The following is a 55,236-nucleotide window of genomic DNA, read 5'->3' as shown; positions in this document are numbered from 1 at the left end:
GTGCGGGCCGCCGGGCACGGCCACCCAGCGCGCCGGACGCCCCGCCACCTCGTCGGCCGGCCCGCCGAGCCGGGAGAACGGCGGACCGCAGATCGCCGCCAACCGCCGGGTGATCTCAAGGGCTCCGGACCGGCCGAGGGAACTCGCTGCTGCCGCCATGCCGGCCATCGTACATGTGTTCTAAAGACGTGGTGGTGGATATCGGGATGCCGCTGGTCCGGCGCGCGGAGCGGGCCGGCCGGTAACGTGGCCGCCGTGACCACCGAGACTGCCCGCCCGCGGCGAAGCGGGTGCCCACCGAGCGCACCCACCACGGCGACACCGTCGTCGACGAGTACGCCTGGCTCGCCGCCAAGGACGACCCGGAGACGATCGCCTACCTGACCGCCGAGAACGCGTACACCGAGGCGCGCACGGCGCACCTGGCCGAGCTGCGCGCCGACCTGTTCGAGGAGACCCGCCGGCGCACCCGGGAGACCGACCTGTCCCTGCCGACCCGCAAGGGCGGGCACTGGTACTACACCCGGACCATCGAGGGTCAGCAGTACGGCGTGCACTGCCGCCGCGCGGTCCGTGCCGGCGAGACCGACCCGCCGGTCAGCGCGGATGGCGCCCCGCTCGACGACGAGGAGGTGCTGCTCGACGGCAACCTGCTGGCCGAGGGGCACGACTTCTTCTCCCTGGGCGCCTTCGACGTCAGCCCCGACGGCCGCTGGCTGGCCTACTCCACCGACTTCTCCGGCGACGAGCGGTTCACCCTGCGCGTGAAGAACCTGACCACCGGCGAGCTGCTGCCGGACGAGGTGCCGGACACCTTCTACGGCACCGCCTGGTCGGCGGACGCGTCGGTGCTGTTCTACGTGACGGTCGACGACGCCTGGCGCCCCAACCGGGTCTGGCGGCACACCGTCGGCTCGGCCGCCGCCGACGACGTGGTGGTCCACCAGGAGGACGACGAGCGGTTCTGGGTCGGCGTGGAGCTGGCCCGCTCCGAGAAGTTCATCCTCATCGACATCCACAGCAAGATCACCAGCGAGGTGCTGGTGATCCCGGCCGGCAACCCGGCCGGCGCGCCAGCCGTGATCGCGCCGCGCCGGCAGGGCATCGAGTACACCGTGGAGCACCACGGCCACCGCTTCCTCATCCTGCACAACGACGACGCCGAGGACTTCGCGTTGGCGTTCACCTCGGCGGACGCCCCGGGCGACTGGGTGCCGCTGATCGAGCACACCCCCGGCACCCGGCTGGAGGCGGTGGACGCGTTCGCGAACCACCTGGTGGTGTCACTGCGCACCGACGGGCTCACCGGCCTGCGGGTGCTGCCGATCGGCAGCGACGACGCGTACGACATCGACTTCCCCGAGCCGCTGTACAGCGTCGGGCTGGACGCCAACCCGGAGTACCGCACCGGGCAGATCCGCCTGCGCTACTCGTCGCTGGTCACCCCCGACTCGGTGTACGACTACGACCTGGTCACCCGGCAGATGGTGCTGCGCAAGCAGAAGCCGGTGCTGCCCGGGCCGGACGGACGGCCGTACGACCCGGCCGAGTACGAGCAGCACCGCGACTGGGCGCTCGCCGACGACGGCACCCGGGTGCCGATCTCGCTGGTCTGCCGGGTCGGCACTCCCCGGGACGGCTCGGCGCCGTGCGAGCTGTACGGCTACGGCTCCTACGAGGCCAGCATGGACCCGTGGTTCTCGGTGCCCCGGCTGTCCCTGCTGGACCGGGGCGTGGTCTTCGCGGTGGCGCACACCCGGGGCGGCGGTGAGCTGGGCCGGCGCTGGTACGACCAGGGCAAGATGCTGGCCAAGAAGAACACCTTCACCGACTTCGTCGCCTGCGCCCGGCACCTGGTCAAGGCCGGCTGGACGGCCAGCGACCGGCTGGTCGCCCGGGGTGCCTCGGCCGGCGGTCTGCTGATGGGCGCGGTGGCCAACCTCGCGCCGGACGCGTTCGCCGGGATCGTCGCGCAGGTGCCGTTCGTGGACGCGCTCACCTCGATCCTCGACCCGTCACTGCCGCTGACCGTCACCGAGTGGGAGGAGTGGGGCAACCCGCTGGACGACCCCGAGGTGTACGCGTACATGAAGTCGTACACGCCGTACGAGAACGTGGCGCCGGTGGACTACCCGGCGATCCTCGCGGTGACCAGCCTCAACGACACGCGGGTGCTCTACTCGGATCCGGCGAAGTGGATCGCGCGGCTGCGGGCGACCGCGCCGCAGGGCGACTACCTGCTCAAGACGGAGATGGGCGCCGGGCACGGCGGGCCGAGCGGCCGCTACGACGCGTGGCGCGAGGAGGCGTTCATCAACGCCTGGATCCTGGATCGCCTGGGCCGCGCCTGACGGTGACGGGGCGGCGGCGATGACCGACGAGGACGAGCGCGGGCCGGCACCCGGGGAAGCTCCCCGGCGTGCCTCCGCGTGGATGATCCTCGCGGTGGTCGCCGCCGCCCTGCTCGTCTGCTGCTGTTCCGCCGCCGTCGGACTGCTGATCTCCTGGTCCGCCGGCCTCTTTCACACCCCGACCTGACTCAGGCCGCGCGCAGCTCGTCCAGGGCGGTGCTGGAGTGGAGGAAGAGCAGACCGACGCCGACCGTCACCAGCACGGCGGCCGTCGCGCCGGCGCCGAGCCAGGCCAGGTGCTCCAGCGGTACGTCCGGAACGCGCTCGACCGGCGGCGTCTCCACGACCCGCGTGTACTGCGCGCTGGTTGCCGGGTCGTCGCACAGCGCTGCGGAGGCCTCGCAGACCCCGACCGAGGACCCGCTCGACGCCACCCGCCCGAACAGTCCCCTGCCGAGCAGCGTCCCCACGGTGAGCGCGAGCAGGATCGCCGGTACCGCCGGGGTCAGCGCCTGCCAGGCCACGGACCGGCTCAGCGTGGCTCGCGGCACCCCCGTGGCGACCAACGCGGCGTACGCGCGTCGGCGGGCGACGATCCCCTCGACGACCGCGACGATCAGCCCGCCCGAGGCGATCAGTACGGCCACCGCCACGGCGACGTCCACCAGATCCATGGTCGACAGGTAGAACGGGTCGGAACCCCCGGCTGCCCCGGCGAGCTGGTTCTGCTCCCGGTCGAGCGCGTCCTGAGCGGCGAAGTAGGCCCGCAGGACAGCCGCGCCGGCACCGAAGATCACCGCCGCCAGCAGCGCGGCGAACGTGCGGCTGCCGGCCCAGGGGTCCGCCATGAGCCGTCCCGCCGCGAGCAGGGCCGGCGGACGGCGGGCGTACCGACGCATCAACCGGCCACAGGTGTACGAGATCCAGCCGGTGCCGATCACCACCCCGATCATCGCGGTGAGGCCGCCCACCAGCAGCAGCAGCGGCACCAGCCGGAGCAGCACGTCGTTGTCGTCGTTCAGGCGGCTCAGCACGGGCCTGATCGCCGCAACGGTGAGCAGGCCCCCCGCGATCAGCACCCCGGCCCATGGACGCGGCCCCCGCTCCCGGCCTGCCCTGCGGCTGACCCCGAGCGGGCTGGTGGTCACCGTGCGCAGCAGGACGCCGGTGGCCAGCGCCGCGACCACCGGCAGGCCCAGCACCACCGCGGCCACCGCACCGGTCGACGGCAACACGTCGGTGGGCAGCGCGAGCTGACCCTGCGCGTCCGGCCGGTGCAGCAACTCGCGGCCGCCCAGGTAGACGCCCAGCCCGGCGAGCGTGCCGAGCAGGGCGGCCACGCCGGTCTCCAGCACCGCCAGCCGGGTGACCTGACCAGGGGTGGCGCCGGCCAGCCGGAGCGCCGCCAGCCGGCGGTCCCGGGCCGGCGCGCCGAGCCGGGCGCACTGACCGGCCAACGCCAGCACCGGGATGGTCAGCATCAGCAACGCGAACGCCGTCCCGCCGCGAAGCCCGGGCTCGCGCAGCAGCGCATTGCGGTACTGCTCCGACTCCGCCCAGGCGTCGCCGGGCGGCTTCTCGATGGCCAGCACGGTGAGCGCCGCCAGCCCGGCCAGGGTCGCCAGCAGGGCGCTGAGCGCCGTGAGCACCACCCGAGCCGTGTCGGTGCGGGTGCCGGCGAGGGCGAGGCGGACCAGCGTCCCCGCTCTCACCGGGCACCGCCGGCCAGCGGCACGTCGAGCCCCAGGCCGGTGTGATCCACCAGGCCGTCGCGCAGCACGATCTCCCGATCGGCGTACGCGGCAATCCGCGGCTCGTGAGTGACCAGCACGACGGAGGTGTGCTGCTCACGGGCGAGCCGGACCAGTTGGGTGAGAACCTGCTCCCCGGTGAGCGTGTCCAGCGCACCGGTGGGCTCGTCGGCGAAGAGCACCCGGGGCTCGGTGACCAACGCCCGCGCCGTGGCGCAGCGCTGCTGCTGACCGCCGGACATCTCACCCGGCCGAACGTCGGCCAGGTCGGCCACCCCGAACCGCTCCAGCCAGGTGAGCGCCGCCGTCCGTGCCTCTCGCCGCCCCGTGCCGGCGAGAAGCAGGGGCAGGGAGACGTTCTCCGCCGCGGTCAGCTCGGCGACCAACTGGCCGAACTGGAACAGCACCCCGAATTCGGTGCGCCGCAACCGGGACCGGGCCGCCTCCGACCAGGTGTCGATCCGGTGGCCGCGCCAGGTGACCTCACCGACGTCCGGGCGGAGGATCCCGGCCAGGCAGTGCAGCAGGGTCGACTTGCCGCAGCCACTCGGACCGGTGACGGCGACGATCTCACCCTCGGCCACGTCGAGCGTCACGCCACGCAGGGCGGGCGTCGGGCCGTACGCCCGAACCACGCCGCGAGCCTGGAGTTGCGTCACGGGTGCACCTCCCGGTGCCAGTCGGCGACCCGGTCCAGGGTGGCGCGCAGCCACCGCAGGTCGGCGTCGAGGTGGGCGATCGCGAAGTCGGCCGCGACCACATCGCTGAGGGTGGCGGCCGGATCGGCCTTGACCCTGGTCAACTCGCGCAGCCGTGCGCTGTGCGCGGCGCGCTGGGCGGTCAGGTAGGACCGGGCCCGGTCGACGTCGGCGACCAGCAGCGCCACCACGACCTTGGTGAAGAGGGTGCTGGCCACGTACGGCATGGGTGGCTCCACGGTGGACAACCACTCGTCCAGCGTGGCCCGACCCTGGCCGGTCAGCGCGTACGCCGTGCGGTCCGGTCCGGCCGCCCGGTCCTGACCGGCGGCGGTCACCAGACCGTCGCGTTGCAGGCGGCCGAGGGTGGCGTAGACCTGCCCGAAGGCCAGCGGCCGGGCCCGGGGCAGCCGCTCGTCATGCGCACGCTTCAGGTCATACCCGTGCCGGCTCCCACCGGCGAGCAACCCGAGCAGTACGTGCGGCGTGGACACACCGCCCACTATTCACCAAGCGAATACCCAAGTCAACGACCCACCACCCCGCCCACCCCTGTTGATCAAAGGGTTCGCGTCACCGAAGCATCGGAATCTGACGCAATCCTCTTGATCACCGCGGCGAGAGGGTGGCCGCTGGCGCCCCACTGAACTGGGCGGATCTCGCCGCCGACCTCGGCTACAGCGACCAGGCCCATCTGGTCCGCGACCTCACCGCCGTCGCCGGCGTGTCACCCGCCGCGTACGCCCGCTCGGTGCACTGACACCAGCACCGTCGGCTCAGCGACGTCGCAGCACGACCACGGCCACGTCGTCCTGGATCTCCGGTGGGGCCAGCTCCACCAGCAGCCGCTCGCAGAACCGGTCCAAATCCTCGTCGACGGTGCCGGTCAGCGCGGCGAGCGCGGCCAGCCCCTCGTCGATGGTGGCGTCCCGCCGCTCGATCAGCCCGTCGGTGTAGAACACCAGCGTCGCCCCGGCCGGCAGCACGAACTCCAGGTCGGCCGGGCGGGGCGCGCGGACGCCGAGCAGCGGCGCCGAATGCTGCACGAACTCGACCTTGCCGTCCATGCTCAGCACCGGTGGAAGGTGGCCGGCGCTGGCCAGCCGGACCCGCCCGGTCGGCGGGTGCAGCAGCAGCACGCAGAGCGTGGCCAGCTCGTTCGGCAGGAGGGTCCGCATCAGCTCGTTGACCCGGTGCAGGATCTCGCCGGGCTGGTGTCCCTCGACCGCGTACGCCCGCACCGCGTGTCGCAGCTCGGCCATCACGGTCGCCGCGTGCAGGGAGTGGCCGGCCACGTCGCCGATCGCCAGCAGCAGGTGCCCGTCGAGCATCACCAGCTCGTAGAAGTCGCCACCCACCTCGGTCTGCGCGCTGGCCGGCTCGTAGCGCACCGCGAGGTCCAGTCCGGCGACATCGGGCAGCCCGCGTGGGAGGAGGCTGCGCTGGAGGGTGACGGCGATCCGGTGTTCCTCGTCGAACGAGCGCTGCGCCTCCACCGCCGCCGCCACCGCCTGGGCGAGCTGGACCAGCACCGGGGTACGGGCGGTCTGGGTGGCGGTGGGCACCGCCACGTACAGCGGGGCCCGGTCCTCGCGGAGCCGGGCGGCGGCCACCGTCACCGAGTCGCCCGCCGGCCAGTCGACCAGCCCCCACTGCGCCGGCTCCTGGACCCGCACGGTCGCGCCGGTCGGCACTCCCGTGTCGTCGACGACCCACGGCACCACGGCGGCCACCGCGCCGGGACCGGCGCAGATCCCGGCGAGACAGTCACCGTCGAACGTCTCCGCGATCACCGCCGCCGGGCTCTTGAAAATCCGCGCGGCACCCTCGGCGGCGGTCTCCAGCAGCCGGACGAAGGTCGGGGCGGCGTGCACCGCCACCGTCGTGTCGGCCAGTACGAGCAGCCGCTCGGCGAGCAGTTCGGCGCGCTTCCGGGCCTGGTAGTAGCGCAGGACCGCCCGGGTGGTGGCGATCAGCTCCTCCGGCTCGATGGGCTCGGTGAGGTAGGCGTCCGCACCCCGGGTGAGGCCCTGGGCGCGGTCGGCCACGTCGACGGCGTGCGCCGACACGTGGATCACCGGCATCGCCTGATGCCGCTCCTTGATTCGTTCGCAGACCTCGTACCCGCTGAGGTCGGGCAGCCGGACGTCGAGCACCACCAGGTCGATCCGGTCCACCTCGACCCGGGCCAGCGCCTCGGCGCCGTTCTCGGCCTCCAGCACGGTGAACCCGGCCCGGGTCAGCCAACTGACCAGCAGGTAACGCTTGGTGCGACTGTCATCGACCACCAGGACGGTCGCCGGCGTGCCGTCCACCGTCACGCTCCGCCAGCGGGTAGGGATACCGTGAACGTGCTGCCACGGCCCTGTTCGCTGGCCAGTTCCAGCGTCCCGCCGAGCAGCGTCACCAACCGCCGGGCGTACGGCAGGCCCAGGCCGGTGCCACCGACTCGGGTGGTGCCCGGCACCTGGTAGAACTCCTCGAAGATCCGATCGTGCAGTTCCGGGGCGATGCCCGGACCGGTGTCGCTGACCTGGAAGTTCCACCGGTCGTCGCGCTGCTCGGCCCGCAGCCGCACCTCACCGCGCTCGGTGAACTTCAACCCGTTGTGCAGCAGGTTGCGCAGCACCTGGCCGAGCAGCACCTCGTCGGTGCGCAGCAGGGCCGGCGCGGCCGGCTCCTCCACCACCAGCTCCACCCCGGGGCGGGTGGCCAGCGCGCGCAACGTGCCGCGCAGTTGGCCGAAGACCGGACGCAGATCCACGTCCTCCCAGTCCGGCTCGATCCGGCCGGACTCGGCCTTGGCCAGGTCCAGTAGTTCGTTGACCAGCCCGAGCAGATCCTGAGCCGAGGAGCGGATCAGACCGACCTGGCGTGCCTGCTCGGCGGTGAGCGGGTCGGAGGACGAGTCGGAGAGCAGCCGTCCCAGCCCGATGATCGCGGTGACCGGGGCGCGCAGCTCGTGGCTCACGTTGGCCAGGAACCGGCTCTTCGACTCGCTCGCCGCGCGCAGCTGGGCCGACTTCTCGTCCAGCTCGGCGTAGAGGGCGACCACACCCCGGTTGGTCTCCTCCAGCTCCTCGGTGAGCTGGTTGTAGAGCGCCAGCACACCACGGTTGGTCTCGGCCAGCTCGTCGTTCAGCACGGCCAACTCGTCGCGCTGGCTGCGTACCTCGTCGAGCGCCGCGACGAGCTGCCCGTTCTGGACGGTCAACTCGTCCAGAAGGTTGGCCGGCGCGATGCGGCCGAGCTCGGTACGGAACTCGGCGAGCCGCTCCGGGGTCGGCGCCGGCGCGTTGGCCGGGACTCGTCGGGACATCCTCACGACCGTAACCCCCTCGACGTCGACACGCTGAGTGTGTCGACCAGTCGGGACACCGCGCCGGACTGCGGCTCGTACCGGCCGCCGGGCAGCGGGGTCACCGGGGCCAGGTCGGCGCGGAGGTGGAACCGGCCGTCGGCGCCCGCGTCGACGTGGAACGCGACGTCCGCGCCGTCGCTCGTTCGCAGCAGGTCGCGGGCCACCTCGCTGAGCGCGGTGGCGATCCGGACCTGGTCCTGGTGTTCGAGGCCGACCACCGCGGCCACTCGCGGCCCCGCTGGCGGATCACGAAGATGTCCTGCTCGACCCGCAGCGCCATCTGCAACAGCGGCAGCGCGGCCGGCTCGGCGGTCATGTCCAGGACCTCGCGACCAGTACGCAGGCGTCGTCGCGTCGCACACCGGCGTCGCGCAGGAGAGTCGCCGCCATGACCAGCGGTGACCGCTCGGCGAGACCGGGGTAGTCGGTCAACCGCCACCGGTCGACCACCCCGTCGCTGTGCATCACCAGCCGGCGCCCGGACCGAACGGGTAGTCGTACTCCCGGACTGACGGCCGCTGGTGTCCGGCGATGCCGGGCAGCGACACGAGCCCCCGGCGCTGACCGTCACCCTCGACGACCATGCCGGAGATGTTGCCCAGGCCGGCGTAGTGCAGGACACCGGAGGACGGCACCAACTCGGCGACTGCGAGCGCCGCGCCACGGGTGTGCGACATGCTCCGATGCAGGTGTCCGACCACAGCCGCCGGCGGGCCGGCCGGTGCGTCGCGGAACGCGGCCAGCGCCGCGTCGGTAGCGCCGGCAGCCAGTGGGCCATGCCCCAACCCATCGCTGACCAGCACCTGGTGCCGCCCGTCGGCGACCCGGACGGCGTACCCGTCGCCGCTGACCGTCTCGCCGGTGAGCGGCCGGGCGAGGGCACCGGCCCAGGACGGCCGCGCCGGCTCCGCCGGCCAGACCTGCACGGCGAGGACGGTGCCCCGGCCGGGCAGCGAGTAACCGTCGAACCAGCTGGCCTGCCGGACGATCGCGCCGAGGCCGATGCCGAGGGTGCCGGTGGTGGAGTGCCCGTCCCGGGACGAGACGGTCAGGTCGGCCATGCCGGGCCCGGAGTCGATGGCGACCAGCTCCACGCCGGCCTCCCCGGCACGGCGAACCGGCCGGAGCAGCAGGACACCGTTGTCGGCGTGCTTGACCAGGTTGCTGGTCAGCTCGGCGGCGACGATGGCGAGATCGGCGACGCGCGCATCACCCATCTCCACCTGCGAGCCGAGGCGTTCGGCGGCGCGCCGGACGGCGCTGGCGGCGCTGCCGGCCTCCACCCGGAACCAGATGCCACTGTCGGTGACCGCGTCGCCGTTCACCGGGACCACTTGGTGACCGTGATGCGCGTACCGGTCTCCGCGGACGTCTCGATCTGGAACTCGTCGACCAGCCGGCGGGCGCCGCTGAGGCCGAGGCCGAGGCCGCCGCCGGTGGTGTAGCCGTCGGTGAGGGCCAGATCCAGGTCGGGGATGCCCGGCCCGGAGTCGGCGAAGACGATCTGGACGCCCTTACGTCGGCCGTTGTCCACGATCGTCACGTCGACCGAGCCGCCGCCGCCGTACACCAGGGTGTTGCGGGCCAGCTCGCTCGCCGCGGTGACCACCTTGGTCTGGTCGACCAGGGACAGCTTGACGGCCACCGCCACGGAACGGACCAACTGCCGGACGCGCACCACGTCCTCGTCGCTACGGATCGCCTGTGCCTGCGGCTGGCCCAGGTCGACGCCCGCGGTCACGGCGTGGCCGTCTCGGCGTCCGGATCGTCGTCGAGCTGGTATTCGAGCTCGTCGGCGCGGGCCGCCGCGATCAGTTCCATGCCGCGTTCGACGTTCAGCGCGGTACGGATGCCGTTCAGCGACAGCCCCAGTTCGACAAGGGTGATGGCGACGGCGGGACGCATCCCGACGACCACCGTCTCCGCGTCGAGCACCTTGGAGATCGACGCGATGGTGGAGAGCATCCGGCCGACGAAGGAGTCGACGATGTCCAGGGCGGTGATGTCGATGATGACGCCGTGGCAACCGGTGGCCACGATCCGCTCGGCGAGATCCTCCTGGAGCTGGACCGCGGTCTGGTCGGACATGTCGAGTTGGATGGAGACCAGCAGGATGTCGCCGATCTTGAGGATCGGCACGCGTTCCATCAGGCGTCCCGGCGTGGCTGGCGGCGAGCGGTCTCCACCCCGGTGAGCCGCAGCACGTGGCGCAGCGCGTCGGCGAGGCTCGCCTTGGTGGCGATGTCGCCGAACTCGATGCCGAGCGCGACGATGGTCTGGGCGATCTGCGGCCGGATGCCGGAGATGATGCAGTCCGCGCCCATCAGCCGGGCGGCCACCACGGTCTTCAGGATGTGCTGGGCGACCTGGGTGTCCACCGCGGGGACGCCGGTGATGTCGATGATCGCGTACGGCGAGCCGGTGTCGACCAGGGTCTGCAGCAGCCGCTCCATGACCACCTGGGCCCGAGCCGAGTCCAGGGTGCCGACCAGCGGGACGGCGACGACGCCCTCCCAGAGCTTGACCACCGGCGTGGAGAGTTCGAGCAGCTGCTCGGCCTGGTCGGCGATCAGGCTCTCGCGGGTGCGGACGAAGCTCTCGAAGGTGAACAGGCCCAGCTCGTCGACCAGGTTGGAGAACGCGATGTAGTCGTGCAGCGCGTCGGCGCCGCCGGCCTCCTGCACCAGCTCGGCCAGCACGTCCTTGAGGGCGAAGATGCTGATCGTGGTCTCGGTGGCGGAGAAGCCCTGCCGGGCTCGGCCACGGGACAGCTCGGAGAGCGCGGCACGCAGCTCGCCGGAGCTCTCGGCGGACAGGTCGATGGCGCCCTGCCCGGCGGTGGTGGCGATGGCGCTGTGCAGATCCTGGACCTGCCGGCGCAACTCGGCCTGACTCAGCCGGCCACGCAACGAACCGGTGACGATCTCGGTCCACCGAGCCGTGACCCGTTCGGCGTGCCCGCCGAGCAGTGCGGCGAGCCGACCACTTTCCTCGGCGTTCAACGCCATTGCGAAACCCCCCTCGACCTGGACCGGGCGGACTCTATCACCGGGATCTGGCGAACTACTTGCCCTGTAGCAACGGAATGACGATGGCCACCGGATGCCGGCTCCCGTTCTGCGTACGACCCCGGTCGTGGGATACCGTTCCCCCGATAACAGGAGGTCTGCCAAATGTCCTTGACGGTGCACACGGAACAGCGCGGCGACGTGGTCGTCGTGTCGGTCGCGGGCGAGCTGGACATGGCGACCGCACCGCAGTTGCAGGATCAGATCACCGACCTGCTCGACAAGGGCCGTAACCGGCTGGTGTTCGACCTGGCGGACGTGTCGTTCTGTGACTCGACCGGTCTGTCGGTCTTCGTCCGCGCCAAGAACAGCTGCGACGAGGCCGGCGGTGTGGTGCGGCTGGCCGCCCCGCAGCGCGGCGTGCTGCGCATCCTCGAGGTCAGCGGACTGGTCGAGGTGCTGCACACCTACCCGACGGTGGATGAGGCCGTCGCCGGCGAACCGACGCCGGCGTCCTCCTGACCGCTGTCGTTCGTCACTCGTCCTCGACGTAGCGCGGACGGGCGATCGCCATGCCCGCCGCCGTCTGCACGGCGAGCGCGGCCAGCAGGAATCCGATCGGCGCGGTCCAGCCTCCGGTGAGCTCGTAGAGGATGCCGACCATCAGCGGGCCGAGGGCCGCGATCACGTACCCGGTGCTCTGCGCGAACGCGGAGAGCGCGACGGTTCCCTCGGCGGTACGCGCGCGCAGGCCGATGGCGGTCAGGATCATCGGGAACGCGCCCTGGCCGATCGCCAGCAGGGTCACCCAGAGCAGCGCGGCTCCGCGCGGGGCGAGCGCCAACCCCAGGTAGGCCAACGTCGACGCGGTGGTCAGCCCGAGCACCAGCGGTCGCAGGCTGGTCAACCGGCCGGCCACGGTGGGCATCAGCAGCGCGATCGGCACGCCGAGCGCGGTCACCCCGGCGAGCAGCAGCCCGGCCGACTCCGGCTGGTAGCCGGCGTCGCGGAACAGCTGGGCCAACCAGCCCATGATCGCGTACCCGCTGAGCGACTGCGCCCCGAAGTAGACCGCCATGGCCCAGCCCAGGCGGGTCCGCGCGGGCCGGACCCGCGTCGGGGGCGGCGACGGCCGCCGCCGGGGTCGCGCGACGCGCGCGCGCCCGGGTCCGCAGCGCCAGCGGCACCCACGGGAGTACGGCCACCGCGGCCATCGCGGCCCAGACGCCCAGCCCGGCCCGCCAGGAGCCGAAGGCGTGCGCGATCGGCACCGCGGAGGCCGCGGCCACCGTCGTCCCCAGGGTCAGCGCCATCGTGTACGCCCCGGTGACCAGGCCGGTGCGATGCGGGAAGTGCTGCTTGACCAGCATCGGCAGGAGGATGTTGGCGACCGCGATGCCGGCCAGCGCCAGCGCGCTGGTGAACACGAAGATCCAGGCCGAGTCGGTGGCGGCCCGGAGCACCTGGCCTGCGGTGAGGGCGAGCATGGCGACCACCAGCACCCGGGCCGGCGCCACCCGGCGGACCAGCCACGGGGTGAGCGCGCCGAGGCCGGCGAACGCGATGGTCGGCAGGGTGGTGACCAGACCGGCCATGGTGCCGGAGAGCCCCAGCCCGTCGCGGACCTCGTCGAGCAGTGCGCCGAGGCTCGTCACCACGGCGCGCAGGTTGAGCGCGACCAGCAGCATCCCGACCAGCACCAGCGCACCGCCGGTCGCCGGGTGCGTCCGACGACCCGCGGGGTCGCGCGCCGGTCGGGTGTCGACGGCGACGGGGGCGGGTGGCGCCGGAGCGGCGGTGGGTGGCGGGGTCATGACCTCTAACCTACAATCATGGGATGAATTTGGGACCGGTGATGTAACCAGTGCCACCGTCGGTTGATTTTCCCTCCGCCCCGCCGGTGCCGCCCCGCGGCCACCGCGTCCGGCAGACCATCGAGCAGCTCCGGGCCCGGATCCTCGGCGGTGAGTGGCCGATCGGCGGGCGCATCCCCACCGAACCCCAGCTCGTCGCCGCCCTCGGCGTGGGGCGCAACACGGTCCGCGAGGCGGTCCGCGCCCTGGTGCACGCCGGAGTGCTGGAGTGCCGGCAGGGCTCCGGCACGTACGTGGTGTCCACCGACGAACTGGCGCCCGTCGTGGCCCGCCGGCTCGGCGACGACCGGATGACCGAGGTCATCGAGGTGCGGCGCGCCTTCGAGGTGGAGGCGGCCCGGCTCGCCGCGCTGCGGCGTACCCCGGCCGACCTGGCGGCGCTCGACGGCGCGCTCGCCGAGCGCGAGGCCACCTGGCACGCGGGCCGGGTCGACGCGTTCGTCGAGGCCGACGCGGCGCTGCACACCGCGGTGGTCGCGGCCGCGCACAACGCCATGCTCGCCGAGCTGTACGCCTCGGTCGGCGCCGCCCTGCGCAGCACCGTCGCCCAGGCGATGGGTGACGCGCTCACCCCTGAGCGCTACGTCGACCACGCCCGGTTGGTCGAGGCGATCCGGGCCGGCGACCCCGGCCTCGCGGCGAGCGAAGCCGGCGCTTTTCTGGAGCCCGCCACCGGGGCATAGGTTGTGCCGGACGGAAAACCGGACACCTCGGGAGTACGGATGCTCAAGGGCTTCAAAGATTTCATCATGCGCGGCAACGTCGTCGACCTGGCGGTCGGCATCGTGATCGGTGCCGCGTTCACGGGCGTGGTCACCCAACTCACCAAGTCCTTCCTCGAACCACTGATCAAGGCCATCGGCGGGGGCACCAGCCTCTCGGCCGGGAAGTGGACGCTCAACGATCAGGTCTTCGACTGGGCGGCGTTCATCAACGCCCTGATCACCTTCCTGCTCACCGCGGCGGTGCTCTACTTCTTCGTGGTGTACCCCATGAACAAGCTGGCCGAGCGGCGCAAGCGGGGCGAGGAGCCGCCGCCCTCCGCGCCGAGCGAGGAGGTCAAGCTGCTCACCGAGATCCGCGACGCCCTGGTCTCCGCCGGCCACGCCACCCCCGGCCAGCAGCGCGGGGCACTGGACGACGTGCTGGGCCGCCGGACCGAACCCCCGGCGCCGCGCTGACTCGAACGGATGCACATCGGCCCCTGTGGGAATCCCGCAGGGGCCGCACGTTCTCGTACGTGTGTTCGATAGAGTCCCGCCATGGAGCAGCGAAAGCACTGGTGGAACGGGAAGTGGGGGCGGCTGGCCCGACGGGACGTCTTCCTGCGGGTGGACGCCGACCGCTGGCACGTCGAGCAGCGGGCCGGCGGCGCGGAGGGCATCTCCCGCTTCTACGAGTACGGCAGTGCGGACGAGGCCGAGGAGACGGTCCGGGCTCTCCTCGACGGCACGGACACCTGGCGGGAGCTGTCCCCGCGCCCGCCGGGCGGCTGGACGACGTCCGGCTGACCCTGGCGTCGCGCCTCGTCGCCCGCCACCGACGCTCCGGGCCCCGGTGGTACCGCTCTCGACGGTGATGACTCTGGGTGGGCCGGTGAGCGCGTTTAGCGGAGCACCGCCCCGGGAACCGCGGTGGGATGGACCAGCAGGACGAGCAGCAGGCGACCATCTCGCGGATCACCACCGGGATGCCGGTGATCGACTCCACCGGCACCGAGGTCGGCACCGTGGACCTCGTCCAGCGGGGTGACCCGAACGCGGTGACCGTCCAGGCGCCGACCGCCGACCCGGGCAGCAGTCTGGACGAGCTGATCGAGGCCACCGCGGTCGAGGAGCCGGACGTGCCGGCGGACCTGGCGGCGCGGTTGATGCACGGCGGCTACCTGAAGGTCTCGACCGAACTGACCCGCACCGGCGCGGTGTACGTGCCGGCCGATCGGATCGGGTCGGTGGCCGACGGCCGGGTACGCCTCGCCGTGGGCGTGGCGGACCTACCGCCGGAGGAGTGACCCCCGCACGGAGATCAACACCGGATCAGTGATGTTGGGGTGTCCGCTCGGCTGGGATACCGCCAGTTCGCTGATCTGGTGATGATCTCTCTGACGCGACGGGCACGACGGGCGCGACGGGCACGGCGGGCACGGCGGGCACGGCCGGCGCGGCGGACGCGGCGGGTGGACGGCGGCGGAAGAGCAGCAGCATCAGGCAGCCGGCGACCAGCCCCCAGAACGCGCCGCCCACGCCGATCAGCGTCACCCCGGAGGCGGTCACCACGAAGGTGACCACGGCGGCCTCCCGGGTTGCCGGGTCGGTCACCGCCGACGCGAGCGCGGTGGCGAGCGCGCCCAGCAGGGCCAGGCCGGCTACCGCCTCGATGAGGACGGGTGGGGCGACCGCGACCAGCGCGGTGGCGACGCCCGCGCCCAGCCCGAGCAGAGCCAGCCCGACGCCGGCCGTTACCGAGGCGAGCCACCGGCGCTCGGGGTCCGGGTGCGCGTCCGGGCCGGCGGCCAGGGCGGCGGTGATCGCCGCGAGGTTCACCGCGTGTCCTCCGGCCGGGGCGGCGAGCAGGCTGGCCAGACCGGTGGCCCGCAGCGCGGCCCCGAACGGCGGCCGGTAGCCGTAGCCGACCAGCACCGCCATGCCGGGTACGTTCTGTGCGGCCATGGTGACCAGGAACAGCGGTAGGGCAAGCCCGACCAGCGCGGACGCGTTCCAGGCCGGCGCGGTCAGGGTCACCGACGGGATCAGCACGGCGCCGCTCAGTCCGGTCGGCGGCGAGGTCAGCGCGATCGCCACCACCGCCACGAGCAGCGCGCCGGGCACCGCCCAGCGGCGGGCGAACCGGTGCAGCAGCAGCCAGCCGACCACCACCGGGCCGGCCACCGTGGGCAACTCGACCAGCGCGCGGACCGGGGCGGTGCACAGCGGCAACAGCACCCCGGCGAGCATCGCGCCGGCCACCGGCTTGGGGATGGCGGACACCGCCCTACCGAGCGGCGGAAACAGCCCGGCCGCGACGATCAGCAGGCCGGAGACGAGGAACGCGCCCACCGCGACCGGCCATCCGCCGGGTGGCGGCCCGGTTGCCACCAGCAGTGCCGCGCCCGGTGTCGACCAGGCCACGCTCATCGGTATCCGGTGTCGCCAGCCCAGCCAGACGGCGGTGAGCCCGCACGCGACGCAGAGGGCGAGCAGGCCGGAGGCTGCCTGCGCGTCCGACGCGCCGGCGGCCCGGAGCCCGGCCAGCACGACGGTGAACGAACTGGCGAAGCCGACCAGCGCGGTCACCACACCGGCCAGCACCGGTTGTGCGCGTGCGGCCATCCCACCCTCCCGACTGTTCCGTTTACGGAACGACAGCGTGTAGCACGATAGTCGGGTGCCGCACCCACCACCAGCCCGCCGGCCGGGCCTCGACGTGGATCCCGCCGTCGTCGGGCGGAGGGTCCGCGCCCTGCGCGAGGAGCGGGGGATCTCGCTGTCCACACTGGCCCGGCTCGCCGGCGTCGGAAAGGCCACCCTCTCCGGCCTGGAGCACGGCACCCGCAACCCGACCCTGGAGACGCTCTGGGCGGTCACCGCGCAACTCGGCGTGCCGTTCACCGCCCTGCTGGCGGAACCCGCGGCCGAGCCCACCGTGCACGGCGCCGCGGTCACCGCCACCTTGCTGGAGGTGTTCACCGACACCGACGCGACCTACGAGCTGTACCGGATGCGGGTCGCGCCCGGCGTCACGCAACTCTCCCCCGCCCACCATCCGGGCGTCACCGAACACATCACCGTCTTCGCCGGCGTGCTGCGCGCCGGCCCGGCGGACGCGCCGCTGACCGCACCGGCCGGTGGCCACCTCCGCTGGGTCTCCGACGTGCCGCACACCTACGCGGCGGTGGGCGGCGAGGAGGTCGCGGCCAGCCTGCTGCTGCGCTACCCGCGCCGCTGAACCCGGCCGACCGACCCCGGTTCGGCAGCTCTCAGGACGGAAATCGCAATCATTTCTCGACCGGACGTAGGAGGCGTAGAGACGAAGGCGGGGTGTTCTTGGCAAGCTTGTCCCCATGACGCTGATCCTCCGCTCGGTCATCCTCAACGACATCGGCCTGGTCCGCACCAACAACGAGGACTCCGCCCTCGCCGGTGACCGCCTGATCGCCGTCGCCGACGGCATGGGCGGCCTGCCCGCGGGCGAGGTGGCGAGCGAGATCGTGATCCGGATCCTGGACGAGCTGGCCCCGCCCGCCGACCCCGACGGGGCCGCCGACGCCCTGCGCGCCGTGGTCAGCACCGCCAATCAGCGCATCCACGCCGCCATCACCGTCGACCCGACCCGCGAGGGGATGGGTACGACGCTCACCGCGGCGCTGCTCGCCGGGGAGACGCTGGTGCTCGCCCAGGTCGGCGACTCCCGCTGCTACCTGCTGCGCGACGGGGAGCTGACCCAGCTCACCCGCGACGACACGTTCGTGCAGGCGCTGGTCGACCAGGGCACGCTCTCCCCCGAGCAGGCCCGGCACCATCCGCAGCGGTCCCTGGTGACCCGGGCGGTGCAGGGCGCCGACACCCCGCCGGCCGTCGGCGTGCTCACCGTCGTCCCTGGCGACCGACTGCTGCTGTGCAGCGACGGGCTCTCCGACTACGTCGAGGACGACGCCATCGCGGCGGCGCTGGGCATGTACGCCGACCGCCAGCAGTGCGGCGAGCAGTTGGTGAAGCTGGCCCACCACGCCGGCGCGCCGGACAACGTCACCGTCGTCGTCTCCGACGTCACGCAGCGCTGACCCCGCCCCACCCGTACGGCGGTCCGCGAGACCGGCCGGGTGGGGTTCCGCCGACCCAGTAGGTAGTTGTGCCATCTAGGTTGCGCCGCTAGTGTCCGGCGGGTGGAATCCGACCGGCGCGGGCAGTGGCTGCGGGGGGTGCTCGACATCTGCGTCCTGGCCCTGCTGGCCGAACGCGAGTCCTACGGCTACCAGCTCGCCCAGGCGCTGGACGCGGCGGGCGTCGGGCCGATCCAGGGCGGCACGCTCTATCCCGTGCTGCTGCGCCTGCAGAAAACCGGCCTGGTGACCGCGCAGTGGCGGGAGGGCACCGCCGGGCCGGCCCGCAAGTACTACCGGCTGACCGAGGACGGGCAGGCCGCGCTGCGCGACGGCGGCAGCGCCTGGCTCACCTTCGTCGGGCCGGTGAACGACATCGTCACGAAGGGGGTTGCCGGGTGAACGACGACTGGCTACGTACGTTCGCGGCCGAGCTGCACCATCGCCGGGTCGCGGCGGACGCCGCCCGGCACGTGGTCGCCGAGGCCGCCACACACCTGCGCGACTCGGGCGGCGACCCGTGGGCCGTCTTCGGTCCACCCCAGCAGTACGCGGGCGCGATCGTGGAGAGCATCGGCACCGCACCCGGGCCACGTCCCGGACCGGTCCGGCTGCACGCCCGGGGCATCACCAAGCGGTACGGCCGGCAGACGGTGCTGCGCGACGCGACGCTGACCGTCCGGGCCGGACAGATCGCGGCCGTGGTCGGCGCGAACGGCTGCGGCAAGAGCACCTTCCTGCGGATCTGCGCCGGGCTGATCTCACCCGACGCCGGTGAGGTGACCGTCTCCGGGCGACTCGGCTACTGCCCACAGGCCGGCGGCACCGCCGACTTCCTGCTCGCCGACGAGCACTTCGTGCTGGTCGGCGCCGGTCAGGGCGTCGCCCGAGGGCCGGCCCGCCGCGCCGGCCGGGCGGCCGCCCGGCAGCTCGGCTGGGAGGCGGGCGGGAACGTGCAGGCCCGCCACCTGTCCGGCGGCACCCGCCAGAAGCTCAACCTGACCATGTCCACGCTCAGCGAGCCGGACGTGCTGCTGCTCGACGAGCCGTACCAGGGCTTCGACCAGGGCACCTACGTCAACTTCTGGGACCAGCTCAGTCGACTGCGCGACGCGGGCACGGCGATCGTCGTGGTGACCCACCTGCTCAACCAGCTCGACCGGGTGGACACCGTGCTCGACCTGACCCCGGCACAACCGGCCGGGTGGACCGCGGGAGGCCGTCCGTGAACCAGCTCGTCACCGTCGCCGAGATGACCCTGCGGGAGCTGCTGCGTCGTCGGGGCGTACTCCTGTTGTTGTTGTTGATGCCGTTGACCTTCTACCTGATCCGGCGGGACGGCTACCTCGGGCAGTCGGTCCGGTCGCTGCTGCTCGGCGTCGGCTGGGCGGTGAGCACCGCGGCGCTCTTCGCCACCACCGCGGCCCGCGAGCTGGAGCCGAGGCTGCGGTTGGCCGGCTACCGACCGCACCACCTCTACCTGGGTCGGATGCTCGGCCTGTGGACGGTGGGGCTCGTCGTCTCCGTACCGTTCTTCCTGCTGCCCCTCAGCGACGGCGCGGACCTGCGGTACGGCGGCCTGGCCGCGGCGATGCTCTGCTCGGTCGGCGTGGCGGCGCCGTTCGGGATGTTGATCGGCACGCTGCTCCCCCGCGAGTTGGAGGGGACGCTGCTGCTGCTCACCGTGGTGACCGTGCAGATGCTGATCGACCCGGCTGGATCGGGTGCGAAGCTGACGCCGTTCTGGTCGAGTCGGGAGATCGCCACCTGGGCGGTAGACCACACCGACGAGGGTTACCTCACCCGTGGCGTGCTGCACGGGTTCGTCGTCACCGCCCTGCTGGTCCTCGGTGTGGCCACCGTGGCCAGTGTCCGGCTGCGCCGTCGCCGGCATCTGCGCCACCTGCCGGTCGGCTGACGGATCCGGCCAATCCGGTTGCTCCGCTCATCCGAACGGGTTGAGATGGGCGGATGACCATCCGCCGGGTGACCGCCGACGAACGTCTCACCACCAGTTTTCCGCTGGCCGCGTACGCCTTCGAGTCGTCTCCACTCGGTGCCGCCCGGGTCGAGCAGTTCCGCGACTACCTGCCCTACCACCAGGGCAACACGACGCTGGTCGTCGAGGAGGACGGCGGCACGCTGGCGGCCGTCTCGGCGATCGGGATGCGGCAGAACCTGCGCGGTGTGGTGCTGCCGATGGCCGGCGTCGCCGGGGTGGCCACGCATCCGCTGGCCCGCCGGCAAGGGCACGTCCGGACGTTGCTGCACCGGCTCCTCGACGAGATGCGCGACGAGGGGCACCCGCTCAGCGCGCTCTACCCGTTCCGGCCCAGCTTCTACGCCCGGTTCGGCTACGTCGGGTTGCCCAAGCCGCGCACGGCCACCTTCACCCCGGCGGATCTGGGGTCGCTGCTACGCGCCGAACTGCCCGGCGAGGTGGGCTGGGAGCGGATCGGCGCCGGCTATCCGGTGTGGCGCGCCTTCACCGAGCGCTGCCTCCAGCATCGGCACGGCTTCTCGGTCTTCCCGGACTACCGGGCGGTCGGGTTGCGCGACCGCGACGAGCACTGGCTGCTCACCGCCCGGGTGGACGGTGAGGTCACCGGCGCGGTCACGTACCGGATCGACGAGCACGGTGGCACCCTGCACGGGAACGAGCTGCTCGCCACCGATCCGCTCGCGCGGGCACTGCTGTTGCAGTTCTTCGCCCGGCACGTCGACCAGGTCGAGCGGGTCACCGTCCAGGTCCCGCCCGACGAGTTGCCGGAGCTGTGGCTCACCGACCTGGACGTGCACGTCGAGGCGCGGGTGGGTCGGCCGGGCTCGTCCGCGCCGATGGCCCGGCTCCTGTCGCTGGACGCGCTGAATGGGCTGCCCGCAGGTCCGGGCCGGGTACGTGTCGAGGTGACCGGGGACCGGTGGCTGGCCGGCGCCCACCTGCTGGACGGCACGACCGGCACCCTCGAAGTGGTCGCCGACGGCAGCGGCCGCGTGCCGACCGCGACGCTCACCGCGGCCGGGCTCTCCGCCCTGGCGTACGGGGTGCTGGATCCGGCCGAGCTGCCGTTGCGGGGGTTGGGCGAGGTTCCGACCGACGCCGCCGCGGAGCTGCGCGAAATCTTCCCGCGTGCGGTTCCGTACCTCTTCGCCGACTTCTGAGCACGGTTTGCGACCCTCGACGCACCGGGTACGGTCCCGAGAATGCCGGAGTGGTTGCAGGCGGGCGGGTGGGGATTGCTGGCCGGGTCGGCGCTGCTGATCGGGGCGGCGGCCGGCTGGTTCGCGCGCGCGCCACAACGGGTCACCGCGTCGATCATGGCGTTCGGCGCGGGTGTGCTGCTCTCCGCGGCCTCGTACGAGCTGATCGAGGTCGCGCACGACAAGGGCGGGCTGCTGCCCACCGTGATCGGCGCGGCCGCCGGCGCGGCCGCCTACACCCTCGCCAACGTGGCTCTGGCCCGGCGGGGAGCACGGAACCGGAAACGCTCGGGCACCTGGCAGCCCTCCGAGGGCGACCAGCCGGGCTCCGGCTCGGCGATCGCCGTGGGTGCGGTGCTGGACGGCGTACCGGAATCTGTCGTGATCGGCGCCAGCCTGGTCAGCGGCGGCGGCACGGTCAGCCTGGTCACGGTGGTGGCGGTGTTCCTCAGCAACATTCCGGAGGGGCTGTCCAGCGCGGCCGGCATGCGCCAGGCCGGCCGGTCCCGACGGTTCGTGTTCCTGCTGTGGGCCGGGATCGCGCTGGCCAGCGGGGTCGCCGCGCTGCTCGGCAACACGCTGCTGGGTGGCGCGTCGCCGGGGGCGCTGGCCGCGATCACGGCGTTGGCCGCCGGGGCGATCCTCGCCATGATCACCGACACCATGGTCCCGGAGGCGTTCGAGAACGCCCACCTGCTCGTCGGTCTCATCACGGTCGCCGGCTTCCTGACCGCCTTCGCCCTGTCCCACGTCTGAGTGCCGGCCCCCGTGGCTTAGCAGTGCATCAAACCGGCATGGCGGATTCGTCGCGACGCCGTCGCGGCTCCTAGCATCACGGGGTGCGCATGACGTCGCTTGCCGCTCTTCTCGTCCTCGGTGTCGCCACGGCGACCCTGCCCGCCTGCGCGTCCGACGGTCCCGCTCCCCAGCCCGGCGCGTCCACCACGCCGGAGACCGTGGCGACCGGGGACCAGGGCGTCGTACCGGCGGGCCGCGACGGCCTCGGCGGTCCCGGGGCCAGCGCGAGCCCGAAGCCCGCGGGCAAGGCGCTCGCGGCCGGCAACCCGAACGGCAAGGCCACCGTGCCGGCTGAGGCCCGCGCGGTGGACACCTCGAAGCCGACCCGGACCGTCGGCACCGGCACCCCGGCGAGCTGCACCTCCGCGGCGGTGGTGAAGGCCGTCGCCGCCGGCGGCGTCATCACGTTCAACTGTGGACCGGCCCCGGTGACGATCAAGATGGCCGCCACCGCGAAGGTCCGCAACGCCAACGGGCCGAAGGTCGTGCTGGACGGCGGCGGCAAGGTCACGCTCAGCGGCCAGGGGCAGCGCCGCATCCTCTACATGAACACCTGCGACGAGGCCCAGGGCTGGACCACCTCGCACTGCCAGAACCAGGACCACCCGCAGCTCACCGTGCAGAACCTGACCTTCGCCGACGGCAACTCCACCGGTGACAAGGCCGAGGGCGGCGGCGGGGGCGCGATCTTCGTACGCGGCGGGCGGCTCAAGGTGGTCAACTCGCGCTTCGTCCGCAACCGCTGCGACCGCACCGGCCCCGACCTGGGCGGCGCGGCGATCCGGGTGCTGAGCCAGTACGAGAACAAGCCGGTGTACGTGGTCAGCAGCACCTTCGGCGGCGCATCCGGCCAGGGCGGCTCCTGCTCCAACGGGGGCGCGCTGAGCAGCATCGGCGTCTCGTGGGTGGTGCTGAACAGCGTGCTCAGCCACAACGAGGCGATCGGCAGCGGCGCCAACCCGGCCAAGTCCGGCACGCCCGGCGGCGGCAGCGGCGGCGCGATCTACTGCGACGGCAACGAGTTCACGGTACGGATCGCCGGCACCATCATCGAGAACAACAAGGCCAACGAGGGCGGCGGCGCGATCTTCTTCGTGAGCAACAACCGCACCGGCACCATGAAGATCGAGAATTCGACTCTGCGCCGCAACCCGAGCGGCAAGTTCGAGACCCGCGGCTACCCCGGCATCTTCTTCCTGGGTGCCCAGAACCCCACGGTGACGGGCTCCAAACCTCAGTAGGGGTTTCCCTGGCCCGGGGCGCGGGCCTGGAGCAGGCCGCCGGGGCGGCCGGGCAGGTTGGCCGCGCCGGAGAGCGGCGGGCTTGCCGTGTGGTCGCCGTCGGACATCCCGACGAACAGTTCCTTGAGCGCGGTGAGCGCGTCGATCTTCGGTGCCCAGCCCAGCTCGGTCTCCGCCCGCTCGCTGGACATCAGCGGCGCGTTCAGACCCAGCTCCACCCAGCCCGCGTCGACCGGTTGCAGCCGCGCGCGCCAGGTCAGCGCCGCCGCCACCCGCAGCACCGGCGCCGCGACCGGCACCGTCCAACCGTGGAAGTGCCGGGCCACCAGCTCCGGAGTCAGCACCGGGTCCGCGGCGATGTTGAAGGCGCCGCGCGCGTCACCCAGGACCGCCCTGGCGTACGCGTCAGCCACATCGTCGGCGTGCACCGCCTGCATCCGCAGCCGGCGGTTGGTCGGCACCAGCGGGATCCGACCGAAGCGGAGCAGCCGCACCGGCGCCAGCGGACCCAGGAAGTAGCGGGTGATCTCCACACCGGCGGCCCGCTGGAAGGTCAGCCCTGGCCGTAGCCGCACCACTCGCAGCGCCCGATGCTCCCGCTCCAGCCCGTCGAGCAGCGCTTCGACCTCCGCCTTGTGCTCGCTGTACGACGAGCCGGGCACACCGGTGGCCGGCCACCGCTCGCTGATCGGGTGATCCTTCGGGCCGGGCGCGTACGTGCCGACCGACGACGCGTACACCAGCGCCGGCACCCCGGCCCGGGCCACCGCGTCGAACACCGCCCGACTGCGTCGACGTTGGTCCGGCGCAGCACCCGCTGGTCGTGGCTGGGCTGGATCTGCCAGGCCAGGTGCACCACCGCGTCCGCGCCCGCGAACACCTCGGCCAACTGCCCCGCCGCGGCCGGCGCACCGATGTCGCAGGAGTGCCATTCGACCTGGTCGTACGGCGTTCCGGCGTCCGGGCCGGGCAGCCGCCGGACCACCCCGGCCAGCTCCACGTCCCGCTCCCGGCGCAGCGCCGCAGCAGCGCCGTACCGACGTTGCCGCTCGCCCCCACCACCACGATCCGCATGCCCGACCCCGTACCCGTCCAGCACCGCCTCAATCGCCCCCGGCCCTCCGGGGACATGGGCCTTGATCGACTCGCTTTCCAGGAAATCGGGCCGTCCCACCCCGCTCGGATGCCCCGATTTCCAGGAACACGAGTGGATCAGGGGCGCGGCGAGTTCCGCACCCAGCCGTGCTTCTCGTCCCCGCGCCGGCCCGTCGTCGCAGCCAGGCAGCGCGGGCAGATCCAGCCCACCGCGTCCGCCTCGGTGAGCACGTCCGTGCCCGAATAGTCGAAGCGAACATGCGGGAAACGACGCAACATGGTCCGGCTCAGGGCCAGACCGCAGACGGTCTGGTTCTGGCCGGGCAGCCAGGCGTGCACCTCCCCACCCGGCTGGCGTACGCCGTCCGGCCCGATCTCCTCCCCGGACGCCGCAACGGCCGGGGTGCCACTCAGCTTCATAACCACCCGATTCCCCACCGGCCCCCACCCATGCACGCCGCGTCGCTTGATCCACTCCACATCCCCAACCCGGCGGTATCCAGCGCTCCGGACACCACCAGCTCGCCGATCTGGTGACGATCACGTGCCGGTGCAGGCCGGCATCCGCCAGGCATCGACGGCCGGCGGGAAGCCGAGAGTCGGCGACGCTCACTGTCAGGTAACCTGAGCGCGCGGGCCGCTAGCTCAATGGCAGAGCTGTGGACTTTTAATCCATAGGTTCAGGGTTCGAGTCCCTGGCGGCCCACTCCTCCGCAGGTCAGCGGTCCCGTCCGGGGCCGCTGTTGCCATGTTCGGTGCCGGTACAGCAGCGAAGTACAGCAGTGGACCAACTGCCAGCCTGACTTCCGTATCGGGGATGCTCTCCGGAGCGGCGGCGGACCGAATAGCTGGAGGGCGGACGATGACGGACGGACCGCTCGTGCGCAACTCGCGGCTACTCGGCCTGTTCGTCGAGATCGTTCAAGGGCCCGAAGGGACCCTGCGGGCAGTCGAGACCGCCGGCCGTGGCATCACGGCAGAAGCACGCTGCACACTGACCGTGATCGCAGACAAGATGACCACCAGCTCCGGCAGCCCGGCCGAGGCACGTCAGAGAAGCCTCGCCTGCGCCGACCGACTCATCGAACTGGGTGCCATCGAAGATGGCCTGAGCGGGTTGTGGTCCCGCCGCCGGGGAGGCGAGCTTGACGAGGCCGCGTTTGAGGCAAGCCTCCTGGGAATAGTCATGCGCCTGGAAGCGTGGCCGCAATCCTGGCCGCGCATGCCCGACTGAGCGGCAGCATGCCCACCCCTCACCGGTCGAGCGTCTGGCCAAGCCGCTTGAGGGCGTCGCGGGTGGCCGCCGAGGAGACCACCGTGTAGATCTCCATGGTGATGGCGAACTGCGCGTGCCGGAGGATCTGCATCGCTACCCGAGGGTGCACGTCCAGGTCCGCCAGGAGCGAGGCGCAGGTGCGCCGGGCGTCCCGCACGGTGATCCGTCGGACTCCGGCCGAGTCGCAGCGCCGGTCCCAGAAGCGGTTGAAGTTGCGTGGCTCGACCGGCCGGCCGTAGCGGGTGGTGAAGATCAGGTCGGACAGCTGCCAGGCCGAGCCGGCGGCATCCCGGGCGGCGGTTTGCGCGGCACGGCGGCGACCGAGCGCCACGGTGCAGATGTCCGGTAGCGGCAGGGTGGCGTCCGAGGCGGCCGTCTTCGTCTCCCGGTGCAGCAGTTCGGCACCGACCCGCTGGAGCTGCCGATCGATGGTCAACTCCCCCGCGTCGAGGTCGACGTCGGCCCAGGTGAGCCCCAACATCTCACCCTTGCGCAGACCGAGCACCAGGACCAGGACGTACGCGGCGTAGAGCGGGTCTTCCTCGGCACGGGCCGACTCCAGAAAACGTCGTGCCTCGTCGCTCGTCCACGCCTTCCGCTTGCGCTTCCGGACCGGCGGCAGCTTCACCAGGGACGCGACGTTGCGGGAGATCAGCCCTTCGGTGATGGCCTGGGAGATCAGCGTCCGGAGCACGGTCCGCAGGTGGATGACGCTGGTTGCCGAGGGCAGATCCCGGCAGCAGCGGCCGAGGGCACAGCAGCGACGCTGGGCGGCCTTGCGCCGCTCGTCCTTGCCCTGGGCGCAGCACTGGCAGGTCCGGCCCACCTCGTTGATCCAGGTCTGCACGTCGCTCACCCGGAGCTTGTCGAGGCGCTTCCGACCCAGCCCCGGCACGAGGTAGAGCCGGACCACCACCTCGTAGGTGACGTAGCTGCCCGGGGCGAGGTTCGGCTTGACGATCTCGCGCAGCCAGTAGCCGGCGTACTCCCCCACCGTCGGGGAGCGCGTCGCCACCGGACCGGCCTTCGCCTGTCCGTGCAGCTTGATCCACTTGTCGTGGACCTCCTCGCGGGTCTTGCCGTAGACCCACTTCCGGCCCCGCTTCCCGTCCTGCTTCTCCACCCACACGTACGCGGCGAAGCCGTTGCGGTACGGGAAGATCGAGCCTTCGCCGTTGGCGCGGGCGCGTCCGGGCATCAGGCCGCCTCCTGCCGCTCGACCTGGTCGCGGATGTAGTCGTCGACCCATTCGGGGAGGATGCGGCGGTACTTGCCATCCTTGATGGAGCGCAGCTCGCCGGTGGCGATCTTCATCTTGACCTTGGAGATGCCGAAGCCGAGAAGGACGGCGACCTCGGCAGGTGAGTACCAGCGCGGGGTGAGGTCTCTGCTCATGCGGCGGCCCCGCTGAGCCACGTTTCGTGGGCGAGTTCTTCCCGGCCAATACGTCTGCTCTCTCGTCGCCTCCTGGCGGCGGTGTTGGCAAGCAGGGCGTCGCCGTCGCTGAGCCAGCCGGACCCGATGTAGGTGAGGGTGCCGACGGTGACGGCGTCGGTGGCGGCGTCATCTTCCGTGCGGCGGTAGGTAGCTCGGGTGTCTCGGAGCAGGCCGAAGGTGACCGAGTAGCGGCGGGCCGGGGCTCCGCCGGCGGGTCACGGTCCGTGGGTGGTTGCGGTAGTCCATCCCGCCTGCCATCGACCCGGGCAAGCCGAGCAGACCACCGCCCGACCCGCCAGCGTCCGAATGTGCGTCAAGGCCCGCTTGACGTGGCGGGCCGGGCGGCGGCCCGCTCCCCACGAGGGCGGGTCGATGGTAGACGGGATAACTTCCTAAGGTGGAAGTCAACCTGCTCCCAACTCATTTTCGAGCCATTCCTCAATTCCATCGAGACAGCGCTGCATGAGAGCTTTCCCTTCCTCCCTTGCTCGCTCGGCGTCCCGCCACAACTCGTCGAATTCCTGAAGCCACCGTTCTGGCGGCATCGGTACGACGACGTGTTGCGCCAGGTCGCTCGAATAGACGTGACCCCCACGTAAGCCCCTGATGCACCGCTGAACCTGATGACGACCGGAGCTGTGCCTCAGGAAGGCGGCGACGTACGAACCGAAAAGCTCTGCTGGCTTCTCGTCTCTCGGCTTCAACACTATGAGGTCCGCAACAGCCTGATTGTAGACACGGAACTCAGACGGGACCCGACGCACGTAGTCCACCTTTTTGCCCACGTATTCGATCTCATGTGCTGTGGCGGCGAGAAGTATGACGCCATCTACGACAATGGCTCCGCGTTTCTTCCCCGGCTCCGTAGCCACCGCCGACCAATTAATTCCAGCATTGGTCAGGACCGCTTGCTTGAAGGTCGGCATCAATTCGTCTTCGCCGGCTACGACCCGCCCCGACGACAAATCGTAGTAATCGCCAAGCCTGAAGTAGGAGCCAGAGCTGATGATTCGCTGCCCAAACTCTTCGTACTCGGGCCGGTAAAACTCCGCGTCAATTCGTTCGGCACTGCCAGGCCCAAAGCTTTCTCGCCTGTTAATCGTGCGCATCGCAATATCGCGTGCCGGCGGATCGTACATGCTGGGCAGCAGTCCGTGAGGTGCAAGGAAGGCTTCGAGTCTCTTGTTCGCCTCTTCGATTCGCAAGAAGAAGGTTCGATGTGAATCAAGAACTCTATTCACGGCATGCTTGGCGGTGCCTGCGACGAAGGCGGGTGCCGCTGGGATAACGACGTCGAAGACATCTCTTCCGAGAACTGCGGGATACATGGAGCCGCGGGAACGGCGGATGAGCTGTTCTCGCCCGTACTTGGAGCGCAGGAACGCGTACGCGAACTCCCAACCACTGTTCGTCTCGCCCTTGCGCAGCAGCGTGAAGCCTGAACTTGCAACACTGCCCGCTAGCCGATCGTCGACCAGTGTTAAGACCCCCCGTTCCGGTCGAACATTTGCGACCAGGATGTCGCCGGCTTGGAGGAGGTACTTGGCTCGACTTGGACGGTCGCCGTACCGCAGATCGTCGGCAAAGGCGAACCCATCGGTCTGGTCGACCGCATCGAGGTCGACGTATCTAATGGTCGCTTCTTCGTCTAGATGTGCATCGTTAAGTACGGGACCGTCATACTGCCGAGCAAGGCTGGCGACCGGCTTGCCGCCATGCCGGAGTAACTGAGCCTCCATCCTCAGGGAAGAGCCTCGAATATATTCGGCATCAAGCCTGGCTAGCGGTGGTGTCCCGAAGGCTGTCTTGGTCGTAATCGTAACTTCCATTAGGCAAACTCCAAGCCTTCCTCTTTGGCAAACTGACGGAAGGTCGCTGCAATCTCTGCCATATCACAGTCCAAGGTGATCCCGTCATCCAAGTACTGTGGTCTGCCTAGTTTGGTCTTTCCGGGCCTAGTCGAGACCGCCGTGAAGATCCGGTAGTCCTCCAGTGGCTCCTCGCCGACCTTCCACTTCTGAAGGAACAGAACGGAGGTCTTGGCCAACGTGAATGGTTTGAATGTGTACGGGTGTAGACCTACGACTCCCAGCACCCGTGCCCGCTTGTCAACGAAGTCCCGAATCTCTTGGTCGTTGAAGTTGTTGAACAGCCCCTGTGGGAGGACGATGCCCATCCTGCCGCCTGGCTTAAGCAGGTCGAGGCAGCGCTCTAGGAAAAGTACGGCGCGAACCAACGCCGCCTTAGGCTTGCCCTTAGATGGCCTAGCGAGGTCGTACTGGCGAAGCGTCGAAACCGCTTTAATTGCCCCGGCGAAAGGTGGATTAGTTAGGATCACATCTACGCCATCGGATGGAGTCCGGTCGTTGGCCAGACTGGATGCTGGGATGGGACCATCGATGCTGCGGCCCAGCAGCCGCTCCCTAAGGGAACGATCCCAAGCACCGTAGTCGAGTGCGTCAACACTACGAATGCCTGCCCGACCGTCGTTCTCCATAATCATGTAGGCTTTCGCGACTCTGATGAGGCGAGGATCGTTGTCGAGGCCAATCAAATTCTCCTGCGCATAATCCTTCCGCTGCTCTGCTCGGTCATCCGCGTCGTCCCACCGATCCGCAATGAAGTCGAACACGCTTCGCATTGCGAAGATTAGGAATCCTCCCGATCCGCAGGCGGGGTCGCAGACGCGTTCGCTGATTTTGGGCTGGAGGGCTTCGGTAATCATGCCGACGACTTGGCGCGGCGTAAAATACTGACCCATTTCACCCTTCATTTCCTGATTCACCAGCAGCTCGAAGGCCACCCCGAGCACATCGCCCGAGCGAATCAAGTGGTACTGCTGAAGGGCCTTGATGCAGTATTCGACGTTCGTGTCATTCAGCTCGATAACGTCGCCGGCTGAATACACATCGCGCCACTTCTGCTTTGCGCTCTCAAACAGATCCTTCACGCGCTTGACAGCGGCAGGCCGGTTCTCGCTCAGTCCAAGCTTGAACTGAGCAACCGCCGAGTCGTTGTAAAGGTTCACGCGCTCATCGTAGAGTTTTGCGAAGACAAGTTTGAAGATCTCATTGAAGGTATCGACCGTTTGGTGCGCCAGAATTTCTTGCTCGATATCTTTGAAGACCCCGTAAAGGTCTTTCACTGGCGTGAGCTTTGTCCGCGTAAGTGGCTCGTCTACGTCCTGGAGTGTTTCCCCATGGCGAGGTAGCCGCCAAACCGGCTTGCTGAAATCGTTTGGATCCGAACGAAGAAGGAACTTCTCATCCGCACCGTTCGTCCAGTACCCAAAAATGGAACCGGACGCATTCATGTATGATTTCAGTTGCTCGATGCCGTCTTTGCGATTCGGCTTCTTTACCTCTACGGTGATCCAGTGGCGATCACGTTTGTCGTCCGCGAACACTACAATATCTGCGGGCTTCGCATGCACCGCGCTGCCCATTTGGATTGGGACCTCGACGGCGACCTGACTCTCGGGATAGCCGTGACGTTGAATCAAGGTGTTGAGGATGTACTGCCTCACAACCTCTTCCGGTGTAAACCGATAGCGCTTCTTGCGAATTCGACAACGGATATAAAACTGACCGTTCTGTTCTTCAAGAGAAACGCCTGTGGCGATCGGCTCTCCGCCAGACGGAACCAGAAACGCCTCGTTTGACCCCTGGGGGCCGACTCTAAGCTCGATGGTCGGCCGGTCTTGGATTGAGCCGGGGTGAATCACTGTAGCGGTGTGACCCTCGGCGACTTGCATGTTCGAAGGGTGTGCCTGCTCTGTCACGCTGGGCATCCTCCCACGGCTCTCACCCCTCTGCCTGGCCGCGATCCTCAACACGCAGCAGTATGGTCGGTGGCCAGCATCCGGCTCGCATCCGCCCGCCTTTGGCAGCGAGAAGGCAGCAGACGCGCGTCGGTCACGGCCGAGGCCGCCAGCTACGGGACGGCAAGCGGCACGTGCGCAGAGGCCCAGCACGACATCGGCTGGCACTGGTCGACAGGAAGTGCCCGGCCCCCGGTGGGGGTCGCACGGCTCGCCCTCTCGCCGATCGACAGCAGCGGTGACAGCAACCGGCCCGAACGAGGACGCCCGCCAGCGGAGGAGCGCGGACAAGCGGTCGAGGTCGCGAACGCGGCCAGACGAGGCCGGACGACTTGCACAGAGCTTGTAAGCGAGGCGTCAGCCGGCCGGGGCCTGTCCGCAGGCAATTGGGCGTTGGGGATCCTGGTTAGGTGGACAGCCAGAACCTCGACGATCTGATCCAGGCCGGGTGCAACATACAAGCGCTTGCCCTGATCCGCGAGCAGTTCGGATGCAGCCTCACGGAGGCGGTCGACCTGCTCAACGAGCATCACGTGCGGCTGAAGGCCGAGCAGCCAACCGAGCAGCCAAACCAGCGATCGTCGGCGGACGATGGCGGACCGGGACACCATGTGGGGCACGAGGACCAGGCGGTGGACCAGCGCCGGGCAGCCGACTCGTAATGCGTAGGTCGAGGGTTCGATTACATCCGGCAGCTCCATGGAAAGGCCCAGGTCACCGGCTTGATTGCCGATCGTGACCCGGGCCTTTTGCTTGCCACGGTGAGGCCGAGTAGCCAAGCATGTCGGCCGGCCGTTGGCCAGGCCGAGGTTAGGCAGGGTGAGCTGGACTTGGGAGTGGCGGTGAGGAGGTCCGGATGCCGGTCATGGCCGGCCGGCGCCGGGCGTCGGCGCTGTTGCGGTGAGCACTTGGCCGGTGCGGGCGGCGACCGATTGGTCCATGTGCTCGACGCCGCGGAACTCGGCCGCGAGGAGAAACAGGGTCGTGCGGTCTGGGCCGCCGAGCATGGTGGCGAAAATGACCTGGTCGTGTTCGATTCGGTCGGTCACCTTGCCGCCCTCGTGCACCCGGACGACGGCGCCCTGGGGCGAGTCGGCACGGCCGGTGGCGATGGCGACGTCGGCGGCCCCGGCCCAGATCGCGCCGTCGGCGTCCATGCAGATGCCGTCGGGTGCGAGGCCGTCGGCCCATGTCCTGCGGTTGAACAGGCTGCCGTCGGCAGCGATGTCGAACGCGGTCAGCCGCCCGGCGAACGACTCGGAGACGATCAGCGTTTTGTTGTCTGGCGTCACTACCATGCCGTTGGGGAATTCCAGGTCACCGGCGACCTCGCGCGCTGTCCCGTCCGGGGTGACCAAGGCGATGATCCCGGACTCCGGTGGCGCGCCTGCGCGGAAGCCGAAGCGGATGCTGTTGACGTAGATGTTGCCGCGGCCGTCCACGACAAGCTCGTTCCAGAACGGCGCCAGTCCGCTGAGATCGGCGTGCCGGACCATCGACCCGTCCGGTTCCCGCCGCATGAGATCCTCGCCGGTAACTAGTAGACGGCCGTCGGGCAGCCAGTCGATGGACCAGCCGAGGCCGGGCGGGCCGGACGCCGCGACCTCGCTGCTGCCGTCGGGCGCGACCGCGACGATCTCGCCGGTACCCCAATGGGCGAACTACAGCCGGCCGTCGTGCCAACGGGGTGACTCGACGTAGGCCAGGCCGCTGAGCAGGACCTGGGGCCGCGGCAGGGATGACGCCTGTGACATGAGAACCTCGCGCATCGCCCGACTGGAACTGGACGGTCTAGTACCGTACTCGCCTAGAACTGTACTGTCCAGTACTGTTGGCGGCGTGACAGAGACGACCACGGCATCCGACGGGCAGACCCGGACCGCGCGAAAGCGCCAGGCGATCCTGGACGTGGCCAGCACGCTGTTTCTGCGCGATGGCTACCTGGCCACCAGCATGGACCAGATCGCCGCCGCGGCGGCGGTGTCCAAGCAGACCGTGTACAAACAGTTCACTGACAAGCAGAGCCTGTTCCGCGAGATCGTGACCGGCACAGTCGAACTGGTCAGTGACCCGGTCGCACGCCAGGTGGCGAGTCTGCCCGACAGCAGCGACCTCGAGGCCGACTTGCAGAAGCTGGCGCGCGCGCTGGTCTCCCAGGTGAGCCAGCCCCGGGTGATGCAGCTGCGCCGCCTGGTGATCGGCGAAGCGGGCCGGTTCCCCGAGCTGGGCCGGTTGTTCTACCAACGCGGTCCCGGGCGCACCATCGACGCGCTCGCCGCCGCCTTCGAAAGTCTCGCCGCCCGCAACCAGCTTCGGCTGGACGACCCGCAGCTGGCCGCCGAACACTTCAACTGGCTGGTGACGTCGATCCCCCTCAACCGGATGATGCTCTGCGGCGACACCGAGCGACCCGACCCCGCCGCCCTCGACCGCTACGCCGACGCCGGCGCCCAGGCGTTCCTCGCCTCCTACCGGCCCAACTGACGCGAATTCCCAGCAGCCAGTCGGGTTCTGGCTGTCCCGGGTGCGCGGATCTGCGCACTATCGTGGGCCCGCAGGGTGGGAGTACACCCTCTACGGCTACAGCTTCACTGACGCGATGTACTTGGAAAAACGGTCTTCGTCAGCGCAGACACCACCGACCTCGCGTGGGCGCTCGACGCGTGGCGTTCAGTGACTCGTTCGGTCGATTAGCAAGCGCCGGTCTCGCCCTGCGTACCGACCCCGAGTCAGCAGGATGTCAGCACACGCAGTGACGCGCAACCGACACCAATGGCCGAAGACGGCGCGACACCGAGGGCGGACCACAAAAAGAGACGCCCGCTGGTACTCGCCGACAACGCCGACCAGGCTCCCCCCGACAGGGGTCGCTGACGGCTGCGGCAGGGGTCAGCGGCCGACGCGGATGCGGACGGCGGCGTATACCTCGCGTGAGCCGTCGGCCCGGAAGATCACGATTACCGGGATGCCCTCACCGATCTCCAGCTCGCGCCGTTCGGCGGGGGTGGGCATCCGAGCGGTGGCGGTGTCGCCCTTGAGGAGGGTCACCGTTTCGGTCGGCTCGTCGGCGCGAACGAACGTGCCGCGCGGTGGTTCCACGATCACGAGCCCTTCCGACCGGAGTAGCGCTACCGCTTGTCGGACGCTCGTGCGGCTCAGCCCGTACTCCTGAGCCAACCGCAGCTCGCTGGGAAGCGAGGCCCCGGGCGCGAGGTCGCCAGACGCGATCCGGTCTCGCAGGAGATCTGCGAGCTGCCGGAACACGGCACGATCCGCGCTGGGGTCGATCACAAATGTGACGCTACGTGTCCAACAGTTCTACATCTTATTGTATCTACAGTCCTACGTCGTTACGGTGACATGAGCTGGAACAACAGCCAGCGACCTTCCCCACCTGCCGTGAGATCGAAGAACGCCCGAGGGGAGACCTGGTGCCTCGCGTGTCGTACGAGGAGTACTTAATGGCCGTCGCGCTAACCCTGGCATGGCGGCACCGGCCGGTCTGGTCATGGCAGCGATGGCGGAAGGTCTGCCGATGCGGGGGCGAGTTGCCCTGCCATACGAGGCATCGAATCCCGATCAACCGGGGTCACTGGCCCTCGGAGGACGGCCGGCTATCCGCTTCGTCATCGGAACCGCCGACCGAACGGGGGGAGCCGAAGTGACGAACCACCTCCCGATCACGCCGGCCTGGACCTGCGGCGGCTGCGGTGCCGACTGGCCCTGTCACACCCGCCACCGAGAGCTGCGAGCGGAGTACGACCGCGCCCCGGTGTCACTAGCCCTCTACCTCGCCGCGCAGCTCGTCCACGCCACCCAGGATTTGACCCACGTCCCCGCCGGCCACCTGCATCACCGCTTCCTCGGCTGGACCCGATGAGCATCCTGCGACCCGGCGACGAGAAGTTCCACTACAGCGACGGCTCCCACAAGTGGATCCCACCGGACCCCGACTACGACCAGGAGGTCTGGGACGAACAGGTCCGCCAACACAAGCACAGCCACCTGAGGAACGAGCCCCCCAAGGTCCGCATCCAACGCCTCATCTGATGCCAGCAGTACAGCAGCGAAGTACAGCAACCGTGCCAGCCGAACCAGGCCGAGAAACGCGTCAGCAAGCCGGATGACCTCGCATCGCTCCCGACCCGGCCGCCCCGCCGGCAATCCATAGGTTCAGGGTTCGAGTCCCTGGCGGCCCACTCGAAGGTCGGGAGCTGCAGTGAACATAGCTCCGGACCAGCTTTTATGACTTGGCGCTCCACTGCCGGCCGGATCCCACCTCGTGAACAGCCGTGTACGCGGCTCGGGCTCGGTTGGCCCTGGCGTCTGTCAACGGCGACGAAGCCTGTCCAACAGCGACCTTTGCTGCGGCGGTGGCGCGGGTGGTCTGCCAAGCGAGACGCTTCCATTGCCTGGCCACTCCTGGGATGCAGCGGTCAGATCCACTGCATGGTTAAGTGTTTCGTTCGGCATGCCTGGGGTTATGTAAACCAACTGCGCCACGGAAACGCCAATTGTGAGTGGTCTGGTTTCGGCCGCTTTACGCATCATCAGGTATCTGGTCTCGACCAACCCGGCGACGTCTGAGCGGCATGCTGGGTCCACCCAAGCTGCGGTGATTAGCGCATAGAGCGCGGCTTCGGTAATCCAGTCCTCGACACCATAGGCCAGCTCGATCAACATTTGTCGCCTGGTCGATGTCGGCCACGGTTGCTCCGGTCGATGATGCAGCAGCCCCACGCAGCACCACGCCTGGATGTAGCGCTCCCACAAGCCTGGCAGGCGATCCCATCGGCCTGCCGGCATCTGCGGCGGATGAACCATGCTGGCCAGCAGGTCCTCTGCCTCAATGTCTGCAAGCGGACCGGCCGCGTCATACATCATCGGCGGTGGCGCCCACGGCAGGCCGGCAAAGTGAGCTGCGATAGCGGCAGAACCAGCGGTGCTCGGCGGGTTCAACGCCGGCGACGCGTTGACACCGTCGAATCGCCACTGCACGATGCCGGGCTTCGATGGTTTCCGCGGATCGGGCTGCCCGGGATCGCCCATGGCGATGACCGCCTTTGGCCACCAACGGCGGAAGGTGGTCAGGGCACTGGGCACCTCCATCGAGGAGATACCGAGCTCGCAAGGCATTGAGCGGGTCTTCGGGTCAGTCTGGGCGAGAATCTTGATGCACGACTCGGTGGCAGCCGGGACTCGGCCGAGCCACGGCAAACCTTCGCAGCTGGTGACCAGCTCGAGACGTTCATGGCTTTGGGCCGGTTTGGCTCGTAGGCGATCAGCCAGAGCAATCAGGCTTGCCGCATTGATGTCTTCAGGCATGTCGTCTCCCCGCGAACGCGCAAGGCAACATCTTAGGCTGCAGGCGGCCGGAGTGATCGACGTACAGCACGGAAGCACAGCAACGCGAGCGACCGCAGGAGCCGCGACGGGTCAGAACCGTGCCTTCCGATGTCGCACCGCACCGCACCGCAAGAGACTGCGCCGCCGTGACCTACGGACCGCGCTGCCGAGCCGCGTGAGGGCATCGCGGGCGCCCCCGAGGACACCACCATCTGGATCTCCCTGGTGATGGCGATCTGCGCGTACCGAACGATCTGCATCGCCATTCGAGGTGCACATCCAGATCGGCCAGGAGTGCGGGGCAGGCCGCCGGACGGTGATCCGCCGGACCCCGGCCTCGTCGCCGCCGCGGGCCGACTTCAGGAGCTGGCGGGCCTCGACCCGCACGTCGAGCGGGCCAGCGTTGCGCCTGCCGGACGAGTACGACCGCCGCCGGAAGAGAGATGGGACACCCTCCAAGGTCCGTTGACATGTGTTTCGGTCAAGTGACAGCGTTGTCATCGACTCATTTCCTCCATATGAGACGAGGAGCGCATCTTGCTCTATCGGAGTTCACGCCGTCGCGCGACATCAGCCGCCGCGACCGGCATTCTCATCACGGGGTTGATACTCGCTCCGTCCGCGCCGGCCCAGGCCGGCCACAACCAGGCGAAAGACCAAGCCGTTCGCTCGGGCGACGCACGTTTCGAAGTGCTGTCCCCGACCCTGATCCGCACCGAGTACCAGAAGGACGGCAGGTTCACCGACGCCGCCACGTTCAACGCCATCGGGCGCGATGACTTCCCCCGTACGCGTTTCACGAAGCGCATCGATCACGGTTGGCTCACCATCGACACCGGTGCGATGACGTTGCGTTACCAGGTCGGCTCGGGCGCGTTCACCGCCGACAACCTCACCGTGCAGCTGAAGACCGGCAAGCAGACTGTGCAGGGCAGTCCCTGGGCCGGCAAGAGTGCTCCGGACTGCACGTTCGGCGCGCTCTGCGAGGCCGAATCGCTGCAGCTGAGCGGCCCCGGCGTGGCCACCGACCACCGGGGATACACCGGACGCGGCTTCGCGGCCGGTTTCACCTCGTCCGGCGACTCCGTCAAGTTCGCGCTCGACGCTCCAGAGAACGGCACGAAGCAGCTCACCGTCCGCTACGCCAACAGCGCCGGCGGCGACGGTCAGACCGTGGCCCGCACCCTGACGGTTCAGGTCGACGGGGACGGTGGCCGCACGCTGACGCTGCCGCCCACCGCGAACTGGGACACCTGGGGCCTGGCCAGCGTGCCGGTCGACCTCACCGCGGGCCGGCACGAGATCAGCGTCGTGCGCGGTCCCAACGACTCCGGCAATGTGAACATCGACAGCCTTGCGATGGTCAACCCGGGCGATCCGTTCCCGGCACCGGCCGCGCCTCAGCCGCAGCCCCTGCGGTTCGGCACGCTGGGCGAGGCGGAGACCGGCGCGCTGACCGGCGGCGCGAGGCCCGCGAACGACCACAACGGCGCTTCCGGTACGGGATTCCTGGCCGGTCTGGAAAGCACCACGTCCGCCGACGCGCTCACCGTGACGGATGTTCCGTCCACGGGTGACTATCAGATGCAGATCCGCTACGCCAACGGGCAGGCCGGCTCCCAGCCGAGCCAGACGCGCACCATGTCGGTCACCGCGGGAACGGCGGCACCGGTCACGGCGACCCTGCCGCCCACCAGCGGATGGGACTACTGGAACACGGTTTCCGTTCCGGTCCACCTCAACCGCGGCACCAACACCGTGACCCTGGGTTGCCCCACGGATGCCAGCTGCAACATCAACGTGGACACGGTCGCCGTCACGAGGGCGGGCTCCCCGCTGCTCGCCCCGCACGCGCCGCTCGGCGGCTACCGCCGGGGCCTGGACGGCGTGACCGGTTCCGCGCCCACCTCTCCGGGTCTGCTCTACCAGGACGGCTGGTACCTGCTCGACGACTCGGCCTCGGCCCTGAGCACCACCAAGCCCCGGCCCGCCGCCGAGCAGGACGGCTACGTCTTCGCGTACGGGCAGGACTTCACCCGCGGTTTGAAGGACCTGTCGACCCTGACCGGGCCCACGAAGCTGCTGCCGAGGTGGGCGTACGGGGTGTGGTACTCCGAGTACTACGACCGCACCGCGACCGACTTCCAGAACATCGTGGCCCGGGCCAGGGCCGAGGGTGTGCCGATGGATGTGCTTGTCCTCGACACCGACGTGAAGGCGCCGGACAGGTGGAACGGCTGGAGCATCGACCCCACCCGGATTCCCGACCCGAAGGCGTTCTTCGACTGGGCCAGGAAGCAGGACCTGCACACCGGCATCAACATCCACCCGAGCATCCTGGGCTCGGACCCGAAGTTCGCGCAGGCGCAGGCCACCGCGAAGGGCAAGCTGCAACGCGTCGGCTGCAACGGCGGCGCCGACTGCTACGCGTTCGACTTCGGCGACCCGGACCAGCTCAAGGCGTACATGCAGCTCCACGACGGGATGGTGCCGAAGGGCAGCAAGGGCCCGGACCTCTGGTGGATGGACTGGTGCTGCGACAACTCGAAGTCCTCGCTCGCCGGTGTGACTCCGGACGCATGGATCAACCAGCAGTACGCCGACAAGACCGGTTTCGCGTTCTCCCGGGCGTACGGCTCGTTGCAGGCCGGCGGTTACGGCAGCCCGACCCCGGTACCGACCGGACCGTGGGCCGACAAGCGCACCACGCTGCATTTCACCGGCGACACCACCTCCGACTGGCAGACCCTGCAGATGGAGGTCGGCTACACGCCGGGCGAGTCGGCCGCGACCGGGCTGGCCGCGGTCAGCCACGACATCGGCGGGCACACGGGCGGCCTGCAGCAGCCGGGCAGCGAACCGGACAGCACGAAACTGCCCGACGACCTCTACGCCCGGTGGGTCCAGTTCGGTACGTTCCAGCCGATCGACCGGCTGCACTCCAACCACAGCGACCGGCTGCCCTGGCAGTACGGCCCGGTGGCGAACGCGTCGGCCAAGAAGTTCCTGAACCTGCGGGAGAAGCTGCTGCCGTACACCTACGCCGCTGCTCAGGAGGCCACTCGCACGGGTACGCCCATCGTCCGCTCGATGTACCTGGCATACCCGCATGAGCAGGCCGCGTACGCCACTGCCGGTTCCGAGTACCTCTACGGCCCGGACTACCTGGTGGCACCCGTGACGACGCCCGGCGACACCGCCACGACGTCGGTGTGGTTCCCGCCGGGCAACAGCTGGACCGACATCTTCACCGGGAAGACGTATCGGGGCGGCACCACGCAGAACATCACCACCACGCTGGACACCATGCCGGTGTTCAAGAAGCACTGAGACGGTCAGTCCCAGACCGGCACCCACCATCGCCAGCCTTCCGGGGCCGGCTTCCAGGACGGGTCCGACGCGGGCCGGGTGGGGCGACCCACCCGCCCGCGGGCATCACCGGTCGCTCGGCTGGGCCCGATGAGAATCCTTACCCCGCTTAGCCGAGCCCGGGGCCGGGTACGCGCAGCGTTGACCAGACGTGCGTGAGGAAGGTCGGTTTTGAGATGGCGGCGCAAGGCATGACCAAGGACGTGATGGATCGGGCGATAACCGACGCGTTGGAGTGTTCGCGGATTTGCGAAGAGACGTTGGCCTACTGCCTGCGTCAAGGTGGCCGGCACACCGAGGCCGAGCACATCAAGCTGATGGTGGACTGCGCGGAGATATGCCGGACGGCGGCGGCGTTCATGGGGCGCGGGTCGCGGTACAACGCGGAGATATCGCGTATCTGTGCTCAGATCTGCCAGGCGTGCGCGGTGGACTGCGCGCAGTTCAGCGGAGACGAACAGATGATGCGCTGCGCCGAGCAGTGCCGCCGGTGCGCCGACTCGTGCACCCAGATGGCCGCCGTTACCGTCTGAACTCACTCGCGCCGGGCGGGTCCGAGGATGGCGTACGTCACCAGGCCCGTGACCGCCAGGACCACGGCGACCACCGCCGCAGGCCCGCTGGTGTGGGGCTGGCCCTGCCAGGTGGCGAGGGCGCCCCACGTGCTCGACTGCGTTCATGTCCGGTCGCTCAGCCGAATTCAGTTGGCGGGCTCGCCGAACCAGCGGGAGAGGTGGTCGTCCAGGTCCTGCTGATCGTCGCCGATCCAGGCGACGTGGCCGTCGGGACGTAGCAGGACGCACGGAACGTCCAGTGCGGCACTCCGATCCGCGAGGTGGTCGACCCGGTCCGACCAGCCGTCGACGGTGAGGCGTTCGGTGCGGTCCAGCAGCAGGCCGCGGCCGCGACGCAGCAGACCGTAGAGGTGGCCCTGTTTCAGGTCGATGTCACGCAGGCGGCGGCCGAGCAGGTCGGGGCCCGCGCCGAAGTCGTAGCGCACGCCGATCGCGGTGATCTTCTCGATCAGATGGCGGTTCACCTCGTCGAAGTCCATCAGTTCGGTGAGCAGCCTGCGCACGGCCTGCGCGCCCGGGTCGGTGGACAGCAGTGCCATCTGGGCGCGGGTGTTGTCCAGCACGTCCTCGGCCACCGGATGACGTTCGGCCTGGTAGGTGTCCAGCAGTGTCACCGGCGCCCAGCCGCGGACCTGTGCGGCCAGTTTCCAGCCGAGGTTGAATGCGTCCTGAACGCCCAGGTTCAGGCCCTGTCCGCCGATGGGTGGATGGATGTGTGCCGCATCGCCGGCCAGCAGCACCCGCCCGACCCGGTAACGTTCGGCGAGCCGTGTGGCATCCCCGAAGCGGGACAACCAGCGCGGGGAGTGGACTCCGAAATCGGTTCCGGCGACGGCGCGCAACCGTTGTCTGAAGTCATCGAGGGTGGGCGGCTTCGCGCGGTCGCTGACTCCCTCGGCGGGGACGACGACGCTGTAGACCCCAACGCCTGCGGGCCGGAGCCAGAACCGTTCGTGGGTCTCGCTGATCTCGGCCACCTTGGCGGCGATCTCCTCCTGCGGCGCGCCCACTTCCATCTCACCCATCAGCGTCTCGCTCCGCGAGGGCTCGCCGGGGAAGCCGACGCCGAGCAGTTTGCGGATCGTACTGCGCCCGCCGTCACAGCCGACGAGATAGCGCGTACGCAGCTGTTCCCCGTCGGCCAGCACGACGGTCACACCGTCGTCGTCCTGCTCGAAATCGGTCACCGCGCAGCCGCGCCGGATCTGCGCACCCAGTGCGGTCGCGTGTTCTTCGAGCAGGTGAACAATGACCGGCTGCGGGATGCCCACCAGATAGGCGTGCGCGGAATCCAGGTCCTCGGGCGCGGGTTTGTTGATGGCGGCGAAGAAACCGCCGGCCGGGCGCTGTCTTCCGCGTTCGAGAATGCGCTCCAGCAGCCCGCGCATCGCCATCAGCTCGAGACTGCGAATGTGCAGCCCGACTATGCGAACGAACGACACGGGCTCGGTGTCCTTCTCCAGCACGAGTACCCGCACGTCGTGCAGCCGCAGCTCGGCGGCCAGCATCGCACCGGTCGGCCCGCACCCGGCGATGATCACGTCGAACGTGCGGGGCGCGCGCTCGGTGCCGGAGGCCGGCGATGGGAGTCCGGGGACGTCGCCCGCGGTGGAGTCGCGCTCGACCGTGTCGTTCGACGACGGCGCGGATTGCAGAGAGTGCACAGGTGTTGCCTTTCGGGAGTGCCGTGTTGGCGAGGCGCTCCCGGCGACACCTACGTCAATCGCCCGGCCGTGGCAGGAAGGGGAAGCGCCCACATCGATACAACGTTCATGGGTCTCACCTCCTCGGGTGGTGTCACGGTCGGCTGCAAGTTACAAGCCCGAACCTCATCCCGTCCAGCCTTTTCCCAGCCACATCGCGACTCGGAACGGCCCGTGCGGCGGCGCTGTCGATCGGGGGGTCCATGGCGTTGCACGGCCCCGGGGTCGGCAGGTTAGGCTGCTGCCATGTCCAGCTCGCACGCGTTCCCGACGGCGTCCCCCGACGTCCTGTTCGGCGCGCTGCGACGCCGGCGGTCCTGCGACCGCCCGCGCTGAGCATTCCTCACCTGCGACCGGCGGATCGAGCCGCCGGTCATCGCCGATCGTCCTCGGTCCGCCCGCATCCCCTTCCGGTGATCCGAGAGCGGCGGATCCGAGCGAGATCGGCGTACCCATGGATCTGGAGAAACTGCTCACCGACCGGCTGGCGCCGGCGTTCGCGACGGTGGCCGGCGCACCGGTGGACCCGGTCGTGCGGCGGTCTCAGCGCGCGGACTTTCAGTCCGACGCGGCGCTGGCCCTGGCCCGGCGGCTCGGCCGGCCGCCGCGTGCCGTCGCCGCCGAGGTGCTGGAGTACGCCGAGGTGGCCGACGTGTGCAGCGTCGCGGAGGTGTCCGGGCCGGGCTTTCTCAACCTGACCGTCGCCGACGAGGCCCTGGCCGGGCTTGTTCGCGCGCTCGCCGCCGACCCGCGGCTGGGTGTGCCGGTGACCGTCGAGCCGGAGACCGTGGTGATCGACTATTCGGCGCCGAACGTGGCGAAGGAGATGCACGTCGGTCACCTGCGGTCGACGGTGATCGGCGACGCGGCGGCCCGACTGCTGGAGTGGCTGGGGCACCGGGTGCTGCGGGCCAATCACCTGGGTGACTGGGGCACCCCGTTCGGAATGCTGATCGAGCACCTGGTCGACCTGGGTGAGGCCGAGGCGGCGCAGGAGCTGTCCATGGGTGACCTGGACTCGTTCTACAAGGCGGCCCGGGCCACGTTCGACGCCGACGAGGCGTTCCGTGAGCGGTCCCGGCGGCGGGTGGTGGCCCTGCAGGGCGGTGATCCGGCGACGCTGCGGCTGTGGCGGCTGCTGGTGCGGCAGTCCGAGCGGTACTTCACGACCGTGTACGACAGGCTCGACGTCACCCTCACCGAGCGTGACTTCCACGGCGAGAGCAGCTACAACGACCTGCTCGGCCCGGTGGTCGAGGACCTGGACCGGCTCGGTCTGCTGCGGGAGAGCGACGGGGCGTCCTGCGTGTTCCCGCCCGACTCCGTGGGCCGGGACGGCGAGCCGCTGCCGCTGATCGTGCGCAAGTCCGACGGCGGGTACGGCTACTCGGCGACCGACCTGGCGGCGATCCGCCATCGGACCGGCACGCTGGGCGCGACCCGGCTGCTCTACGTGGTCGGGCTGCCGCAGCGGCGGCATTTCGAGATGGTGTACGCCGTCGCCGCGCAGGCCGGCTGGCTGTTCCCTCCGGCCCGGGCCGAGCACGTCGGGTTCGGCTCCATCCTCGGGTCGGACGGGCGGATGCTGCGCAGCCGGGCCGGTGAGTCGGTGAAGTTGGTCGGGCTGCTGGAGGAGGCGATCGCGCGGGCCACCGCGCTGACCCGAAAGCGGAACCCGGAGCTGGGCGAGGCGGAATCGGCCGAGGTGGGCCGGGCGGTCGGCATCGGTGCCATCAAGTACGCGGATCTGTCCAGTGACCGGCACAAGGACTACGTGCTCGACTGGGACCGGATGCTGTCGTTGGACGGCAACACCGCGCCCTACCTCCAGTACGCGTACTCCCGGATCCGGTCCATCTTCCGGCGGGCCGGAGTGGCGGCCCGCCCGGACGCGGCGATCTCGCTGGCCGAGCCGGCGGAGCGGGCGCTCGCCTTCGAGCTGGTCGGCTTCGGCAGGGTGGTCGGCGAGGTGGCGGAGAACCTGGAGTTCCACCACCTCGCCGGCTACCTGTACCGGTTGGCCGCCACGTTCAGCGCGTACTACGAGCGCTGCCCGGTGCTGCGGGTCGACGGGCCGGTCCGGGAGAGCCGGCTGGTGCTCTGCGACCTGACCGGCCGGGTGCTTCAGCAGGGCCTGTACCTGCTCGGCATCCGCACCCCCGAACGGATGTGAGCGCGCGTGACGTTGACGTAGCTATCCTCTTCAGGTGCTGGCCCGTGTGGAGATCATTGACACGGGTCCGGCATTTGGAAGGGACTATCGACATGCCCCGTGTGGTATCGGCGGTCATCCGCGCACTCGACATCCTCGAACTGTTCCTGGACCACTCCCAACTGTCGGCCCGCCAGGTGATGGAGCGGCTCGACCTACCCCGCACCACCGTCCACGAACTGCTCGTCACGCTCGAGGCTCGCTCGTACCTGATCTCCGTACCGGGCCAGCCGGTGCGGTATCGGCTCGGCATGCCGCTGTTCCAGCTCGGTGCGGCGTTCGCCGGCCGGCTTGACCTGGTCCGCGAGGCGCAGAGCGTCGCACGGGACGTGGCCGCCGCGTGCGACGAGGCGGTCCACGTTGCCGTGCTCGATGGCGCCAACGTCATCTACCTCGTCAAGTTCGACAGCACGCATCCCGTCCGGATGGTCTCTGCGGTCGGGCGGCGGCTGCCGGCCCACTGCACGGCGGTCGGCAAGATACTGCTGTCGGGCCTCGATCAGGCGAGCTTGGACGCCGTCCTGACGAAGGGCGACCTGCCGGGCATGACGCCGGACAGCATCACCGACCCGGACCGCCTACGCGCACACCTCGAACGTGTCCGGGTGGAGAGCATCGCGGTCGACATCGGGGAGTCTGACAGCGCCATGCGCTGCGTCGCCGCGCCGGTCCGCGACCATTCCGGCGCGACCATCGCCGCGATGAGCCTGTCCGCGCCGATCATTCGCTGGACCCCCCAGGTGCACGTCGAGTGGACCGGGCTGGTTCGCGAGGGCGCGGCCACGCTGTCCGCCCGCATGGGCTACCGGGCGCAGCCGCGATAGCCGCTCGCCGTTTCGGCCGAAATAACATCGAAACATTGACATCTCTCACGGCGTTGCTCTAGCGTCGCGTCCACTCGACACGGCATCTCGAACTCGGTTCGAAATCTCGAACGGCGGGGGCCCGTGACCCGACCGGACTGGAAGGTCAGCGCCGCTCTCTCGGCCCGGTCGCCGATCGCCCCGACGTCGTCGCGCTACCGGCGAGCAGCACGCGGAATCTCTCGTGAGGTTCGCCGGAGGCTCGGGACACGTCGACCGAACCTGTGCGGTTGACGGCATCGCGGAGAAACACGCGGCATCTGGACCAGCGTCCGGATATCGCCAAGACAAAGCGTGTGTGAAGGACGACCGACGGCGAACGGCGGCAAGGGCGGGCCGTCGCCACCGTGGCAACCTCACCAACTCCTACGAAGAGCATGCGAACGCATTGATCGATGCGGCGACGTGTCCGTGGCCGCCGACGCAGAGACACACCTGAAGCACGAGGATCCCGGTTTTCGTCACGTACGCCCTTGGCGTGCGGTGGTGCGGGGAGATGAAGGGGGCGAATGTCCATGAAGGACAGACCAGTGTGGTCCCGGCGCGGCTTTCTGGGTACCGGGGTGGGGGTGCTCGGCGCAGCCGGTCTGGCCGCGTGTGGGGGCAACTCCGGATCACCCACCAGGGTGCAGCCGGAAGTTCCGCAGGAGCTGGTCGACGCGGCCGCGTCGATGAAGGGCTCCTCGATGGGGATGCTGTCACAGAAGCTGTACTCGACGGCGGCGAACGATGCCCTCGACAGCTCGATCAAGAAGTTCGCCGACACCACCGGAACGAAGATCGAGAACAGTCTGGTCCAGGCCGACGCCGGTGACGTGGTGGCCAAGATCCATGCGGAGGTCAGGGGCGGGGTGGCGCGTGACCTGGCCTTCATGACCGACTCACGGTTCGTCGCGCAGTTTCAGGCCTTGGGCGACCTGGAGGACGTGACGGACGTCGTCCAGGCGCTGACCGCCAAGTACGGCGAACCCTGCGCTGAGGCCAAGAACTACTGCGTCTTCGACGGCAAGTGGTTCGCAATCCCGTACCACTTCATCGGGATCGGGTCGTTCCTGCGCAAGGACTGGATGCAGGACAAGGGCATCTCCCCCAAGGACATCTACAGCTGGGAGGAACTGCGGGATCTGTGCCTGGAGATTTCCGATCCGACGAAACGCCGGTTCGGTTGGGGCATGACGGTGAACCGGTCCGGTGACGGCAACGGGATGATCGAGGCGCTGATCAACGCCTACGGCGGGTCGATCGCGTCCAACGACGGCAGGAAGGTCACGTTCGACTCCCCCGAGACGGTGCAGGCGGTGACCTTCCTGGGTGACATCTACACCAATCCCAAGTACAAGCCGATGCTGCCGCCGGGAATCGCCAGCTGGACCGACACCAGCAACAACGAGAACTGGCTCGCCGGGATCCTCGGTTACACCCGCAACCAGTTCAGCGTCTACGCGGACTCCAGGACCAAGAAGAACCCGGTGCACGCGAACACCCACGTGTTCTCCGACTGCATCGGGCCGGCGACCAACAACCCTCTGCTGCTCGGCCAGTCGCAGGGCTTCGTCATCTTCAAGGGCGCCAAGAACCCGGCGCTCGCCAAGCTCCTGGCGCAGTACCTGGTCAGCGCGCCCGCGCTGCTCGGGGTGGCGAAGGAGGCACCCGGCCTGGTGATGCCCGCCTGGCAGAAGGTCTGGGACGCCGACCCGTTCTTCACCAGCGGCGACCCGGCGTTCCCCATGCTGCGGAAGATCACCGAACTGTCGCTGCCGCTGAACACGAAGAACGGCCTGGCCTTCCCGCAGAAGGCCAGCGCGGGCCAGCAGGCGGTGGGGTCGGCCTACGTCCTCACCGACATGATGCAGCAGGTCGTGCAGGGCACAGCGCCGGCGCAGGCCGTGACGGCCGCCCACGCGAAGATGGTGCAGATCTTCAACCAGCAGGGGCTGCGGCAGTGAAGTCGGTCCGTCCTGCGCGGGTCCCGGCGGCGAGGAAGTCCCCGCCGCCGGGGCCCGGCTCCCTCACTGCGGTCCAGCGGCGGCTGGGTCGTGACTGGCGACTGGCGGCACTGTTCCTGGCGCCGATGGCCGTGCTGGTCGGCGGGCTCGTCCTCGTGCCGATCGCCCGGTCGATCATCACGAGCACCACCGAACGGCACGGGCAGGACACCGTCTTCGTCGGCCTGGACAACTACCTCGCGCTCGTCGGCGACGACCAGTTCCACACCGGCGTGGTGAACTCGTTCGTCTTCACCGCGTACGCCGAGGTGTTCAAGGTCGTGCTGGGGCTGTCCGCGGCCCTGCTGCTGCACCATCGGCGCCGTGGGCGGGCCGTGCTGGCCGGGCTGCTGCTGGTGCCGTGGGTGGTGCCGACGGTGGTGACGGCGTTCAGTTGGCGCTCGTTGCTCGACCCGATCTTCGGCAGCGTCAACACCCTGCTCACCGCTACCGGGATCGGGCCGCTGCTGGCCAGCGCGCACCTGGTCGACAGCTGGCCCGCGGGCTGGCTGTCCGACCCGTCCCTTGCCATGCCCTCGGTGATCCTCGTCAACGTCTGGAAGGGCGTGCCGTTCTTCACCGTGTGTTTCCTCGCGGGATTGAAGGCCATCCCGGCGGACCTCTACGAGGCGGCGACCATCGACGGCGCCTCGTCGTGGCAGCGGTTCACCCACGTGACGCTGCCCGGACTGCGCCACGTGATCACCGTGACGGTGACCCTGTCGTCGATCTGGACGTTCAACAACTTCGACCTCGTCTGGTTGCTGACGCAGGGCGGCCCGGGTGACGTGACCGCGCCGTACGTGCTCATCGCGTACTCGAAGGCGATCCTGCAACTGCAGTACGGCGCGGGGGCTGCGGTCACGCTCGTCATGCTGCCGGTCATCGGCGGGCTGGTGTTCGTCCTGGTCCGGTTGCTGCGCCAGGACAGCAGCATCAAACTTCCCCGACGACGCCGGGCAGCGCGGTGGATCGGGACGAGGCGGTGGGCCGGGACGGCGCGGAAGGCGCTGCCGTGGGTCGTCGCCGCACTGGTCACCGGGCTGCTGGCCTGGGCATCGCCACAGATCTTCTGGAAGGCGGCGGTGATCCTCGGGGTGATCCTGCTGATCGCGGCGGCGGTCGGTCGGGTGGTCTCGACCCTCCAGTCGCGAGGCGGTCGCCGGTCGTCGTCCCTTGTGTCGGGCCTGGGGTCCTGGGTCGCGCTGGCCGGGTTGCTCTTCTTCGTGCTGGGCCCGCTGTACTGGATCGCCGTCACGGCCTTCAAATCCGAGGGTCAGGTCGTCATGCGTACCGACGACCTGTGGCCGACGCCGTGGACCCTGGAGCAGTTCGGGGCCCTGTTCGCCAACCAACCGTTCGGCCGCTGGTATCTCAACACACTGCTGGTGTCCGCGGCGTCCACCGCGGTGGCACTGGTCTGCGCCGCCCTGGCGGGCTACGCGTTGGCCCGGCTGCGGTTCCGCGGGGCGCAGGGCTTCACCGTCACGGTGCTGCTCACCTACGTGATGCCGGGCGCGCTGCTGTTCATCCCGCTCTACCAGATGCTCATCGGCGCGCGGCTCACCGACTCGTTGTGGTCTCTGGTGGTGACGTACCCGACCTTCACGCTTCCGTTCGCCACCTGGCTGCTGGTGGGGTACTTCTCGTCGATCCCCGTCGAGCTTGAGGAGGCCGCGCTGGTCGACGGTTGCAGCCGCGTCCAGGCGTTCGGACGGGTGGTGCTGCCCCTCGCCAAGCCGGGACTGCTGGCGGTCGCGCTCTTCACCCTGACCAACGCCTGGAACGAATTCCTCTTCGCCTTCGTGTTCATCACGAAGGACGAGTACAAGACGCTCCCGGTGGGGATGCAGTCGATGATCGCCGGAGACGTCGTGCCGCAGGGACAACTCGCTGCGGCGTCGCTGCTCGTCAGCATCCCCGTGGTGGTCATGTACGCCCTCGGGCAGCGCTTCCTGACCGAAGGGCTCACCGCGGGAGCGGTGAAGGGCTGACCGACCGGCCGTGCTGCCCCTGACTACCAGTACTCACACAGCTTCCGCAGGTGCTCGGCCACGCCAGAGGGTGCTACGGCCAGCGAACTCACGGGGACGAGCCGGCGACACCTACCCGTAGACGATCTCCTGAAACGCTTCGACCCACACCACGTGGATGCGGTCCCAGGTGCGGTAGAGGCTGCCGAAGTAGGTGATCTGCTGCGCCGTCATGCTCGTGGCAGATCCGCTCAGAGTGGTGCGGTACAACGCGTCGAGGTGCCTGGGCACAGCAGCGTAGGGGTCCGCGGCGAGTCGGTCGAACTCACGCGACGCGCGACCCTCGAAACTGATGAGACCCATCGGCCGCTTTCCCGGGAAGGGCGCGGGCCACTCCCGGTCAAGCAGTTGGGACCCTTCGAGTCGCAGCTTCATCAGGGCGTCCTGCGCGTCGTCGAAATCGAGGACGTGCAGCAGAGGCTCGCGTCGCGGAACGTGCTGGTCCCAGAGCGCCTCATGCCGCTGCGAGTCCCGGGCCGGGTGGGTCGGTTCGTACGGTGGGGCGTTGTCCAGCCAACGGCGGACCAGGTCCCGGGCTTCGTTGCGCTTCCGTTCCTCGTTGTTCCGCCTCTCCGCAGCGAGCAGATCCAGGCAGGACCTGCACCACGGCGTGGTAACTCTGCGCTCGACGTCGCTCCGCTCGCCCTGCGGGATCTGCATCCCGCAACCCTGGCAGCGCTCCGACCGCCCCGCGAACAGTCGCTCAAACATCCGTCGATACTTCCACGCCGACAGCCCCTCCGTCGGTAGCCCGTCGGCCCGAAGGATCGACGCGCCCGAGACCTGACCCGAGCCCTGTGCCGTCACCATCGCCAGCCGCTTCTCGAACCAGTGGTGGGCGTAGCGCTCGGTGTTGTACGCCTCGATCTCCCGGTAACCGGCCGCCCGGTACAGGGCGATCGCCTCGGTGAGGTTGCGGTTGGTGTCCAGCCGCACGGCGGTCACGCCGCGCTCGGCCGCGTACCGTTCCAGCTCACCCAACAGCCGCCGCCCGATGCCGAGCCCGCGTACGGTGTCCGCGACCCAGACGCGTTTGATCTCGGCGGGCGCGTCGCGGTGCAGTTTGACGGCACCACAGCCGATCGGTTCGGTGTTGAGGGTGGCGAGCAGGAGCACCCCGGCGGGTGGGACGAGTTCCTCGTCGTGGACCGGGTTGCTCAACGCGGGGTCGAACCCGTCATCGAATCGTCGTGCGACGTCCCGGGCGTACGCGCGCAGGCACGCGCGGGCCCGTGGATCGTTCGGCGGGCACGGCTCGATGACGACCATCGATCCGATCAGGAGTCGTTCGACCTCGGCCATGGCGGCGACGAGTCGTTCCCGGCGGTGTTCGGTGAGGGGTTCGAGGATCGAGGCGGCGAGGTCGTCGGACCGCTGGTCGAGTTGGGTCCATTCGGTCCGGCCGGCGTCGGTGAGCTGCGCTGTGCGTACCCGGGCGTCGCCGCCGGCCCGGTCGGCCGGTCCGACGGTGACGAGGCCGTCGTTCTCCAGGGTGCGCAGGAGCCGGCTGAGGTATCCCGAGTCCAGGCCGAGCCGGGCGCGTAGCGCGGCGACCTCGGCCCCGGCGGGCCCGATCTCCCAGAGCAGACGGGCCTGCCCCAGAGGGCGCCCCTGCGCCATGTACTCGTCGTCGAGCGCACCCACCCGTTGGGTGACCGTCCGGTTGAACCGCCGCACGGCGGCGATCAGCGCAGAGTCCATACACCTGACTTTAGTCAGGTTATCCACGGCGGCGGTAGGAGAAGATGGCGGCGTGGTCCAGGCGTCCGACGTACCACCCGGGAAGGCCGCCGGAGGCGAAAGCGGGGTCAGCGGCGAACGCCGACCCCGGCGTAGCCGTGCGAGTCCACGAGTTCCGGCTCGCCGTCCGGCCGCCACCGGGTGGTCTCCACCAGGCCCGGTTCCACCAGGTCGTACCCGGTGAAGAAGCGCGACGTCTCGGCGTGCGTGCGGGGCACCAGCGGCGCGCTGCTGTTGCGGTAGATGGCCTTCCCGCGCTCGGCCAGCTCCGGTGGGATGCCATCCAACGTCAGGTGGGACAGCACCAGGTGACTGCCGGGCACGGTCGCGTCGCGCAGTCGGGCGACCGCCGCCCACGGGTCGTCGTCGTTCGACACGAAATGCAGCACCGCGAGGAGCAGCACCGCCACCGGCCGGTCCAGGTCGAGCGTGGCCCGCACGTCCGGGTGCGCCAGCAGGTCGTCGGGCCGGCGCAGGTCGCCCTGGACGACCGCCGTGCCGGGCACGTCCGTCAACAACTGCCGGGCGTACGCGACGGCCACGTCGTCATAGTCCACGTAGACCACCCGCGCGTCCGGGGCCACCGTCCGCACCACCTCGTGCACGGTGCCCTGGGTGGGCAGCCCGGCGCCGATGTCCAGGAACTGGCGTACGCCCTGCGCGGCGGCGTACCGGACCGCTCGGCGCAGGAAGTGCCGGTTGGTCTGGGCGGCGACCCCGGTCTCCGGGAAGATCTCCAGCACCCGTTCCGCGGCGGCCCGGTCGGCGGCGAAGTTGTGACTGCCACCCAGGAAGTAGTCGTACATCCGGGCGACGTTGGGTCGGGCGGTGGCTTCGGATGCCGGCTGGTCGGTCACGAGGTGTCCCTTCGACGGCGCGGTCGGATCTCGATGTCTAGCACCCTGGCCGACGACCCGCCGACCCCTCGTGTCGTTGATCCGGCTGCGCCCATGGTCATCGCAGATCACCGTGGGGGCACCGACTCAACGAGGAGGGACGCCGATGACCAGTCAGCGGGAAACCGTGCGGGTCGACAACGACCTGTTCCGCGCCGTGTACGACTCGCCCGGTTCGCTGCCCGGCCGGCACCGGTGGACCACCCCCGAGTCGGACGTCCGGCGGTTGGAGAAACTGCTCGGCATGCCGCCACGCAGCATCGGCGCCCCGCTGTGGGTCAGCGGCGACGACCCGGACTGCCCGAAGTGCGGACGGCGGATCACCTGGTACGACATCGTCTCGTCGGCGCTCTCCGGCCTGCACGACAAGACCATGATCGCGACCGTCATCCTGGGCGAACGCAAGTACGTCAACACCGAGGTCCCCGATGCCATCGCCGGCGTGCGGTGCTCCGACTGCCACACCGCGATCGACGGCCTGCGCAGCTTCAAATGCCACAACTGGGCGTACGCCTTCGAGGCGCTGGAGGCCGTCCGCGAGCGGATGGCGGGCGGCCCCGCGCCGACCTGAGCCGGCAGGCCGACAGGTCAGCCCGCCGAACGGCGGGTGGGACGGCGGCCGGGCGGGGATGCCGGCTCCGGCCCGGGGTCGGACACCGGCGGCATCGGACGGGTGACCGGCGCGAGGCCGGTGACCCGCAGCGACTCGCCGTGGTGCCACAGCTCGACCTCGACGTCGGAGGTGCTGTCGGGCAGCTCGTAGCGGGCCTCGGCCGGAGTCAACGTCACCCGCAGCCGGTGGCCGCGCCAGCGCAGGCTGAACGCCAGCCGTTCGATCCGCCGGGGCAACCGGGGGTCGAACGAGAGCACCCCCCGGTCGTCGCGCAGCCCGCCGAAGCCCTGCACCAGCGCCAACCACGCACCGGCCAGCGACGCCAGGTGCAGCCCGTCGGCGGTCTTGTCGCCCAGGTCCTCCAGATCCTGGAGGACCGACTCGGCGAACAGGTCGTACGCCAGGTCCAGGTGCCCGACCTCGGCGGCCAGCACCGCCTGCGGTGCCGCCGACAGAGACGAGTCACGGACCGTGCGGGGCTCGTAGTAGGCCAGGTTGCGGGCCTTCTCGTCGGCCGTGAACTCGCCGGGGCAGAGCTGCATGGCCAGCACCAGGTCGGCCTGCTTGACCACCTGTTTGCGGTACAGCTCCAGATACGGGTAGTGCAGCAGCAGCGGGTAGTCGTCCTCGCCGGTGTTCGCGAAGTCCCACTCCGGCTGCTCGGTGAACCCGGCGGCCTGCTGGTGCACCCCGCGCTCCCGGTCGTACGGGATGAACATCGCGTCGGCGGCGGCCCGCCAGCCGGTCACCTCCGCCCGGTCCACGCCGAGCCGACCGGCCAGCTCGGGCAGGCGCTCGACGGCGTCCGCCGCCCCACGCAGATTGCGCCGGGCCATCAGGTTCGTGAACAGGTTGTCGTCGACCAGCGCCGCGTACTCGTCCGGGCCGGTCACCCCGTGCAGGTGGAAGGTCTCCGCATCGGACCAGTGGCCGAAGCCGTGCCACATCCGGGCGGTCTCCACGAGCAGTTCCAGCCCCGCCTCGGCGAGGAACCGCTGATCGTCGGTGGCCGCCAGGTAGCGCAGCACCGCGTCGGCGATGTCGGCGTTGACGTGCAGCGCTGCGGTGCCCGCCGGCCAGTAGCCGGAGCACTCCCGGCCGCCGATCGTCCGCCACGGGAACGTCGCACCGGCCAGCCGCAGCTCCGCGGCCCGCTCCCGCGCCTCTGGCAGGTGGGCGTGCCGCCAGCTCAGCGCCGAGCGGGCCACCGCCGGGGCCAGATAGGTGAGCACCGGCAGGACGTAGCTCTCGGTGTCCCAGAGCACGTGCCCGTCGTAGCCGTTGCCGGTCAACCCCTTGGCCGAGATGGTCCGGTCACCGTCCGGGCGACCGGCCTGGATCAAATGGAACATCGCGAACCGGACCGCCTGCTGCAGTTCCGGGTCGCCGTCGAGCTGCACGTCGGCGACCTGCCAGGCCGCGTCCAGGGCGGCCCGCTGGTCGGTGAGCAGAGCGTCGAAGCCGTCCGCGCGGGCCGCATCCGCCTCGGCGGCGACCAGGTCGGCCAGCTCGTCGATGGGCGTCCCGTCGACCGTCGCGCACTCGTACGCGGCGAACTTCGTCAGCCGCAGCCGCTCCCCCGGGTGCAGCCGGCCCGCCACCGTCAGCCGTACCCGGTCCGGGGTGCCGTCACCGGTGACCGCCACCGTGTCCGGGGCGTCCACCAGGTGGCTGACCGCCACCGCGACCCGCTGGCCGCTACGCTCGGTACGGTGCACCAGCACCCCGTCAAGGCCGTCCGCGCGGTGCGTTTCGCCGGTTAGCGGCTCGGTCAGCACCGAAGCGGCCCGGGGGTCGTCGGAGCGTTCCGGCACCTTCTCGTTGGCCAGCAGGTCCGAGCAGACCCGCAGTTCGACGGGCGCGTCCAGCGGCTGCACCTCGTACCGGACGGCGGCGACCGGACGCCGGGGCAGGGACACCAGCCGGGTGCTGCGGACGAGCACCCTCCGCCCGGTCGGCGAGATCCACTCGGTTTCCCGGCGCAGCACACCCGCGCGCAGGTCGAGCACCCGTTCGTGGCTGCGCAGCGTCCCGGTCCGGAGGTCCAGCGGCTCGTCGTCGACCCAGAGCCGGATCAGCGCGGCGTTCGGCGCGCTCACGACAGTGTCGCTGGCCTGAGGGAAGGCGTACCCCTCCTCGGGATAGCTCAGCTCGCGCCGCTCGTGGAAGCCGTTGACGTAGCTGCCCGGCATTCCACACGGCGTACCCTCGTCGAGGACACCGCGCCAGCCCACCCACCCGTTGCCCAACGCGAAGATCGACTCGGTCTCGCCGAGCCGGTCCAGGTCCCCGGCCGTACGCCGGATCCGCCAGGTCTCGTCATCCACCACCCCGGCAGCGGGCGGCGGTTGGTCGGTGGCGGAACTGGTCTGCACAAAGCCTCCTGTTGATGCCGACGTCCCTGTCCAGCCAAGCAGAAGCGCCTGTGCGGTTGCTGGACGGAGGTCGCGGGACCGACCCTGACCTTCGATTGAAGCGGTGCCCTCTGCCGCGTTCCTACGATGTCCCCATCGTGAACGGGGTATGAACATCTAGTGAGGTGATGCATGGTCGACAACGGCAGCATGGACGTTCCTGGGATCAGCGCCGAGTGGTACCGCGACGTCGTCGACGCCGCCGCCAGCAGCCCCGACCCGTTGCAGTGGTTCGTGGGGCACGCCACCGAAGGGGTGATCCTGCTGCTCGGCGCGCTGCTGCTGGTGGCCGCGCTGAGCCGCCTGTCCGGCGGCCCGCGCGACCGCGCACTCGCCCTGGTCGCGCCCGTGCCGACCCTCCTGGCGTACGCGAGCAGCGAGTGGCTCAAGACCGTGGTGGACGAGGATCGGCCATGCCGGACGGTCGGCCAGGCGATCCTCGCGGCCTGCCCACCGCCCGGTGACTGGTCGTTCCCCAGCAACCACTCCACCATCGCCGGCGCCGTGGCGGTCACCACACTGCTGCTCTCCCGCCGACTCGGCCTGATCGCGCTGCCGCTCGCCGCGTTGGCCGCCTTCTCCCGGGTCTTCGTGGGCGTGCACTACCCCCACGACGTGGCCGCGGGCGTACTGCTCGGCGCCCTCTTCGCCGCACTGCTGACCCCGCTGCTGGCCCGACCGACCGCCGAGGCGCTACGCCGCCGAGCCAACAACGCCACCCGCCCAACCCCAGAACGTACGCAACCGCCCCCACCCC

49 protein-coding genes, 1 tRNA gene and 5 pseudogenes are annotated in these 55,236 nt (G+C 69.9%); 30 read left to right on the top strand and 25 right to left on the bottom strand.

All coding sequences use genetic code 11. The features are described 5' to 3' along the window. Window positions 1–255: 255 nt before the first annotated feature. A pseudogene (locus JNW91_RS06925) lies at window positions 256–2,351 on the top strand (S9 family peptidase). Window positions 2,352–2,370: 19 nt separating this feature from the next. Further along, complete coding sequence (locus JNW91_RS06920) at window positions 2,371–2,538, top strand: hypothetical protein (protein ID WP_203174076.1); 168 nt, start codon at window positions 2,371–2,373, stop codon at window positions 2,536–2,538. Between the two features lies 1 nt (window position 2,539). Here JNW91_RS06920 and JNW91_RS06915 read toward each other — a convergent pair whose 3' ends face one another. From JNW91_RS06915 to JNW91_RS06905, 3 genes are read right to left on the bottom strand one after another with little or no spacing between them, the layout of a single operon-like run. Further along, on the bottom strand, window positions 2,540–4,063 hold the full coding sequence (locus tag JNW91_RS06915) for an FtsX-like permease family protein (RefSeq protein WP_203174075.1): 1,524 nt from the start codon (window positions 4,061–4,063) through the stop codon (window positions 2,540–2,542). Continuing rightward, complete coding sequence (locus tag JNW91_RS06910) at window positions 4,060–4,761, bottom strand: ABC transporter ATP-binding protein (protein ID WP_203174074.1); 702 nt, start codon at window positions 4,759–4,761, stop codon at window positions 4,060–4,062. The genes JNW91_RS06915 and JNW91_RS06910 overlap by 4 nt, the downstream gene beginning before the upstream one ends. Then, the gene (locus JNW91_RS06905) at window positions 4,758–5,294 is read right to left on the bottom strand and encodes a PadR family transcriptional regulator (protein WP_203174073.1); all 537 of its coding nucleotides are present in this window, start codon (window positions 5,292–5,294) and stop codon (window positions 4,758–4,760) included. Before JNW91_RS06905 ends, JNW91_RS06910 begins: the two co-directional genes overlap by 4 nt. 131 nt (window positions 5,295–5,425) lie before the next feature. Here JNW91_RS06905 and JNW91_RS06900 point away from each other — a divergent pair, with 131 nt between their 5' ends. Beyond that, window positions 5,426–5,560: a hypothetical protein gene (locus JNW91_RS06900; RefSeq protein WP_407664270.1), complete on the top strand. Its 135-nt coding sequence runs from the start codon at window positions 5,426–5,428 to the stop codon at window positions 5,558–5,560. A gap of 16 nt (window positions 5,561–5,576) precedes the next feature. On the opposite strand, the gene JNW91_RS06895 is transcribed toward JNW91_RS06900, so the two are convergent. From JNW91_RS06895 to JNW91_RS06870, 6 genes and pseudogenes are all read right to left on the bottom strand, one after another. Beyond that, the gene (locus tag JNW91_RS06895; RefSeq protein ID WP_203174072.1) at window positions 5,577–7,115 is read right to left on the bottom strand and encodes a SpoIIE family protein phosphatase; all 1,539 of its coding nucleotides are present in this window, start codon (window positions 7,113–7,115) and stop codon (window positions 5,577–5,579) included. 2 nt (window positions 7,116–7,117) lie between these two features. Then, window positions 7,118–8,477, bottom strand: a pseudogene (locus JNW91_RS06890) (sensor histidine kinase). Continuing rightward, window positions 8,474–9,486: pseudogene (locus JNW91_RS06885) on the bottom strand (SpoIIE family protein phosphatase). Before JNW91_RS06885 ends, JNW91_RS06890 begins: the two co-directional pseudogenes overlap by 4 nt. Next, window positions 9,483–9,902 carry an ATP-binding protein gene (locus JNW91_RS06880; protein ID WP_203174071.1) on the bottom strand — a complete coding sequence of 140 codons (420 nt, stop codon included), beginning with the start codon at window positions 9,900–9,902 and terminating at the stop codon, window positions 9,483–9,485. The pseudogene JNW91_RS06885 and the gene JNW91_RS06880 overlap by 4 nt, the downstream one beginning before the upstream one ends. Next, window positions 9,899–10,309 (bottom strand): STAS domain-containing protein, encoded by a 411-nt coding sequence (locus tag JNW91_RS06875; protein ID WP_203174070.1) that lies wholly within the window; start codon window positions 10,307–10,309, stop codon window positions 9,899–9,901. The genes JNW91_RS06880 and JNW91_RS06875 overlap by 4 nt, the downstream gene beginning before the upstream one ends. After that, window positions 10,309–11,169, bottom strand: coding sequence for an STAS domain-containing protein (locus tag JNW91_RS06870; protein ID WP_203174069.1), 861 nt, complete (start codon window positions 11,167–11,169; stop codon window positions 10,309–10,311). Before JNW91_RS06870 ends, JNW91_RS06875 begins: the two co-directional genes overlap by 1 nt. A 165-nt stretch (window positions 11,170–11,334) precedes the next feature. On the opposite strand from JNW91_RS06870, the gene JNW91_RS06865 reads away from it, so the two are divergent. After that, the gene (locus tag JNW91_RS06865; protein ID WP_007454464.1) at window positions 11,335–11,691 is read left to right on the top strand and encodes an STAS domain-containing protein; all 357 of its coding nucleotides are present in this window, start codon (window positions 11,335–11,337) and stop codon (window positions 11,689–11,691) included. A 13-nt stretch (window positions 11,692–11,704) separates the two neighbouring features. Here the strand turns inward: JNW91_RS06865 and JNW91_RS06860 are convergent. Then, window positions 11,705–12,857, bottom strand: a pseudogene (locus tag JNW91_RS06860) (MFS transporter). Between the two features lie 176 nt (window positions 12,858–13,033). On the opposite strand from JNW91_RS06860, the gene JNW91_RS06855 reads away from it, so the two are divergent. The 4 genes from JNW91_RS06855 (at window position 13,034) to JNW91_RS06840 (ending at window position 15,054) form a co-directional block, all read left to right on the top strand. Further along, on the top strand, window positions 13,034–13,726 hold the full coding sequence (locus JNW91_RS06855) for a FadR/GntR family transcriptional regulator (protein WP_203174068.1): 693 nt from the start codon (window positions 13,034–13,036) through the stop codon (window positions 13,724–13,726). Between the two features lie 39 nt (window positions 13,727–13,765). Beyond that, window positions 13,766–14,224 carry a large conductance mechanosensitive channel protein MscL gene (gene mscL / locus JNW91_RS06850; protein WP_203174067.1) on the top strand — a complete coding sequence of 153 codons (459 nt, stop codon included), beginning with the start codon at window positions 13,766–13,768 and terminating at the stop codon, window positions 14,222–14,224. An 81-nt stretch (window positions 14,225–14,305) separates the two neighbouring features. Then, window positions 14,306–14,554: a hypothetical protein gene (locus JNW91_RS06845; RefSeq protein ID WP_203174066.1), complete on the top strand. Its 249-nt coding sequence runs from the start codon at window positions 14,306–14,308 to the stop codon at window positions 14,552–14,554. A 128-nt stretch (window positions 14,555–14,682) separates the two neighbouring features. Next, the gene (locus JNW91_RS06840; RefSeq protein ID WP_203174065.1) at window positions 14,683–15,054 is read left to right on the top strand and encodes a hypothetical protein; all 372 of its coding nucleotides are present in this window, start codon (window positions 14,683–14,685) and stop codon (window positions 15,052–15,054) included. 25 nt (window positions 15,055–15,079) lie between these two features. On the opposite strand, the gene JNW91_RS06835 is transcribed toward JNW91_RS06840, so the two are convergent. Continuing rightward, window positions 15,080–16,372 (bottom strand): benzoate/H(+) symporter BenE family transporter, encoded by a 1,293-nt coding sequence (locus tag JNW91_RS06835; RefSeq protein WP_238424497.1) that lies wholly within the window; start codon window positions 16,370–16,372, stop codon window positions 15,080–15,082. Between the two features lie 55 nt (window positions 16,373–16,427). Between JNW91_RS06835 and JNW91_RS06830 the strand changes: the two genes are divergently transcribed. The 8 genes from JNW91_RS06830 (at window position 16,428) to JNW91_RS06795 (ending at window position 23,102) form a co-directional block, all read left to right on the top strand. After that, the gene (locus tag JNW91_RS06830; RefSeq protein ID WP_309244264.1) at window positions 16,428–16,988 is read left to right on the top strand and encodes a helix-turn-helix domain-containing protein; all 561 of its coding nucleotides are present in this window, start codon (window positions 16,428–16,430) and stop codon (window positions 16,986–16,988) included. A gap of 115 nt (window positions 16,989–17,103) precedes the next feature. Next, a complete protein-coding gene (locus tag JNW91_RS06825; RefSeq protein ID WP_203174064.1) occupies window positions 17,104–17,823 on the top strand; it encodes a PP2C family protein-serine/threonine phosphatase in 720 nt (239 codons plus the stop codon). Window positions 17,824–17,925: 102 nt separating this feature from the next. Beyond that, window positions 17,926–18,264, top strand: a complete 339-nt coding sequence (locus JNW91_RS06820) for a PadR family transcriptional regulator (RefSeq protein WP_203174063.1) — start codon at window positions 17,926–17,928, stop codon at window positions 18,262–18,264. Then, complete coding sequence (locus tag JNW91_RS06815) at window positions 18,261–19,091, top strand: ATP-binding cassette domain-containing protein (RefSeq protein WP_203174062.1); 831 nt, start codon at window positions 18,261–18,263, stop codon at window positions 19,089–19,091. The genes JNW91_RS06820 and JNW91_RS06815 overlap by 4 nt, the downstream gene beginning before the upstream one ends. Then, entirely contained in the window at window positions 19,088–19,780 is a 693-nt protein-coding gene (locus JNW91_RS06810) for a hypothetical protein (RefSeq protein WP_203174061.1), read from the top strand. The genes JNW91_RS06815 and JNW91_RS06810 overlap by 4 nt, the downstream gene beginning before the upstream one ends. Before the next feature lie 53 nt (window positions 19,781–19,833). Continuing rightward, window positions 19,834–21,024, top strand: a complete 1,191-nt coding sequence (locus JNW91_RS06805; protein WP_203174060.1) for a GNAT family N-acetyltransferase — start codon at window positions 19,834–19,836, stop codon at window positions 21,022–21,024. A gap of 42 nt (window positions 21,025–21,066) precedes the next feature. Beyond that, window positions 21,067–21,819, top strand: a complete 753-nt coding sequence (locus JNW91_RS06800) for a ZIP family metal transporter (protein ID WP_203174059.1) — start codon at window positions 21,067–21,069, stop codon at window positions 21,817–21,819. Between the two features lie 89 nt (window positions 21,820–21,908). Next, on the top strand, window positions 21,909–23,102 hold the full coding sequence (locus JNW91_RS06795) for a hypothetical protein (RefSeq protein ID WP_203174081.1): 1,194 nt from the start codon (window positions 21,909–21,911) through the stop codon (window positions 23,100–23,102). Here JNW91_RS06795 and JNW91_RS06790 read toward each other — a convergent pair. Together JNW91_RS06790 and JNW91_RS06785 are read right to left on the bottom strand one after the other, a co-directional pair. After that, the gene (locus JNW91_RS06790) at window positions 23,096–23,881 is read right to left on the bottom strand and encodes an NAD-dependent epimerase/dehydratase family protein (RefSeq protein WP_309244263.1); all 786 of its coding nucleotides are present in this window, start codon (window positions 23,879–23,881) and stop codon (window positions 23,096–23,098) included. The genes JNW91_RS06795 and JNW91_RS06790 overlap by 7 nt on opposite strands. A gap of 433 nt (window positions 23,882–24,314) precedes the next feature. Beyond that, window positions 24,315–24,617, bottom strand: coding sequence for a hypothetical protein (locus tag JNW91_RS06785; RefSeq protein WP_203174080.1), 303 nt, complete (start codon window positions 24,615–24,617; stop codon window positions 24,315–24,317). A gap of 214 nt (window positions 24,618–24,831) precedes the next feature. Between JNW91_RS06785 and JNW91_RS06780 the strand changes: the two genes are divergently transcribed. Further along, window positions 24,832–24,903 (top strand) — tRNA-Lys (locus JNW91_RS06780). Between the two features lie 156 nt (window positions 24,904–25,059). After that, window positions 25,060–25,431 (top strand): hypothetical protein, encoded by a 372-nt coding sequence (locus JNW91_RS06775; RefSeq protein WP_203174058.1) that lies wholly within the window; start codon window positions 25,060–25,062, stop codon window positions 25,429–25,431. A 19-nt stretch (window positions 25,432–25,450) separates the two neighbouring features. On the opposite strand, the gene JNW91_RS06770 is transcribed toward JNW91_RS06775, so the two are convergent. The 5 genes and pseudogenes from JNW91_RS06770 to JNW91_RS06755 all read right to left on the bottom strand — a co-directional run bounded on the left by JNW91_RS06770 (window position 25,451) and on the right by JNW91_RS06755 (window position 30,691). Beyond that, a complete protein-coding gene (locus JNW91_RS06770) occupies window positions 25,451–26,671 on the bottom strand; it encodes a tyrosine-type recombinase/integrase (RefSeq protein ID WP_203174057.1) in 1,221 nt (406 codons plus the stop codon). Beyond that, the gene (locus tag JNW91_RS06765) at window positions 26,671–26,868 is read right to left on the bottom strand and encodes an excisionase family DNA-binding protein (protein ID WP_113973362.1); all 198 of its coding nucleotides are present in this window, start codon (window positions 26,866–26,868) and stop codon (window positions 26,671–26,673) included. Before JNW91_RS06765 ends, JNW91_RS06770 begins: the two co-directional genes overlap by 1 nt. Further along, a pseudogene (locus tag JNW91_RS33510) lies at window positions 26,865–27,107 on the bottom strand (replication initiator); the annotation flags it as partial. The gene JNW91_RS06765 and the pseudogene JNW91_RS33510, both read right to left, overlap by 4 nt. 207 nt (window positions 27,108–27,314) lie before the next feature. After that, a complete protein-coding gene (locus JNW91_RS06760; RefSeq protein ID WP_203174056.1) occupies window positions 27,315–28,739 on the bottom strand; it encodes a restriction endonuclease subunit S domain-containing protein in 1,425 nt (474 codons plus the stop codon). Further along, entirely contained in the window at window positions 28,739–30,691 is a 1,953-nt protein-coding gene (locus JNW91_RS06755) for an N-6 DNA methylase (protein WP_203174055.1), read from the bottom strand. Before JNW91_RS06755 ends, JNW91_RS06760 begins: the two co-directional genes overlap by 1 nt. 449 nt (window positions 30,692–31,140) lie before the next feature. On the opposite strand from JNW91_RS06755, the gene JNW91_RS06750 reads away from it, so the two are divergent. After that, a complete protein-coding gene (locus tag JNW91_RS06750; protein ID WP_203174054.1) occupies window positions 31,141–31,392 on the top strand; it encodes a hypothetical protein in 252 nt (83 codons plus the stop codon). A 201-nt stretch (window positions 31,393–31,593) separates the two neighbouring features. On the opposite strand, the gene JNW91_RS06745 is transcribed toward JNW91_RS06750, so the two are convergent. Continuing rightward, window positions 31,594–32,367, bottom strand: a complete 774-nt coding sequence (locus JNW91_RS06745) for an SMP-30/gluconolactonase/LRE family protein (protein ID WP_203174079.1) — start codon at window positions 32,365–32,367, stop codon at window positions 31,594–31,596. Between the two features lie 202 nt (window positions 32,368–32,569). Here JNW91_RS06745 and JNW91_RS06740 point away from each other — a divergent pair, with 202 nt between their 5' ends. Beyond that, window positions 32,570–33,214, top strand: coding sequence for a TetR/AcrR family transcriptional regulator (locus JNW91_RS06740; RefSeq protein WP_203174053.1), 645 nt, complete (start codon window positions 32,570–32,572; stop codon window positions 33,212–33,214). A gap of 405 nt (window positions 33,215–33,619) precedes the next feature. Here JNW91_RS06740 and JNW91_RS06735 read toward each other — a convergent pair whose 3' ends face one another. Next, window positions 33,620–34,021 carry a GntR family transcriptional regulator gene (locus JNW91_RS06735; RefSeq protein ID WP_203174052.1) on the bottom strand — a complete coding sequence of 134 codons (402 nt, stop codon included), beginning with the start codon at window positions 34,019–34,021 and terminating at the stop codon, window positions 33,620–33,622. Between the two features lie 370 nt (window positions 34,022–34,391). On the opposite strand from JNW91_RS06735, the gene JNW91_RS06730 reads away from it, so the two are divergent. Beyond that, window positions 34,392–34,610 (top strand): flavin reductase, encoded by a 219-nt coding sequence (locus JNW91_RS06730; protein WP_203174051.1) that lies wholly within the window; start codon window positions 34,392–34,394, stop codon window positions 34,608–34,610. After that, a complete protein-coding gene (locus tag JNW91_RS06725) occupies window positions 34,607–34,780 on the top strand; it encodes a hypothetical protein (RefSeq protein ID WP_203174050.1) in 174 nt (57 codons plus the stop codon). Before JNW91_RS06730 ends, JNW91_RS06725 begins: the two co-directional genes overlap by 4 nt. Window positions 34,781–35,059: 279 nt before the next feature. Here JNW91_RS06725 and JNW91_RS06720 read toward each other — a convergent pair whose 3' ends face one another. Further along, entirely contained in the window at window positions 35,060–36,055 is a 996-nt protein-coding gene (locus JNW91_RS06720; protein WP_203174049.1) for a hypothetical protein, read from the bottom strand. A gap of 711 nt (window positions 36,056–36,766) precedes the next feature. On the opposite strand from JNW91_RS06720, the gene JNW91_RS06715 reads away from it, so the two are divergent. Continuing rightward, the gene (locus JNW91_RS06715) at window positions 36,767–39,406 is read left to right on the top strand and encodes a TIM-barrel domain-containing protein (protein ID WP_309244262.1); all 2,640 of its coding nucleotides are present in this window, start codon (window positions 36,767–36,769) and stop codon (window positions 39,404–39,406) included. A 194-nt stretch (window positions 39,407–39,600) separates the two neighbouring features. Continuing rightward, entirely contained in the window at window positions 39,601–39,978 is a 378-nt protein-coding gene (locus JNW91_RS06710) for a four-helix bundle copper-binding protein (protein WP_203174047.1), read from the top strand. Window positions 39,979–40,145: 167 nt separating this feature from the next. Here the strand turns inward: JNW91_RS06710 and rox are convergent, their stop codons facing one another. Then, window positions 40,146–41,561: a rifampin monooxygenase gene (gene rox, locus JNW91_RS06705; protein WP_309244261.1), complete on the bottom strand. Its 1,416-nt coding sequence runs from the start codon at window positions 41,559–41,561 to the stop codon at window positions 40,146–40,148. Between the two features lie 616 nt (window positions 41,562–42,177). Here rox and argS point away from each other — a divergent pair. The 4 genes from argS to JNW91_RS06685 all read left to right on the top strand — a co-directional run bounded on the left by argS (window position 42,178) and on the right by JNW91_RS06685 (window position 48,777). Then, window positions 42,178–43,896 carry an arginine--tRNA ligase gene (argS, locus tag JNW91_RS06700; protein WP_203174046.1) on the top strand — a complete coding sequence of 573 codons (1,719 nt, stop codon included), beginning with the start codon at window positions 42,178–42,180 and terminating at the stop codon, window positions 43,894–43,896. A 92-nt stretch (window positions 43,897–43,988) separates the two neighbouring features. Then, complete coding sequence (locus JNW91_RS06695) at window positions 43,989–44,759, top strand: IclR family transcriptional regulator (protein WP_203174045.1); 771 nt, start codon at window positions 43,989–43,991, stop codon at window positions 44,757–44,759. 554 nt (window positions 44,760–45,313) lie between these two features. Next, window positions 45,314–46,744: an extracellular solute-binding protein gene (locus tag JNW91_RS06690; RefSeq protein WP_203174044.1), complete on the top strand. Its 1,431-nt coding sequence runs from the start codon at window positions 45,314–45,316 to the stop codon at window positions 46,742–46,744. 125 nt (window positions 46,745–46,869) lie between these two features. Continuing rightward, complete coding sequence (locus JNW91_RS06685; RefSeq protein WP_238424495.1) at window positions 46,870–48,777, top strand: ABC transporter permease; 1,908 nt, start codon at window positions 46,870–46,872, stop codon at window positions 48,775–48,777. Between the two features lie 111 nt (window positions 48,778–48,888). Here the strand turns inward: JNW91_RS06685 and JNW91_RS32000 are convergent, their stop codons facing one another. Both JNW91_RS32000 and JNW91_RS06675 read right to left on the bottom strand, forming a co-directional pair. Continuing rightward, window positions 48,889–50,517, bottom strand: coding sequence for a GNAT family N-acetyltransferase (locus JNW91_RS32000; RefSeq protein ID WP_238424494.1), 1,629 nt, complete (start codon window positions 50,515–50,517; stop codon window positions 48,889–48,891). 107 nt (window positions 50,518–50,624) lie between these two features. Continuing rightward, window positions 50,625–51,413 (bottom strand): SAM-dependent methyltransferase, encoded by a 789-nt coding sequence (locus JNW91_RS06675; RefSeq protein WP_203174042.1) that lies wholly within the window; start codon window positions 51,411–51,413, stop codon window positions 50,625–50,627. 145 nt (window positions 51,414–51,558) lie between these two features. Between JNW91_RS06675 and JNW91_RS06670 the strand changes: the two genes are divergently transcribed. After that, complete coding sequence (locus JNW91_RS06670) at window positions 51,559–52,023, top strand: hypothetical protein (protein WP_203174041.1); 465 nt, start codon at window positions 51,559–51,561, stop codon at window positions 52,021–52,023. 17 nt (window positions 52,024–52,040) lie between these two features. Here the strand turns inward: JNW91_RS06670 and JNW91_RS06665 are convergent, their stop codons facing one another. Further along, entirely contained in the window at window positions 52,041–54,440 is a 2,400-nt protein-coding gene (locus tag JNW91_RS06665) for a glycoside hydrolase family 65 protein (protein ID WP_203174040.1), read from the bottom strand. A 171-nt stretch (window positions 54,441–54,611) separates the two neighbouring features. Between JNW91_RS06665 and JNW91_RS06660 the strand changes: the two genes are divergently transcribed. Further along, the coding region (locus JNW91_RS06660; RefSeq protein WP_203174039.1) for a phosphatase PAP2 family protein at window positions 54,612–55,236 on the top strand (625 nt) is incomplete at its 3' end.

This window comes from Micromonospora parastrephiae (assembly GCF_016802865.1).
Taxonomy (GTDB): domain Bacteria; phylum Actinomycetota; class Actinomycetes; order Mycobacteriales; family Micromonosporaceae; genus Micromonospora; species Micromonospora parastrephiae.
Note: the sequence above shows the minus strand (reverse complement) of the source record. Positions and strands in the feature narration are given on the sequence as shown.

Excerpts from the sequence above, each read along its gene's own strand:
- JNW91_RS06920 (WP_203174076.1), top strand. The coding sequence starts at position 2,371 with ATGACCGACGAGGACGAGCGCGGGCCGGCACCCGGGGAAGCTCCCCGG.
- JNW91_RS06875 (WP_203174070.1), bottom strand. The coding sequence starts at position 10,309 with ATGGAACGCGTGCCGATCCTCAAGATCGGCGACATCCTGCTGGTCTCC.
- JNW91_RS06870 (WP_203174069.1), bottom strand. The coding sequence starts at position 11,169 with ATGGCGTTGAACGCCGAGGAAAGTGGTCGGCTCGCCGCACTGCTCGGC.
- JNW91_RS06865 (WP_007454464.1), top strand. The coding sequence starts at position 11,335 with ATGTCCTTGACGGTGCACACGGAACAGCGCGGCGACGTGGTCGTCGTG.
- mscL (WP_203174067.1), top strand. The coding sequence starts at position 13,766 with ATGCTCAAGGGCTTCAAAGATTTCATCATGCGCGGCAACGTCGTCGAC.
- JNW91_RS06845 (WP_203174066.1), top strand. The coding sequence starts at position 14,306 with ATGGAGCAGCGAAAGCACTGGTGGAACGGGAAGTGGGGGCGGCTGGCC.
- JNW91_RS06840 (WP_203174065.1), top strand. The coding sequence starts at position 14,683 with ATGGACCAGCAGGACGAGCAGCAGGCGACCATCTCGCGGATCACCACC.
- JNW91_RS06835 (WP_238424497.1), bottom strand. The coding sequence starts at position 16,372 with ATGGCCGCACGCGCACAACCGGTGCTGGCCGGTGTGGTGACCGCGCTG.
- JNW91_RS06825 (WP_203174064.1), top strand. The coding sequence starts at position 17,104 with ATGACGCTGATCCTCCGCTCGGTCATCCTCAACGACATCGGCCTGGTC.
- JNW91_RS06805 (WP_203174060.1), top strand. The coding sequence starts at position 19,834 with ATGACCATCCGCCGGGTGACCGCCGACGAACGTCTCACCACCAGTTTT.
- JNW91_RS06800 (WP_203174059.1), top strand. The coding sequence starts at position 21,067 with ATGCCGGAGTGGTTGCAGGCGGGCGGGTGGGGATTGCTGGCCGGGTCG.
- JNW91_RS06795 (WP_203174081.1), top strand. The coding sequence starts at position 21,909 with ATGACGTCGCTTGCCGCTCTTCTCGTCCTCGGTGTCGCCACGGCGACC.
- JNW91_RS06785 (WP_203174080.1), bottom strand. The coding sequence starts at position 24,617 with ATGAAGCTGAGTGGCACCCCGGCCGTTGCGGCGTCCGGGGAGGAGATC.
- JNW91_RS06775 (WP_203174058.1), top strand. The coding sequence starts at position 25,060 with ATGACGGACGGACCGCTCGTGCGCAACTCGCGGCTACTCGGCCTGTTC.
- JNW91_RS06770 (WP_203174057.1), bottom strand. The coding sequence starts at position 26,671 with ATGCCCGGACGCGCCCGCGCCAACGGCGAAGGCTCGATCTTCCCGTAC.
- JNW91_RS06765 (WP_113973362.1), bottom strand. The coding sequence starts at position 26,868 with ATGAGCAGAGACCTCACCCCGCGCTGGTACTCACCTGCCGAGGTCGCC.
- JNW91_RS06760 (WP_203174056.1), bottom strand. The coding sequence starts at position 28,739 with ATGGAAGTTACGATTACGACCAAGACAGCCTTCGGGACACCACCGCTA.
- JNW91_RS06725 (WP_203174050.1), top strand. The coding sequence starts at position 34,607 with ATGAGCATCCTGCGACCCGGCGACGAGAAGTTCCACTACAGCGACGGC.
- JNW91_RS06720 (WP_203174049.1), bottom strand. The coding sequence starts at position 36,055 with ATGCCTGAAGACATCAATGCGGCAAGCCTGATTGCTCTGGCTGATCGC.
- argS (WP_203174046.1), top strand. The coding sequence starts at position 42,178 with ATGGATCTGGAGAAACTGCTCACCGACCGGCTGGCGCCGGCGTTCGCG.
- JNW91_RS06695 (WP_203174045.1), top strand. The coding sequence starts at position 43,989 with ATGCCCCGTGTGGTATCGGCGGTCATCCGCGCACTCGACATCCTCGAA.
- JNW91_RS06690 (WP_203174044.1), top strand. The coding sequence starts at position 45,314 with ATGAAGGACAGACCAGTGTGGTCCCGGCGCGGCTTTCTGGGTACCGGG.
- JNW91_RS06685 (WP_238424495.1), top strand. The coding sequence starts at position 46,870 with ATGGCCGTGCTGGTCGGCGGGCTCGTCCTCGTGCCGATCGCCCGGTCG.
- JNW91_RS32000 (WP_238424494.1), bottom strand. The coding sequence starts at position 50,517 with ATGGACTCTGCGCTGATCGCCGCCGTGCGGCGGTTCAACCGGACGGTC.
- JNW91_RS06670 (WP_203174041.1), top strand. The coding sequence starts at position 51,559 with ATGACCAGTCAGCGGGAAACCGTGCGGGTCGACAACGACCTGTTCCGC.